This is a genomic window from Auraticoccus cholistanensis, assembly GCF_009742705.1.
GTDB classification, from domain to species: Bacteria; Actinomycetota; Actinomycetes; order Propionibacteriales; family Propionibacteriaceae; genus Auraticoccus; species Auraticoccus cholistanensis.
Genome location: NZ_WPCU01000010.1, coordinates 56,746 through 112,709, shown reverse-complemented (window position 1 = coordinate 112,709; position 55,964 = coordinate 56,746). Strand labels below are relative to the sequence as shown.

Sequence of the window (55,964 nt, the reverse complement as noted above, 5' to 3'; positions counted from 1 at the left end):
GGATCGGCAGCCCGGGCGGCAGCCAGGGGACCGCCACCACGGTCACCAGCACGCAGACCACGGCGACCGCCACCGGGTCCCGTCCCCGCAGCCGCGGCCACAGCAGACCCAGGAAGGCCGCCACGGCCGCCCCGTCGAGCCCCCACGCGCGGGGGTCGCCCAGGGCGTTGCCCAGCAGCGACCCCAGCAGCGTGGACAGGTTCCACAGCACGAAGATGCCCGCGCCCGCGGCCCAGAACCCCCGACGCCGCTCGTCGGGGTCGGTCTGGGCGGAGGCGAGCGCGACGGACTCGTCGATCGTGACCTGGGCGTGGGCGACCTTGTGCAGCAGCCCGCGCGGGGCCAGCAGCGCGTTCATCTGCACCGCGTAGACCGCGTTGCGCAGCCCCAGCAGGGCGGCGGCGGCGGTGGCGGCGGCACCGCTGCCACCGCCCGCCACCACCCCGATGAAGGCGAACTGCGAGCCACCGGTGAACATCAGCGCGCTGAGGGCCTGGGCCTGCAGCACGCCCAGCCCCGCCGTGGTGGCCAGCGCCCCGAAGGAGACGCCGTAGACACCGGTGGCGGCGGCCAGGGTCAGCCCGGCCCGCACGGCGGGGGACTGCAGCATGCTCAGCCCTCGAACCACCCCAGGGGGTGGGGGTCGGCTGTCAGCGTCCGGCGCTCGTGGCGGGGGCGGGCCCAGCGCACCCCGTTGGCCAGCACCCGGCGGACGTCGGGGTGGTGGTAGACGGGGTACTCCTGGTCGCCGGGGGAGAAGTAGAACACCCGGCCGCGGCCACGACGGTAGGTCACCCCGGAGCGGAAGACCTCCCCGCCGGCGAAGGAGGAGACGAAGACCAGCTCGTGCGGGGCCGGGATGTCGAACGGCTCGCCGTACATCTCCTGCTGCGGGATCTGGATCGGGTTCGGCACGCCCTCGGCGATCGGGTGCGTCTCGTCGATGGTCCACACCAGCTCGCGCTCGCCCTCGTTGCGCCACCGCAGCGAGCAGGTCGAGCCCATCAGCCGGGTGAACACCTTGGAGTAGTGGCCCGAGTGCAGCACCACGATGCCCATCCCGGCGTGGACGTGGCGCAGCACCCGCTCGACGACCTCGTCCTCGACCTCGGCGTGACGGATGTGGCCCCACCACATCAGCACGTCGGTCCCGGCCAGCACCTCCTCGGTGAGGCCGTGCTCGGGCTCGGGCTGGGTGGCGGTGCGCACCTGCACCGCGTCCCCCAGCACCTCGCGCAGGCCGTCGGCCACGACGGTGTGGATGCCGTCGGGGTAGTGGGCCAGCACCCGCTCGTCACCACGGGTCTCGTGCTGGAACTCGTTCCAGACGGTGACCCGCAGCGGGGCGGACGCGGTGGGCTGGTTCTCGGTGCTCATCGGACGACCTCGACCTCTCGACGCTCCGCAGCGGAGGAGTAGACGGCGTCGAGCACGCGGCTGCGGTGGAGCGCGAACTCGCCGTAGTGGCCGGTGTGGCGGGGCTGGCCGGCCGGGACCTGCTCGCCCAGGGCGATGGCGGCCAGGAACTCCGCGATCACCGCCTGGTGGTGCCGGCCCGGGTCCGTCAGCCGCGGCCGCGACACCGTGGGTGCGCCCGCCACGTCGGAGTAGAGGGTCAGGGTGTCGGTGGTGGAGTAGTTGTCCACGTGCAGCCGGGCCCCGCCGGTCGCCCCCAGCAGGTCGACCTCGATGTCCTCGTCGGCCTTGGAGTAGGAGGCCCAGGAGGCCTCCAGGTGCAGGCTGGCGCCGTTGTCCAGCCGCAGCAGGGCGCTGGCGAAGTCCTCCACCTCGTAGGGGAAGTCCCGGCGCTCGCTGACGCCGCGGGTGCTGCCGCCGCGCCCGGCCGTCCCCAGCCGGTCGTAGGCCACGGCCGAGACGCTGGTGACCCGGGGCTCGTCGAGCAGGAACAGCGCGATGTCCAGCACGTGGGAGCCCAGGTCGATCAGCGGGCCGCCGCCGGCGGCCGTCCTGCTGGTGAACCACGAGCCCAGGCCCGGGATGCCGGTGCGCCGCATCCAGCTGGCCCGGGAGTGGTAGATGTCGCCGAAGGGCCGCGAGTCGAGGTGGCGGCGCAGCCACTGCACGTCGGTGCGGCGACGGTGGTTGTAGGCCACCTCCAGCACGCGGTCCGCTGCCCGGGCGGCGTCGACCATCTCCTGGGCCAGGTCGCCGTTCACGGCCAGCGGCTTCTCGCAGAACACGTGCTTGCCGCTGCTCAGCGCGGCCACCGCGATCGGGTGATGCAGGTCGTTCGGCACGCCGATGGAGACGATGTCGAGGTCGTCGCGGGCGACCAGGTCCTGCCAGTCGGCGTAGCGGCTCTCGACGCCGCGGGTGTCGGCCAGCTCCGCCAGCCGGGCCGGCTCCTGACCGGCCAGGGCCACCACCCGGGCGCCGGGCAGCGCGGTGAAGGCGTCCAGGTGCGTGGTGCCGGCGAAGCCGAGGCCGATGACCCCGACCCTCAGCTCGTCGGGCGGGGCGGGGTCGCCGGGGAGGGTCGTGGTGGACTCAGACGTGGCCATGGGACGGTGCAGCTCCTCGGTGGTGTTCGACAGGGTGGGCCTTGCGGGCACGACGTTACTCAATCGATGCAGCACCGTGCGACAGGTGGGATTCGCCTGGCTCGGACGCCACTGGTAGAGTCCAGACGATGCCGTTCGATCGGCCGCGGATGCCCAAGGGCTCCTACCCACACCGAGTGGATCCACCAGCAGGCCCCAGCGGTCCGGTGGCGGGAGCGCCGCGCAACGAGACACGAGGGGAGCTCAGCACACATGGACGCTGACACCAAGAACAAGATCATCGAGGAGTACGCGACCCACCCGGGTGACACCGGCTCCCCGGACGTGCAGATCGCGCTGCTCAGCAAGCGCATCGCCCACCTCACCGAGCACCTGAAGCAGCACAAGGGTGACCACCACAGCCGGCGCGGCCTGATGCTGATGGTCGGCCAGCGCCGCCGGCTGCTCAACTACGTGGCGCGCAACGACATCGAGCACTACCGCTCGCTGATCGCGCGCCTCGGCCTGCGTCGCTGAACCCGGGCGGGGGCACGGCGCGAGGCGTCGTGCTCCCGACCCGGTCCCAGCCCGGGCACCACAACTGAACACGGACCCAACCACAGCCGACACCTGCTGGGCCCAGGACCTCGGTCCTCGGTAGTGGCCTTCGGAGCACGGCTCCGCGGGCCTCGATCGAAGACCGGGTCGGGCGCAGGCACGCGTGGTCGGCGCACCACGAGAGGACATCCCCATGGAGGGACCCGACCTGCAGTTCACCGAGGCCGTCATCGACAACGGCAGCTTCGGCACCCGCACCGTCCGCTTCGAGTCGGGCCTGCTGGCCCGCCAGGCGGCCGGCTCGGCCACCGTCTACATCGACGAGGACACGATGCTGCTCTCGGCCACCACGGCCGGCAAGAGCCCCCGCGACTCCGTCGACTTCTTCCCGCTGACGGTGGACGTCGAGGAGCGCATGTACGCCGCCGGGCGCATCCCCGGCTCCTTCTTCCGCCGCGAGGGCCGCCCCAGCGAGGGCGCCATCCTCACCTGCCGGCTGATCGACCGCCCGCTGCGTCCCTGCTTCGTCAAGGGGCTGCGCAACGAGGTCCAGGTCGTCGTCACCGTGATGGCCCTCAACCCCGAGGTGCTCTACGACGTGGTGGCCATCAACGCCGCCTCGATGTCCACCCAGCTGGCCGGGCTGCCCTTCAGCGGTCCGATCGGCGGCGTCCGCATCGCCCTCATCGGCGACCAGTGGGTCGCCTTCCCGACCGTCAGCCAGCTCGAGCAGGCCGCCTTCGACATGGTGGTGGCCGGGCGCGTGACCGCCGACGGCGACGTGGCGATCATGATGGTCGAGGCCGAGTCGACCGAGCACACCTGGGACATGGTCCGCTCGGGCCGCACCGCCCCGACCGAGGAGGTCGTCGGTGCCGGTCTGGAGGCCGCCAAGCCGTTCATCAAGGCCCTGTGCGACGCCCAGGCCGAGCTCGCGGCCAAGCTGCCCGCCAAGGCGGCCGGCAACTTCCCGGTCTTCCTGGACTACACCGACGACGTCTACGACGCCGTGGCCGCGGCCGCGGGCGACGACCTGGCCGGTGTGCTGGCGATCGCCGGCAAGCAGGAGCGCGAGGAGGCGACCGAGGTCCTCAAGGACCGCGTCGTCGGCGAGCTCGCCGGCTCCTTCGAGGGCCGCGAGAAGGAGCTCACCGCCGCCTTCCGGGCGCTGACCAAGAAGCTGGTCCGCCGCCGGGTGCTGACCGAGAAGGTCCGCATCGACGGCCGTGGTCTCACCGACATCCGCACCCTGTCGGCCGAGGTCGACGTGATCCCGCGGGTGCACGGCTCGGCGCTGTTCCAGCGCGGGGAGACCCAGATCCTCGGCGTCACCACGCTGAACATGCTCGACATGGAGCAGAAGCTGGACACGCTGGCGCCGGAGAAGTCCAAGCGCTACATGCACAACTACAACTTCCCGCCCTACTCCACCGGTGAGACCGGCCGGGTCGGCTCGCCGAAGCGCCGCGAGATCGGCCACGGCGCGCTGGCCGAGCGGGCCCTGGTGCCGGTGCTGCCGGCGCGTGAGGAGTTCCCCTACGCCATCCGGCAGGTCTCGGAGGCGCTCGGCTCCAACGGCTCCACCTCGATGGGCTCGGTCTGCGCGTCCACCCTGGCCCTGCTGAACGCCGGTGTGCCGCTGCGCGCCCCGGTCGCCGGCATCGCCATGGGCCTGATGAGCGAGGAGATCGACGGCGAGACCCACTACGTCGCGCTGACCGACATCCTCGGCGCCGAGGACGCCTTCGGCGACATGGACTTCAAGGTCGCCGGCACCCGGGACTTCATCACCGCCCTCCAGCTCGACACCAAGCTGGTCGGCATCCCGGCCAGCGTGCTGGCCGGTGCGCTGATGCAGGCCCGCGACGCCCGCCACACCATCCTGGACGTCATGAACGAGGCGATCGACGCCCCGGACGAGATGAGCCCCTTCGCCCCGCGGATCATCACCGTCACCATCCCGGTCGACAAGATCGGCGAGGTGATCGGCCCCAAGGGCAAGGTCATCAACCAGATCCAGGACGACACCGGCGCCAACATCAGCATCGAGGACGACGGCACCATCTACATCGGTGCCGACAACGGCGAGGCCGCCGAGGCCGCCCGGGCCATGGTCAACGCCATCGCCAACCCGACGATGCCCGAGGTCGGCGAGCGCTACCTCGGCACCGTGGTCAAGACGGTCGACTTCGGCGCGTTCGTCTCGCTGCTGCCCGGCAAGGACGGCCTGCTGCACATCAGCAAGCTGCGCGAGCTCAACGGCGGCCAGCGGGTCAACAACGTCGACGACGTGGTGAGCGTCGGGCAGAAGATCCAGGTCGAGATCGCCGAGGTCGGCGACCGCGGCAAGCTGTCGCTGGTCCCCGTGGTCGAGGAGGCCGCCGCCGAGGCCGCCTCGGCCGAGGCGCCTGCCGAGGCCTGAGCCCAGCAGGAGTGACCGACACCACCCACACGAGGGCCGCAGCCGCGCACCTCGGCGGAGCAGTCCGCCGCACGGAGCTCGGCTGCGGCCTTCGTGTCGTCACCGAGGACGTCCCGGGCAGCCACACCTTCTCGGTCGGCTTCTTCGTCCGGGTCGGCTCCCGGCACGAGACCGAGCACCTGCACGGCGCCTCGCACTTCCTCGAGCACGTGCTGTTCAAGGGCACGCGACGCCGGGCCGCGGAGGAGATCTCGGCCGCGATCGAGCAGGTCGGCGGCGACATCAACGCCTACACCGCGCGGGAGCACACCTGCTTCTACGCGCGGGTGCTGGCCGAGGACGCCGAGCTCGCCTGCGAGGTCCTGGTCGACATGCTGACCGGCTCGCTGGTCCGCAGCGAGGACGTCGAGGCCGAGCGCGAGGTGATCCTGGAGGAGATTGCCATGCACGCCGACGAGCCGGCGGAGGTGGCCTCCGACCTCGTCGCCGCCCGGCTCTTCGACGGCCACCCGCTCGGCCGCCCGGTGATCGGCAGCCCCGGCTCGATCCGGGCCCTCACCCGCGACCAGGTGGTCTCCTTCTGGCGGCGCCACTACCGGCCGAGCTCGCTGGTGGTGGCCGCCTCCGGCCGGGTCGACCACGACGCCCTGGTGGAGTGGCTGCGCCCGCTGGACGAGGTCAGCCAGCCGCACCGCGCCCGCCGGACGGCAGCCCCGCCACGGGCGCACCGGCCGGGGGTGTCGGTGCTGCGCCGACCCACCGAGCAGTGCACCGTCTCGGTGGCCTTCCCCGGCTTCGGCGTGTTCGACGACCGCCGCTACCCGCTGGGGGTGCTGGGCACGGTGCTCGGCGGCGGCATGTCCTCGCGGCTCTTCGTCGAGGTGCGCGAGCGCCGCGGGCTCACCTACGCGATCGACGCCGGCGAGCTCACCTACTCCGACGCCGGCGTGTTCACCATCGAGTTCCAGTCCACGCCCGACCGGGTCGACCAGATCCTGTCCCTGGTCCGCGACCAGCTCGCCGAGGTGGTCGCCCACGGCGTCACCGACGACGAGCTGGCCCGCGCCAAGGGCCAGCTCCGCGGCCAGACCGTGCTCGCCTACGAGAGCCCGGCCGCGCGGATGTCGCGGCTCGGCGGCAGCGAGCTCAGCGGCGACACCCGGACCCTCGCCGACCTGCTGGCCGGCTACGACGCGGTGGACGGCGAGGACGTCCGTGCCGTCGCCCGCGAGGTGCTGGCCGAGCCGCCGTTCGTGGCCGTCGTCGGTCCGGCCGTGCAACGGCGCCGGCTGGAGCGGCTGGTGCAGGGTTGGGTCCAGCACGTCCACCCCGGGAAGGAGCAGTCATGAGCCCTGCAGCACCGACGTCGAGGCTGCCGGTGGCCGTCCTCGGCGCCCCCGGCCGGATGGGGGCCGAGACCGTGCGGGCGGTGGAGTCCGCCGGCGACCTGGAGCTGGTGGCCGCACTCGGGCGCGGGGACGACCTCGAGCGCGCCGCGCAGGCCGCCGTCGTCGTCGACTTCACCCGTCCCGACGTGGTGATGGACCACGTCCGCTGGTGCGTGCAGCGCGGGATCTCGGCCGTGGTGGGCACCACCGGGTTCACCGAGGAACGGCTGGCGCAGGTCCGCGGCTGGCTGCGGGAGCAGCCCGGCACCGGGGTGGTGGTCGCCCCCAACTTCTCGGTGGGGGCGGTGCTGATGATGCACTTCGCCGAGCAGGCCGCCCGCTTCTACGAGTCGGTCGAGGTGGTGGAGCTCCACCACCCCGACAAGGTCGACGCGCCCTCCGGCACGGCGGTGCGCACCGCGGAACGGATCAGCGCGGCCCGTGCCGAGGCCGGCGTCGCCGCACCGCCGGACGCCACCAGCCAGGAGCTGCCTGGCGCCCGCGGGGCCGACGTGGCCGGCATCCGGGTGCACGGGGTCCGGCTGCGGGGGCTGGTGGCCCACCAGGAGGTGCTGTTCGGCGACCAGGGCGAGACCCTCACCGTCCGCCACGACTCCTTCGACCGCTCCTCCTTCATGCCCGGCGTGCTGGCCGCCGTGCGGCAGGTCCGCGACCGCCCGGGGCTGACGGTGGGGATCGAGCCCTTCCTCGGGCTGGGGTCCTGACGTGGCCGCAGGCTCCGCGCGCGGGGTGGCACGGCTGGTCGTCGGGATGCTGGTGCTGGCCCTGCTCGCGGTGGGGCTGGTGGTCGCGGACCGGGTCGCCGAGGGGGTGGCCGAGGACCGGGCCGCGGCCCAGGTGCAGCACGCCCTCGGCACCGCCGTCCCGCCGCAGGTCGACGTCACCGGCACCCCCTTCCTGACCCAGCTGCTCGCCGGGGAGCTCGAGCGGGTGAAGGTCAGCAGCGGGGCCACCACCGTGGGCTCGGGGGCGCAGCAGCTGAGCGTGGAGCGGCTGCAGCTCGACCTGCAGCAGGTGCGCTCCTCCGACGGCTTCACGACCTCGGTGGCGGGCCGGCTCGACGGCAGCGCCGACGTCGGCTACGCCGAGATCAGCCGGCTCGCGGGTGAGCCGGTGTCGCCGGGCGAGGTCACCGACGCCGGCACCCGCTGGGTGGTGGCGCACGACGCCGAGCTCTTCGGGGTCGACGTGCCCATCGAGGTGAGCGGGCTGCCGGTGCTCGACGGCGCCTACGGCCGCCAGCTCGTGCTCACCGACGTACGGCTCAACGTGGCCAGCTACGACATCCCCGACGCGCTGGCCGAGAGCATCACCGCCGCCGTCGTGCGGCCCGTCCCCCTCGAGCTGCCGCTGGGGCTCGGCGCGGACGCGCTCCGCTCCACCCCGGAGGGGATGAGCCTGGACTTCAGCGGCACCGACGTCGACCTGTCCACCGCCGGCTGACGCCCGCGGCCCGGGCCGCGGTTTGGTCGCCGGCGCGACGGGATACCGGGGGAGCAACGGCTCGCTCCAGGGCCCCGGCACCGAGGAGGCCCATGGCGCAGACGCAGGCCCACGCCTGGTTCACCCCCCGCGGACGGCGGTCCGAGCCGCCGGTCGCGCTGCCCGGGACGTACCGGGTCCAGCACGACTCCCGGCTGCTCGCCACCCACGTGCGGGGGGCGGCCGCCGGACGACGCGTGCTGGACGTGTGCACCGGGACCGGCTTCCTGGCCCTGGTCGCCGCCCACGCCGGCGCCCGCTCGGTGGTGGCGGTCGACCTCGCCCTCCGGTCGGTGCTCAGCGCCCGCCTCAACGCGGCGCTGTGCGGGGCCCCCGTCCGCGTCCGCCGCGGCAACCTGTTCGCCCCGGTCGCCGGCTCGCAGTTCGACCTGGTCGTCTGCAACCCGCCCTACGTCCCCTCCCCGAACGACGTGCTGCCCCGGCACCGCACGGCCCGGTGCTGGGACGGCGGACCGACGGGCCGGATGGTGCTGGACCGGTTCTGCGCCGGCGTGGGGGAGGTGCTCTCGCCCGAGGGGCGGGTGGTGCTGGTGCAGTCGACCGTGACCGGGGTGCGCGAGACCCTGCAGCAGCTGGCGGAGCAGGGCCTGGACGCCGAGGTGGTGCAGGAGCAGGTCGTCCCCTTCGGACCCGTGATGACCCAGCGCCGGCAGTGGCTGCGGGAGCAGGGGCTGCTGACGCCTGAGGAGCAGCAGGAGACACTGGTGGTCGTGGAGGGTCGACGGCGGTGAGCGGAGGAGGAACGGTGCCAGCGGAGGACCCCGGACGACGCCGGGTGGTGGTGGCCGACGACGGGCCCGTGCTGGTCGAGGGCCCGGTCGAGATCGACCTGCCCGACGGCAGCAGCGTGCTCGCCGACCGTCCGGTGGTCGCCGTGTGCACCTGCCGGCGCAGCAGCATCTACCCGCTCTGCGACACCAGCCACCGCGGCCGCCGCCGCCGACGGAAGGAGAACCCGTGACCACGACCCTGCCGCCCGCCGCCGAGCGCCTCGACCGCCCGAGGTTGCCGGCCCCGCGCGGCGAGCTGTCGGCGGCCGTCTGCGACCTGCTCCGCGGCGGCACCGGCTCCTTCCCCGAGGTGACGCCCTCCGACCCCTTCGGGCACGACCTGCAGCTCGCCCTGGCGCTGACCTCGGAGCTGCACTACCGCGGCTTCGAGGGCGTCGACGACGACCTGGAGTGGGCCCCGGCCGTGGTCGCCGCCCGGCACGCGATGGCCGACCACTACCTCGCCGCGCTGCGCGCCGAGCTCCCCGGCGGGGACGACCTCGACGACGTGGTCGCCGACCTGCTGGTCGAGCCGGCCGACGGCACCGGCATCAGCTACCACCTCGCCGGCGAGGGCACCGCCGCGCAGTTCGCCGAGTACGTCGCCCACCGCGCCCACTACCACCGCAAGGAGGCCGACCCGCAGTCGTGGGTCGTGCCCCGGCTGCAGGGGGCGGCCAAGGCCGGGCTGGTCACGGTGCAGCACGACGAGTACGGCGCCGGACGCGCCGCCGCCATGCACTCCACGCTCTTCGCCGACATGATGACCGAGCTCGGCCTCGACCCCACCTACGGCGCCTACCTGGACCGCACCAGCCGCTGGGTGCTCGCCGAGGTCAACCTGCAGACGCTGTGCGGGCTGCGCCGGAGCCTGCGCGGGGCCTCGGTGGGGCTGTTCGCCCTGGTGGAGCTGACCTCCTCGCCGGGGTCCGCCCGGCTGGTGCGCGCCGCCCGCCGGCTGGAGCTGGGCCCGGCCACCGAGCGGTTCTACGCCGAGCACGTCGAGGCCGACGCGGTCCACGAGCAGGTGCTGCGACGCGACGTCCTCCGCCCGCTGCTCGCGCTGGAGCCCGAGCTCGCCGCCGGCGTCGTGCTCGGCCTGCAGGCGGGCAGCTACGTCGGCGACCGGTTCTCCGAGGAGCTGCTGGCGCACTGGGCCGAGGGACGTCCCAGCCTCACCCTCGACGCGGCCTGAGACCGGCCGGCGGCCCGACCCGGCGGTCAGCGCCGCGGCAGCTCGACCGTGCCGGTGACGACCGGGGTGACGGCGCCACCGATCCAGGTGCCGTCGTCCTCCTGGCGCACGTGCACCCGGCCCGCCCGGCCGAGCCGGGTCCCCTGGGCCGCGGTGTAGCGCGCGGGCAGCCGGCCGCTGCCGATCAGCCACTGCGCGATGCCGGCGTTGAGGCTTCCGGTCACCGGGTCCTCCACCAGCCCGCCCTCGCCCACCAGCCCGCGCACCTCGACGTCGGCCGGTCCGCCGGCCGGGTGCGGCCCCACCAGCCCGACGTCCAGCCCGGTCAGCGGCACGGGGTCGGGCTCGACGGCGAGGACCTGCTCGGCGTCGGCCAGCCGCACCCCGATCCAGCTGGGCCCGTTGACGATCCACACCACCTCGAGCAGGGCCTCCGGCGGCAGCCGCAGCCCCCGGGCGACCCGCTCGCGCAGCTCGGCGTCCACCGGCTCGTGGCGCAGCAGCTCCGGGGCCCGGAAGGCCAGCAGCTCGCCGTCGCGGCGCACCGGGACCAGCCCGGCCCCGCACTCCTGCACGACGACCTCACCGGCCGGCACCCCGCCGGCGGCCAGCCAGGCGGCGGCCGAGCCGAGGGTGGGGTGGCCGGCGAAGGGGAGCGCGCGGGCGGGGGTGAAGATCCGCACCCGGTAGTCCGCCCCGGGCACGGTCGGCGGCAGCAGGAAGGTCGTCTCGGACAGGTTCGTCCAGCTCGCGAAGGAGCGCATGGTCTCCTCGTCGACCCCCTCGGCGGCCAGCACGACGGCCAGCGGGTTGCCCGAGACGGCCCGGCCTGGGGAGCCGAAGACGTCGACCTGGCGGAACGGGTGCGTGCTCAACGGGATTCCTCCTGCGGGTCGGGGGACGGCGTGATGTCGGTGTGCAGGCGCACCTGGCGCAGCCGCACCGTGCCGTCCTCGGCGCCGAGCTCGCGGTGGGCCCCGTCGGGTGCCCAGCCGGCCTCCACCAGGAAGCGGCGCAGGGCGTCGTCGTCGCTGGCCAGCCAGCAGCGGGCCCGGCTGAAGCCGTCGGCCCGCAGCGTGTCCACGCAGGCGTGCAGCAGCCGCGACCCGTGCCCGCGCCCCACTGAGACGGGGTCGACCACGAACTCGCCGACCTCGCCGTCGGAGCCCTGCTCGGCGTCGGAGTCGGTGCTGGGCAGGGTGGTGGCGAAGCCCACCACACCGCCGGAGCCGTCGACGGCCACCAGCACCCGGCACCGGGCCAGCGGCGGGCGGGCGATGGCGTCCTCCCAGCCGGCCACCATGGCCGCCAGGTCGATGCCGGCGAGCGCCGCCGCGCCCACCTCGCCGCGGGCGGCCCAGGCGCGGCGCTGCAGGGCGGCCAGCTGGGCCGCTTCGGCGGGCAGGGCCAGACGGACCGAGTCGGCGGTGCGGGAGGTCACGACCGCCGATCCTAGTGACCGGCGCCCGCGGGGAGGCACGGGCGGGGGGCCCCGGCTCGGTAGGGTGGCCCGGTGATGAGTGCTGCACTGCGAACACCCCCTCGGCTGGCCCGTGACACCCTCCGGGTCATCCCGCTCGGCGGGCTGGGCGACGTCGGCCGCAACATGGCCGCCCTCGAGATCAACGGCCAGCTGCTGCTGATCGACTGCGGGGTGCTCTTCCCCGAGGAGCACCACCCCGGTGTGGACCTGATCCTGCCCGGCTTCGACGCCATCGCCGACCGCCTCGACGACGTGGTCGGGCTGGTGCTGACCCACGGTCACGAGGACCACATCGGCGCGGTGCCCTACCTGCTGCGTCAGCGTCGCGACATCCCGCTGATCGGCAGCCGGCTGACCCTGGCGCTGCTGCGCGAGAAGCTGAAGGAGCACCGCCTCCGCGACACCGACTACCGGGTCGTCGAGGACGGCCAGCGCCTGGTCCTCGGCGAGTTCGACTGCGAGTTCGTCGCCGTCAACCACTCCATCCCCGACGCGCTGGCGGTCTTCCTGCGGACGGCCGCCGGCACCGTGCTGCACACCGGCGACTTCAAGCTCGACCAGCTGCCGCTGGACGGCCGGCTGACCGACCTGCGCGCCTTCGCCCGGCTGGGGGAGGAGGGCGTCGACCTGTTCATGGTGGACTCCACCAACGCCGAGGTGCCCGGTTTCACCACCGCCGAGCGCGACATCGCCCCGGCGCTGGAGCGCGTCTTCGCCACCAGCAGCCAGCGGCTGATCGTCACCTCCTTCGCCTCCCACGTGCACCGCATCCAGCAGGTGCTGGACGCCGCCGTGCGCCACGGCCGCAAGGTCGTCTACGTCGGCCGGTCGATGGTGCGCAACATGAAGGTGGCCGCCGACCTCGGCTACCTCAAGGTGCCCGCCGACACGCTGGTGGAGCTGCGCGACATCGAGAACTACCGCCCCGACCAGGTGGTCATCGTCTCCACCGGCTCCCAGGGCGAGCCGCTGTCGGCGCTGTCGCGGATGGCGAACCGGGAGCACCCGGTGATCGACCTGGTGCCGGGGGACACCGTGCTGCTGGCCAGCTCGCTGATCCCGGGCAACGAGAACGCCGTCTACCGCGTCATCAACGGGCTGGTCCGCCTCGGCGCCAACGTGGTGCACAAGGGCAACGCGATGGTGCACGTCTCCGGCCACGCCAGCGCCGGGGAGCTGCTGTACTGCTACAACATCGTGCGGCCCCGCAACGTGATGCCGGTCCACGGCGAGTACCGCCACCTGATCGCCAACGCCGACCTGGCGGTGGCCACCGGTGTGCCCCGGGAGCGGACCCTGGTGGCCGAGGACGGCGCCGTGGTCGACCTGGCCCAGGGCCGGGCGCGCGTCGTCGGCCAGGTGGACACCGGCTACATCTTCGTCGACGGCTCCACCGTGGGCGACATCTCCGAGACCTCGCTGACCGACCGGCGGATCCTCGGCGAGGAGGGGTTCATCTCGGTGCTGGCCGTGGTCAACACCCGCAGCCAGCGGCTGATCACCGGCCCCGACATCCACGCCCGCGGCTTCAACGAGGACGAGACGATCTTCGCCCCCGTCGCCACGCAGATCACCAAGGCGCTGGAGGAGGCCCTGGCCGACGGCGTCACCGACCCGCACCGGCTGCAGCAGGTGATCCGCCGCACCATCGGGCGCTGGGTCAGCAGCTCCTACCGGCGCCGGCCGATGATCGTCCCCCTGGTCGTCACCGTCTGAGACCCGTCGCGTCCCCGGCCGGTCGAGGCGGGCCCGGGACGCGGAAGGGCCCGCCCCCACCGAGGTGGGAGCGGGCCCTTCCGGAACCTGGTCAGCGGGTCAGCGCGAGACCTTGCCCGCCTTCAGGCAGGAGGTGCAGACGTTGACGCGCTTCGGGGTGCCGGCGACGACGGCCCGCACCCGCTGGATGTTCGGGTTCCAGCGACGGTTGGTCTTCTTCTTCGACCAAGGGACGTTGTGCCCGAAGCCCGGGCCCTTGGCGCAGACGTCACAAACGGCAGCCACTGGATCTTCTCCTCGTGAGGACCGCTCGGGGTGAGCGGCACAGGTCGAACTCGCGGTGCGAGTGGGTGTACACGTGTGGTGGTCCCGAACCGGGAACCGGTCAAGCGTAGCCGACGGCCACCACGGAAGCCTAATCTGCGCGTCCGCCACCCCCGCGGCCGCCGCCGGTGGGGGTGCTGCTCGCTAGGGTGCGCCGTGTGAGTGCACCGAGCCGCGGGTGGCACACCGACGCCTACGCCCGGCTGAACACCCGGGTGGAGAAGGTCGTCGGCGGAGCCACCGCGAAGCGGCTGGCCGCCTGGCGGATCGAGACCGTCGGCGACCTGCTGCGCCACCTGCCCCGACGCTACTTCGCCGGCCACGAGACCAGCGACCTGGCCTCCCTGGTCCCCGGGGAGGAGGTCGCGGTGATGGCCGTGGTGCGCCGCAGCGGGGTGAAGGAGTTCGGCGGGCGGCAGGGGACCCGCTCCCGGCTGGAGGTGACCATCACCGACGGCACCAGCGAGCTCGACCTCACCTTCTTCGGCAAGCCGTTCCACACCAGCTTCTGGCACAAGCAGCTGCCGCCCGGCGCCCGCGGCATCTTCGCCGGCAAGGTCGGCAGCTTCCACGACCGGCCCCAGCTCACCAACCCCGACTACGTGGTGGTGGACGAGGACGGCCGCTTCGTCGCCGGGCAGAAGCGCAACGAGGCGCTGACCCAGGTCGGCCACGGCGGGCTGATCGGGCTGTACCCGGCCTCGAAGCAGCTGCCGACCTGGAAGGTCGCCGAGTGCGTCCAGCTGGCCCTCGACGCCGTCGGGGAGCTGCCGGACCCGCTGCCGGAGTGGGTCCGCCGCCGCCTCGACGTGCCCGACCTGACGACCGCGCTGCGGGCGGTCCACCAGCCGCGCGACCGCGACGAGGTCGCGCCCGCCCGCCGCCGGCTGGTGCTGGACGAGGCGCTGGCCATGCAGGTCACGATGGCGCTGCGCCGGGCCGAGGCGGCGGCCGAGCCCAGCGTGCCGCGCCCTCGCCGCCCGGACGGCCTGCTCGCCGACTTCGACGCCGCCCTGCCGTTCACCCTGACCGCCGGTCAGCAGCGCGTCGGCGAGGAGATCTTCGCCGACCTGGCCCGCGACGTACCGATGCAGCGGCTGCTGCAGGGGGAGGTCGGCTCGGGCAAGACGCTGGTGGCGCTGCGGGCCATGCTGGCGGTGGTGGACGCCGGTGGGCAGAGCGCCCTGCTGGCCCCCACCGAGGTGCTGGCGGCCCAGCACCACGCCACCCTGACCCGGATGCTGGGCGACCGCGCCGCCGCCGGCACGCTCACCGCCGCCGAGCACGCCACCCGCGTGGTGCTGCTGACCGGGTCGATGTCGGCGGCGCAGAAGCGGGCCGCCATGCTCGAGGCCGCCAGCGGGCAGGCCGGGATCGTGGTCGGCACCCACGCCCTGCTCTCGGAGAAGGTCCAGTTCGCCGACCTCGGGCTGGTGGTCGTCGACGAGCAGCACCGCTTCGGCGTCGAGCAGCGGGCCGCGCTGACGGCCAAGGCGAGCAGCCGCCCGCACCTGCTGGTGATGACCGCCACCCCCATCCCGCGCTCGGTGGCGATGACGGTGTTCGGCGACCTGGAGGTGAGCACGCTGTCCGAGCTGCCCGGCGGGCGGGCGGAGGTCAGCACCGTGGTGGTCGACGAGCGCGCCCACCCCGGCTGGGTGGCGCGGGCCTGGCAGCGGGTGGTGGAGGAGGTCGCCGCCGGCCGGCAGGCGTTCGTGGTCTGCTCGCGCATCTCCGAGTCCGACCGCTCGGCCGAGGCCGTGGCGGTCGACGTCGAGGAGGACACCGCCCCGCCGCGGACGGTGCAGGACCTGCACGCCGAGCTGGTGGCCGGGCCGCTGTCGGGGCTGCGCGTGGAGGTGGTCCACGGCCAGCTGCCGGCGGAGGAGAAGGACGCGGCGATGGCCCGCTTCGCCGCGGGGGAGAGCGACGTGGTGGTGGCCACCACGGTCATCGAGGTCGGGGTGGACGTGCCCAACGCCTCGGTGATGGTGGTCAGCGACGCCGACCGCTTCGGCATCTCCCAGCTGCACCAGCTGCGCGGGCGGATCGGCCGCGGCGCTCACCCGGGCGTCTGCCTGCTGCTCACCACGGCCGCCCCGGACTCCGAGGCGCGGGCCCGGCTGGACGCCGTCGCCGCCACCCGGGACGGGTTCGTGCTGGCCGACGTCGACCTCGAGCAGCGCCGCGAGGGCAACGTGCTCGGCGCCCGGCAGTCCGGCGCCCGCTCCAGCCTGCGGCTGCTGCAGGTGATCCGCCACGCCGACGAGATCGGCCTGGCCCGCGAGGTCGCCGAGGAGTGGGTGGCGCGGGCCGGGGCGGACGACCCCGCGCTGGCGGACATGCGGGCCCAGATCGAGCTGCTGGCCGAGCCCGAGTGGTTGGAGCGCACGTGAGCCGCATCATCGCCGGACGCCACGGCGGGCGCCGGATCGAGACCCCCGACGGCCCGCACACCCGGCCCACCACCGACCGGGTCCGGGAGTCCTTCTTCTCCGCGCTGGCCTCCTGGGCCGGGACCGCCGACGAGCCGGTGGACCACTGGTTCGACGGGCTGGCCTTCCTCGACCTGTTCGCCGGGTCCGGCGCCGTCGGGCTGGAGGCCGCCAGCCGGGGCGCGTCGACCGTGCTGCTGGTCGAGCGGGACCGGGCGACGGCCGAGCTGTGCCGACGCAACGCCGCCGCCCTCGGCGTGCCCGCCCGCGTCCGCACGGCCGCCGTCCGCACCCTGCTCGCCGAGCGGGCGCCGCAGCCCTTCGACGTGTGCTGGTTCGACCCGCCCTACGCGCTGCCCAGCACCGAGCTGGACGAGCTGGTGGCGGCCGTGCTGGCCGGCGGCTGGCTGGCCCGCAACGGCGTGGTGGTGCTCGAGCGCGCCCGCCGCGCCGACCCGCCCCGCTGGCCGGCGGGGCTGGAGAGCTGGTCGCGCCGCTACGGTGAGACCGTCCTGCACTGGGCCCAGCCCGGCGAGGACGGGCCGGTGCCGGCCGGTCCCCACGGAGCCGGCGAACCCCGAGAACCCGAGGAGTCCTGACATGCGTGCCATCTGCCCCGGGTCCTTCGACCCCGTCACGCACGGGCACGTCGACGTCGTCCGCCGCGCCACCGGGCTGTTCGAGGAGGTGGTCGTCGCGGTCGGGGCGAACACCAGCAAGTCGGCCCTGTTCAGCCCGGCCGAGCGGGTGGAGATGCTGCAGGAGGTGCTGGCCGACGTCGAGCGGGTCCGGGTCACCACCTTCTCGGGGCTGCTGGTCGACTACTGCCGCGAGCACGGCATCGGCACCGTGGTGAAGGGGCTGCGCTTCGCCGCCGACTTCGACTACGAGCTGCAGATGGCCCAGATGAACTCCCGGCTGTCCGGGCTCGAGACGGTGCTGCTGCCCACCTCGCCGCAGTGGGGCTACGTCTCCTCCAGCCTGGTCCGCGAGATCGCCCGGCTGGGCGGGGACGTCTCGGCGTTCGTGCCGCCGGCCACCGCGCGGCGGGTGGCAGGATTGGCGTCCTCGCCGGAGGGCGGGTAACATCGGGCGACGGTTACGACGCTGTCGTGCCGCCGTGTGTGAAAGGCTCCCGCGATGACTTCGCTGCACAACCCGTTGGACCCCCGGTCGGGGCTGGTGATCAGCACCCACGACCTCGGTCGCCAGCAGGGCCGCATGCTCGAGGTCAGGCGGACGGTCGACGCACCCGACGACCTCGGCAGCGGCGTGATCGGAGTACCACCCGGATCACCGGTCAGTCTCGACCTCAGGCTCGAGAGTGCCGGCGACGGGGTCCTGGTCACCGGAACCGTCGAGGTCACGGTCGCGGGGGAGTGCGCACGGTGCCTGACGGCCATTTCGGAGCGGTCCGAGCTGGAGCTGATGGAGCTGTTCCTCTACCCCGAGCGTGAGCCCGACGACGAGGAGGCCAGCCGGCTGGAGGGCGACCTGCTCGACCTCGAGCCGCTGCTGCGGGACACGGTGGTGCTCGACCTGCCGTTCACGCCACTGTGCCGGGAGGACTGCGCCGGTCTGTGCCCGCTCTGCGGGCAGGACCTCAACGCGGACCCCGAGCACGACCACGGGGAGCAGACCGACTCCCGCTGGGGCGCGTTGGCGGGCTGGCAGGACACGACCGGTACGAATTCTTCGACCACGGAAAACAGGGAGTAAGAGATGGCAGTCCCGAAGCGGAAGATGTCGCGCAGCAACACCCGGCACCGCCGTTCGCAGTGGAAGGCCTCCGCGCCCGCGCTGGTGACCTGCCAGAACGCCGCCTGCCGCGCCAAGCACCTGCCCCACACCGCGTGCCCCACCTGCGGGCAGTACGGCGCCGGGGCGGCCCGCCGTCAGGTGCTCGAGGCCTGAACCGCGGTCGCGACGCGTTGAGCGGAGCCACGGCTCTCGACCGGCTGCTGGAGGAGCTGGGGATCTCGATCGATCCCCAGCTCCTCCAGCTTGCGCTCACGCACCGGTCCTACGCCTACGAGAACGGCGGCCTGCCGACCAACGAGCGGCTGGAGTTCCTGGGTGACTCGGTCCTCGGCGTCGTGGTCACCGAGCACCTCTACGTGCAGCACCCCGACCTCAGCGAGGGGCAGCTGGCGAAGCTGCGGGCGGCCGTGGTCAACGCCCGCGCGCTCGCCGACGTGGCCCGCAGCCTCGAGGTGGGCCCGCTGATCCGGCTGGGCCGCGGCGAGCTCAACAGCGGCGGCGCCGACAAGTCCTCGATCCTGGCCGACACGATGGAGGCCCTGATCGGGGCGGTCTTCCTCAGCTGCGGCCAGCAGGGTGCGGCGGTGTTCATCCACCACCTGTTCGACCCGCTCACCGCGGCCGCCGCCCAGCTGGGGGCGGGCCTGGACTGGAAGACCAGCGTGCAGGAGATGGTGGCCAGCCAGGGCCTGGGGCTGCCGGTGTACGAGGTCAGCGAGTCCGGCCCCGACCACGCCAAGCAGTTCGAGGCGTGGCTGGTGGTCGACGGCGAGTCCTTCGGCCCGGGCACCGGCCGCAACAAGAAGCAGGCCGAGCAGGAGGCCGCCGCCGCCGCGTTCCGGGCGATGGAGTCCCGGGTGGCCGGGGTCGCCGCCGCGGCCGCCGCGCTGCAGGAGGACGCCGCCGCCGAGGACGCCCCCGGCGAGCGGCCCGGCGAGGACGAGCGGCCCGGCGACCCGGTCGGCCCCGCCTCCGTCTGACCGGCGGTGCCGGAGCTCCCCGAGGTCGAGGTCGTCCGCGCCGGCCTCGAGCCCGCCGTCCGCGACCGCACGGTGGCCGCGGTGCAGGTGCTGCACCCCCGCCCCGTCCGCCGCCACCTCGGCGGGCCCGCCGACTTCGCCACCACCCTGGTGGGACGGACCTTCGACGTGCCTCGCCGGCGGGGGAAGTACCTGTGGCTGCCCTTCACCGACGGGGACGCCCTGCTGGCCCACCTGGGCATGAGCGGGCAGTTCCGCCTCGACGCCGCCGACCGCCCGCTGCTGCGCAACACCCGGGTCGTGGTCTCCTTCACCGACGGCGGCCCCGACCTGCGCTTCGTCGACCAGCGCATGTTCGGCGGGCTGTCGCTCTCCCCGGGCGGGGCCGTGCTGCCGCCCGAGATCTCCCACATCGCCCCCGACCCGTTCGAGCCTCAGTTCGACGCCGACGCGGTGGGCCGGCGGATGCGACGCCGCCGGACCGGTCTCAAACGGGCGCTGCTCGACCAGACCCTGGTGGCCGGGATCGGCAACATCTACGCCGACGAGGCGCTGTGGGCGGCGCGGATGCACTGGGCGCGGGCCACCGACACCCTCACCGCCGCCCAGGCCCGCACGGTGCTCACCGCCGCCCGGGACGTGATGGCCGAGGCGCTGGCGCAGGGCGGCACCTCCTTCGACGCCCTCTACGTCGACGTCAACGGCTCCAGCGGCTACTTCGCCCGGTCGCTGAACGCCTACGGCCGCGCCGACCGCCCCTGCCCGCGGTGCGGCACCCCCATCGTCCGCGAGGTGTTCACCAACCGCTCCTCCTTCCGGTGCCCCCGCTGCCAGCGCCGGCCGCGCGCGCCGCGCTGGTGAGCCGACCGAGGGCGGGCACGGGCTAGCATCACAAGCCACCGGAACCGTCGACCGTCTCTGGAGTGCCATGCCGCAGCCCGCCCTTCCCGGCGCCCCGATCGTGGTGATGGGGGTGCAGGGGTGCGGCAAGACCACGATCGGCACGCTGCTCGCCGCCCGGCTGGGCCGTCGCTTCTTCGACGGCGACACCCTGCACAGCGCCGCGAACCGGGCCAAGATGGCCAGCGCCATCCCCCTCACCGACGAGGACAGGGGGCCCTGGCTAGACCTGGTCGGACGCGAGCTGGCGGGCGTCCCGGCGCCGGTCGGCACCTGCTCGGCGCTGCGCCGCCGCTACCGCGACCAGCTCCGCCGGCACGCGCCCACGGCGGTGATGGTGCACGCCCACGGCGACCCCGCGCTGCTGGCCGAACGGGTCGCCCGGCGCAAGCACGAGTACATGCCCCCGGTGCTGCTGCAGTCCCAGCTGCTCACCCTGGAGCCGCTGGCCGAGGACGAGGCCGGCCTGGTGGTCGACTTCGCCGAGACGCCGGAGCAGATCGTGGAGCGGGTGGTCGCCTGGCTGCCGCCCGAGCCCGCGCCCGACCTGCCTCCGGCGACGGGCCCCCTGCGCGGTCGCTGACACGCAGGGCGCTGGCGCGCCCTGACACGCGAGGCGCTGGCGCGCGCTGACACGCGGGGCGCTGGCGCGCGCTGACACGCGGGGCGCTGGCGCGCGGGGGGCTGCGGGGCGCCGGACGGGTATGTTGGTCCGACCGTGAAGCGCCTGACCGACTACCTGTTCATCCGGCACCGCCACAACTGGGTCCAGCTGATCCGGTTCGGGCTCGTCGGCGGCTCGGGCGTCCTCGTCAACCTGCTCGTCGTCATCATCTGCAACAAGGTGGGTGCCGACGAGCACGGGATCCTCGTCGACCTGCCGTGGAGCCGGTTCAACGTCCGCTGGTACCACGCCTACTCCACGCTGGCGTTCCTGGTGGCGAACGTGTGGAACTTCCAGCTCAACCGGCAGTGGACGTTCAAGAGCGCCCCGCACTCCGGCTGGTGGCGCGAGTACTGGCCCTTCCTGGCCGTCGGCCTGGTCGGCCAGGCGGTCAACCTGGTCATCGTCACGCTGATGCTCAACCCCGAGTCCCCGCTGGCCCTGCCGACCAGCTACTTCGACTCCTCGACCGGGTTCCGCACCCCGCTCTACTGGGCGCAGCTGACCGGCATCGTGCTGGTCACCCCGATGTCGTTCGTGGTCAACAAGCTGTGGACCTTCGCCGCGGTCCGCCGGGCCGCCTGGTCGCCCCGCCGCCGGGGCGGCGGGGGTGACGGTCCCGCCGGGCCGCTGGGGCCGTCCGCCCCCACCGGGCCCAGCAGCAGCGTGGAGGTGCCCTGATGCACCTCAAGAGCCTCACCCTGCGCGGCTTCAAGTCCTTCGCCTCGGCCACCTCGCTGCAGTTCGAGCCGGGCATCACGTGCGTGGTGGGGCCGAACGGCTCGGGCAAGTCCAACGTCGTCGACGCGCTGGCCTGGGTGATGGGGGAGCAGGGCGCCAAGTCGCTGCGCGGCGGCAAGATGGAGGACGTCATCTTCGCCGGGACGTCGGCCAGGGCCCCGCTGGGTCGTGCCGAGGTCGTGCTCACCATCGACAACTCCGACGGCGCGCTGCCGATCGAGTACACCGAGGTCACCGTGGCCCGGACGATGTTCCGCAACGGCGGCTCGGAGTACGCCATCAACGGCCAGCCCGCCCGGCTGCTGGACGTCCAGGAGCTGCTGAGCGACTCCGGCATCGGCCGGGAGATGCACGTGATCGTCGGCCAGGGCCAGCTCGACTCCATCCTGACCGCCACCCCCGAGGGCCGCCGCGGCTTCATCGAGGAGGCCGCCGGGGTGCTGAAGCACCGCAAGCGCAAGGAGAAGGCGCTGCGCAAGCTGGAGGGCTGCGAGGGCAACCTGGACCGGCTGGGCGACCTGCTGGGTGAGGTGCGCCGCCAGCTCAAGCCGCTGGGACGCCAGGCGGAGGTGGCCCGCAAGGCCGCGGTGGTGCAGGCCGAGGTCCGCGACGCCCGCGCCCGGCTGCTGGCCGACGACCTGCTGCAGGCCACCTTGGAGATGCAGGGCGACGACGCCGACGAGGCCCGCACCCGCGCCCGCCGGGCCGAGGTGGAGGCGGCGCTGGCGTCGGCCCGGCAGGAGGAGACCGAGCAGGAGGAGGCGCTGCGCGCCGCCGGACGGGCGCTGGGCGCCAGCCAGGAGACCTGGTACGCCCTCGCCGGGCTGCGCGAGCGGGTGGCCAGCACCATCAGCATCGCCCGGGAGCGGGTCCGCCACGCCGCCGCCGCGCGCCCCGACGAACGCACCGGGCGCGACCCGGAGCAGCTGGACGCCGAGGCCGAGCAGGTGGGCCGGCAGGAGGCGGAGCTGCGGGAGGAGTCCGCGGCGGCCGCCGCCGCGCTGCAGCGCGCCAGCGATCACCGCGCCGAGCAGGAGCAGGCGCACACCGAGGCCGACCGCCGGCTGGCCGCGCTGGTGCGCGCCGCCGCGGACCGTCGCGAGGGGCTGGCCCGGCTGCGGGGTCAGGTGGCCTCGCTCCGCTCCCGGGCCGAGGCCGCGGGGGAGGAGATCGGCCGGCTCACCGCCGCGCGCGAGCAGGCCCGGCAGAAGTCGGCCGAGGCCGCCCGGGCGTTCACCGCGCTGGAGGCCACGGTGGCCGGCCTGGACGCCGGCGAGGTGGGCCTCGACCAGGAGCACGAGGAGGCCGCCGAGGCGCTGCAGCAGCTGCGGGAGGAGCAGGCCGGGCTGGTGGCCGCCGAGCAGGCCGCCCAGCAGCAGCGGGCCGCCGCGGCCGCCCGGGCGGAGGCGCTGCGCAGCGGGCTGGAGCGCAAGGACGCCGGAGCGGCCCTGCTGGCCGCGGGCGAGCGGCTCGACGGCGTGCTCGGCTCGGTCGCCACCCTGGTCGGCGTGGAGCCCGGCTGGGAGCAGGCGGTGTCCGCCGCCCTCGGTGCCGCCGCCGACGCGGTGGTGGTCGACGGGGTGGACGCGGCCGTGCAGGCCGTGGAGCACCTGCGCGGCGACGACCTCGGACGAGCGGACCTGCTGCTGGGCGGCGGACCGGACGGCGCCGACGTCCCCGGTCCCGCCCCGGCGGGCGGCCGCTGGGCCGTCGAGCTGGTCAGCGGCGACACCCTGCGCCCGGCCCTGACCCGGCTGCTGGCCGGGGTGGTCGTGGTGGCCGACCTGCCGGCCGCCCGGGCCCTGGTCGCCGAGCACCCCGAGCTCACCGCCGTCACCCGCGACGGCGACGTGCTGAGCCGGTGGCGGGCCGCCGGCGGCACCGGCTCGGGGCAGAGCCTGATCGAGGTGCAGGCGGCCGTCGACGAGGCCGAGGAGCAGGTCGTGCAGCGCCAGCACGAGTGCGACCGGCTCCGCTTCGCCATGGCCGAGCTGGCCGAGCGGCTGGCCGAGGCGACCCACCGCGCCGACGCGGCGCTGGCGCGGCTGCACGAGTCCGACGCCTCGATGGCCGCCGTCGCCGAGGAGCTGGGCCAGCTCAGCCAGAACGCCCGGGCCGCGGAGGGCGAGGCCGAGCGGCTCGGCCGGGCGATCACCGCCGCCGAGCAGGCCCGCGACCGCGACCTCGCCGGGCTGGCCGAGCTGGAGCAGCGGCTGGCGCTGGCCGAGCAGGAGACCGACGAGGAGGAGCCGGACCCCACCGAGCGCGACCGGCTGGCCGAGTCGGCGAGGCTGGCCCGCGCGGCCGAGATGGAGGCCCGGCTGGCCCTGCGGACGGTCGAGGAACGGGTGCGGGCGCTGGCCGGACGGGCGGAGTCGCTGCGCCGGGCGGCGGCCGCGGAGCGGGCGGCCCGCGAGAAGGCGCGGCAGCGGCGCGAGCAGCTGCTGCGGGAGGGCCGTGAGGCCGAGGCCGTGGCGCAGGCGGCCGGCTGGCTGCTGGAGCGCGTCGAGGAGTCCCACCGCGCCGCCACCGCCCAGCGGGCGGCGGCCGAGCAGGCCCGCTCCGACGCCGAGCGGGAGCTGGCCGGCGTCCGCAGCAGGGCGCGCGAGCTGGCCGCGGAGCTGCAGCGGCTCGTCGACACCGCCCACCGCGACGAGCTGGCGCGGGCCCAGCAGCGGATGCGGATCGAGCAGCTGGCCGAGCGGGCCATGACCGAGCTGGGGCTGGGCAGCGAGGTGCTGCTGGCCGAGTTCGGGCCCGAGAACCCCGTCCCGGTGCTGACCCGCCCCGACGGCACCGCCCTCACCGAGGACGACGAGGTGCCCGAGCCGGTGCCCTTCGTCCGCGCCGAGCAGGAGAAGCGGCTGCGCGCCGCGGAGCGCAACCTCGCCGTGCTCGGCAAGGTCAACCCGCTGGCGCTGGAGGAGTTCGAGGCGCTGCAGGAGCGCCACGCCTTCCTGGCCGAGCAGCTGGAGGACCTGCGCCGCACCCGCCAGGACCTGCTCGACATCATCGCCGAGGTCGACACCCGCGTGCAGCAGGTGTTCGCCGAGGCCTACGCCGACGTCGAACGCGCCTTCGAGCGGGTCTTCGCCCGGCTGTTCCCGGGCGGTGAGGGACGTCTGGTGCTCACCGAGCCGGGGCAGTGGCTGACCACCGGGGTGGACGTCGAGGCCCGGCCGGCGGGCAAGAAGGTGAAGCGGCTGTCGCTGCTGTCCGGCGGCGAGCGCTCGCTGGTCGCCGTGGCCTTCCTGGTGTCGCTGTTCATGGCCCGGCCCAGCCCCTTCTACATCCTCGACGAGGTCGAGGCCGCCCTGGACGACACCAACCTGGGCCGGCTGCTGGAGATCTACGAGGAGCTGCGCAGCACCAGCCAGCTGCTGGTGATCACCCACCAGAAGCGGACCATGGAGATCGCCGACGCGCTCTACGGCGTGACCATGCGCGGGGACGGGGTGTCGGCCGTCATCAGCCAGCGGCTGCGCGAGACCGAACCCGTCGCCTGACCCGTCACCGAGAATTCACCTTCGCACCAGCGACACCGAGGTGTTTCTCCGTGTCGTCTGGGTTTTCTCTCAGGCGTCCACCCCAGAATCGGACCTGGCCGCGCCGCGGCCTGTCGCTCGTCAGGAAGGGGAACAGCTCATGGCTGGCGCCATCGTAGTCATGGTCGTGATCATCGCTGCCGCCCTCGGGGTGGCGGCGCTCGTGGTGATGGGCATCGAGGGCCGGTTCTCCTCGCGTGCCCCCGAGGTGCAGGGCCGGCTGGCCCGCGCCGCGCAGCACCTCAACGGCGAGGGCCAGGTGCCCGCGCGTTTCGAGAAGCTCTTCCAGTGAGCTGAGGCCGGGGAGCGGTCCCTAGGATGACCGGGTGGATCTGAACCTGCTGTACGTCCTGATCGGGATCGTCGCCCTGCTGGTGGTGGCCGGTGTGGTCACCACGGTGGTGGTCCGCCGTCGCCGGGAGCTGCCGCCCGGCCCGCCTCCCGGCGAGCTGGAGGAGCGGCGCGACGGCGGCACGGCCGTCCAGGACGAGCACGACCGGTCCACCACCGACGTGCCGCCCGGCACCGGTGCCGTCGACCTGCTGGAGCCGCCCGCGGCGCCCGCGCCGACCGTCGAGGTCCCCGAGGCGCCGCAGACCCGGCTGGCACGGCTCCGCCGGCGGCTCGCCGGCCAGGACAACGCCCTCTCCCGCGGGCTCCTCGCGCTGCTGGCCAAGGACCGGATCGACGCCGACACCTGGGACGAGTTCGAGGAGACGCTGATCACCTCCGACCTGGGGGTCGGTCCCACCACGGAGCTCGTCGAGGCGCTGCGCACCCGGCTCAAGGTGGACGGCGTCTCCGACCCCGCGGCCGCCCGCGCCGTGCTGCGCGAGGAGCTGCTGAAGCTCGTCGACCCCACCATGGACCGCACCCTGGGCACCGAGCCCGGCACCACCGCAGACGGCGAGCGGGTGCCCGCCGTCGTGATGGTGGTGGGGGTGAACGGCACCGGCAAGACCACCACCGTCGGCAAGCTGGCCCGCGTGCTGGTGGCCGAGGACAAGGACGTGCTGCTGGGAGCCGCCGACACCTTCCGGGCCGCGGCGGCCGACCAGCTCGAGACCTGGGGCAGCCGGGTCGGCGTGCCCGTGGTCCGCGGTGCCGAGCAGGCCGACCCGGCCTCGGTGGCCTTCGACGCGGTCAGGGCGGGCAAGGAGGGCGAGGTCGACGTCGTGCTGGTCGACACCGCCGGCCGGCTGCACTCCAAGACCGGGCTGATGGACGAGCTGGGCAAGGTCAAGCGGGTGATCGAGCGCACCGCCCCGGTGAGCGAGGTGCTGCTGGTGCTGGACGCCACCACCGGGCAGAACGGCCTGGTGCAGGCCCGGATCTTCCGTGAGGTCGTCGACGTCAGCGGCATCGTGCTGACCAAGCTGGACGGCTCGGCGAAGGGCGGCATCGTGGTGCAGGTGCAGCGCGAGCTCGGCGTCCCGGTGAAGCTGATCGGGCTCGGCGAGGGCGTGGACGACCTGGCCCCCTTCGACGCCGAGGAGTTCGTCGACGCCGTCCTCTCCGAGGCCTGACGGCCGCGGCGCCCCGCGCGTTCAGCTCGACCCCCTTCGTTCCTTGACCTGAGTAGTCCGGTGGCGTCAAGCTCCGGAGCATGGATCTCGCCGAGGAGCAGGCCGTTCGCGCGGCGGCGATGCAGTTCCTGGACCAGTTCCGCGGCAACCAGCTCGTCACGGAGTCCGATGTCGCCGGCTTCGTGTGGCAGGGCACGCCGATGCGGCTGATGGATCGGCAACGCGGTATCCGCAAGCCCAGGCAGCTGTCGGCGGCATTGACCTTCCGAACGGTGTTCACGCCGCCGGACGGGGTGCCTCCCTATGCGGATCAAGAGGGCCCGGATGGATTTCAGCGTTACAAGATGCGGGGGGACGACCCCGAGCACGCTGAGAATCGAGCGCTGCGCCAGGCCATGCTGCACGGTCTCCCGCTGATCTGGTTCGTCGGGGTGGAGCGTGGCACCTATCTGCCCATCTACCCGGTGTACCTCGTTGCCGAGGAGCGGGAGCTTCGGCAGTTCGTCGTCGCGTTGGCGCCCGAGCAGCGATATCTGCTCGGGGTATCCGACGCCGGCAACGCGGACGACGTCCGGCGGTACGCCGACCGGATCACTCGACAGCGCCTGCACCAACCCATGTTCCGTGCCCGCGTTCTGGCGGCATATCAGCAACGCTGTGCGATGTGCCGGCTCCGGCACGTCAGCTTGCTCGATGCCAGCCACATCCTTCCTGACGGACACGAGCTCGGGCAGCCGGTTGTTCCTAACGGGCTGGCGTTGTGCAAGATCCATCACGCAGCCTTCGACCAGAACATCATCGGGATCCGGCCCGACCTGCAGATCGTCGTCCGGGAGCAGGTGCTGCTCGAAGTGGACGGGCCGATGCTGCGGCACGGCATCCAGGAGCTCGACGGTCGACGTCTGGAGGTGCCAGGAAGCCCGGCCGCTGATCCGTCCGCCGACCGCCTGGAGGTCCGCTACAACGACTTCCTGGCGGCGATCTGACGACCTCACCGATGCAAGTGGTCCTGAAACGGGGGTTTCCCGGGCTTGCGTCTGCCGTCTGCGACCACTTACCCATAGGAGCCGGCCGCACCGGCTCCCGGAGATGCCGTGGCGTAGGGGCCGGTAGACTCCGCTGCTGGACCACCCACCGAACGAGGATCACCACGTGTTCGACACCCTGCAGGACCGGCTGAGCGCCACCTTCAAGTCGCTGCGCGGCAAGGGTCGGCTCACCGAGGCCGACATCGACGCCACCTGCCGCGAGATCCGCATCGCGCTGCTCGAGGCCGACGTCAACCTCGCCGTGGTCAAGGAGTTCGTGGCCGCGGTCAAGCAGCGCGCCCTCGGCAGCGAGCTCAGCGGAGCCCTCAACCCGACCCAGCAGGTCGTCAAGATCGTCGACGAGGAGCTCGTCGCCATCCTCGGTGGCCAGACCCGCACCATCCGGTGGGCCAAGAAGCCGCCGACGGTCATCATGCTCGCCGGCCTGCAGGGCGCCGGCAAGACCACCCTGGCGGGCAAGCTGGGCCGCTGGCTCCGTGAGCAGGGGCACTCCCCGCTGCTGGTGGCCGCGGACCTGCAGCGTCCCAACGCGGTCACCCAGCTCCAGGTCGTCGGCGAGCAGGCCGGCGTGCACGTCTACGCGCCCGAGCCCGGCAACACCTCCGCCGCCGACGGCGAGGGCGAGCGGCCCACCGGTGACCCGGTGCTGGTGGCGCGCCGGGCGATGTACCACGCCCAGCAGAAGCTCTACGACGTCGTGGTGGTCGACACCGCCGGCCGGCTGGGTGTCGACGCCGAGCTGATGCAGCAGGCCGCCGCCATCAAGGCCGAGGTCCGCCCCGACGAGACGCTGTTCGTCGTCGACGCCATGATCGGCCAGGACGCCGTCAACACCGCCCGGGCCTTCGCCGAGGGCGTCGGCTTCGACGGCGTCGTGCTCACCAAGCTCGACGGCGACGCCCGCGGTGGAGCCGCGCTGTCCATCGCCAAGGTGACCGGCCGGCCCATCATGTTCGCCTCCAACGGCGAGAAGCTGTCCGACTTCGACGTCTTCCACCCCGACCGGATGGCCAGCCGCATCCTGGGCATGGGGGACATGCTCACCCTGATCGAGCAGGCCGAGAAGACCTTCGACGCCGAGCAGAGCGCGAAGGCCGCGGCCAAGCTGACCAGCAAGGGCGGCACCCAGTTCGGCCTGGCCGACTTCCTGCAGCAGATGCAGGCGGTGCGCAGGATGGGCCCGCTGTCGAAGATCTTCGGGATGCTGCCGGGGATGGGCGAGATGAAGGACCAGATCGCCAACATCGACGAGAAGGAGATCGACCGCATCGAGGCGATCATCCAGTCGATGACCCCCGCCGAGCGCGACGACCCGAGGATCCTCAACGGCTCGCGCCGCGCCCGGATCGCCCGCGGTGCCGGTGTGCAGGTCTCCGACGTCAACAACCTGGTCACCCGCTTCATGGAGGCCCGGAAGATGATGAGCCAGCTCGCCGGCGGCAAGATGCCGGGGATGCCGGGCGTGCCGGGTCTCCCCGGCGCGGGCGGCGGCGCCCGCAAGGGCAAGCAGCAGGCCAAGAAGAAGGGCGGCCGCAAGGGCGTGTCGGGCAACCCCGCCAAGCGTGCCCAGCCGGCGCAGGGCCGGGTGGCCGACGGGGCCGCCGCCTTCGGGCAGGTGCCCCAGACGCCGGAGGAGATGCAGCAGGCGATGGCCGACTTCGACCTGCCGCCCGAGCTGCGGCGGATGCTCGACCGCGGTCGCTGATCCGCCCGCGGCGGCGCAGGCCGCACGGTTACACTCAGGCTCTCGTCGAGCAGGAGCTGATCCGGTGGGCCAGCAGCCGTCTCCCGCCACCCGACAGGGCCCGGCGGAGCCCGTGGTGTCGGTGGTCGTCCCCGTCCACGACGCCATGCCCTACCTGCGGACCCTGCTCGAGTCCCTGCTGGCCCAGGACCTCGCCGACTACGAGGTCGTGGCGGTCGACGACGGCAGCACCGACGGCGGCGGGGAGCTGCTGGAGGAGTACGCCGCCGCCCACCCGCGGCTCCGGGTGGTCCACCAGGAGAACAGCGGCTGGCCCGGTGCACCCCGCAACCGCGGTCTCGACCTCGCCCGCGGCCGCTACGTCTTCTTCGCCGATGCCGACGACGAGGTCGCACCGCAGACGCTGCGCCGGCTGAGCGAGTTCGCCGACCGGCACGGCTCCGACGTGGTGCTGCCGCGCGTGCTGGGCCACGGCGGACGGCCGCTGTCGCGCCGGCTCTACCTGCGCAACCGGGTGGACGCCGACCTGGAGCAGGTCTTCACCGTGCTGGGGCCGCACAAGCTGTTCCGCCGCTCCTTCCTGCTCGAGCAGGGCATCCGGTTCCCCGAGGGTCGGGTGAGGCTCGAGGACGCCATGATGCTGGCCCGGGCCTACCTGACCGCCCGGCGGGTGTCGCTGGTGGCCGACCCGGCGTGCAGCTACCGGCTCGTGCGCCGCGACGACGGCAGGAACATCAGCTCCCAGCCCTTCGACCCCGTCGGCTACACCGCGTCGGTGGCGGAGGTGAGCCGCATCATCCGCGAGCTGGACCCCGACCCCGCCCGGGCGGACCGGATCGTGCTCGACCTCTACCGGCGCAAGTGCCTGAAGTTCTACCAGCCGGAGCGGTGGTGGCGGATGCCGCCGGAGCGCCGCGAGGCCTTCCTCGCCGAGCACCGCCGCTACGTGCGCAGCTGGATCACCCCCGCCATGGAGGCCGGGCTGCCCCGCGAGGACCGGCGCCGCTCGGCCCTGGTCCGCGCGGGGGACGGCGGAGGGCTGCTCGAGCTCGCCGCCCGCGGTGTCGACGACCGGCCCTGGTCGGCCGAGATGGTCGCGGGCCGCTGGGACCCGGCGGGGCTGCAGCTCGACCTGCGCTGCGGAGGCGGCCCGCCGACCCTGCTGCGCCGCGTCGAGCTCCACCTGCAGGACCGCGGCAGCAGCCGAGGGGTCGAGCTGCGGCTGCGGGCCACCGACTTCGGGACCCGCGCCCCGGGCACCCTGACCCCGTGGTCGACCTCGGTCACCGTGCCGTGGGCGCTGCTCGAGCGCAGCGCGCCGGTGGTGCTCGACGTCTCGGTGCAGGTGCGCGGGGCGCCGGCGCAGGACCGGGTCCGCGTCGGCGTGCCGCCCGACCTGGAGCTGCCCGCCCGGCGGGGCCGGGTCCGCCCCTACCGCACCGTCCGGGGCAACCTCAGCCTGCGGCTGACCGGTCCGGGATGAGCGTCGCGGTCCGGGCGCGGGCCCTGGTCAGACGTGGGGGAAGGCGTCCAGCAGCCGGTCGGCGTCGAACCGGGAGCCCGGCAGCCGCGCTCCGGCAGCCACCCGGACCCAGTCCACGTCGGCGACGTCCTCGACGCCCAGGTCGAGCTCGCTGACCTCCTCGCGCTCCACCACGGTGAAGTAGTCCTCGAACTTGAAGCGGTCGCCGTGCAGCCGGACGTCGCCCACCCGGAGCCAGGTGGACGGCACCCCGTAGGCCTGGGCCACCACGAGCCCGTGCAGCGAGGAGGAGATGACGGCACGGGCCGCGGCGATCTGGTCGACCACCACCTCCGGACCCTGCTGGACGTCGAGCACGAACACGTCGTCCGCCTCGAACCGGTCGAAGAGGTGCTTGTGCATGTAGTGCGGCACCACCACGACCTTCCCTGCGCTCTCGGGCGCCGGCCGGGGCGTGTACCAGCGGGGCAGCAGCAGAGCCGGGTCGCCGTAGACCTCGGGCACCTGCCACCCGAGGCCCTCGACGAGCTGCTGGCGGGTGAGCGCGCCGCGGACGGCGGTGATCGCAGCCGGCGGCACCTCGGCCAGCTCGGCCAGCTTCTTGGCCGGCAGCGTCCCGATCACCCCCGAACCCCAGATCCGCGCTCCCGGGCGGGTCAGGTGGGCAGCCACCGACCCGACCGTGAAGAGACCGGGGTCGTGCGAGGGGAAGGACCTGACGTTGATCGCCGGACGTCCCGTGATGTAGTCGATCAGCATCGGGCCGAGCACGTCGCCGAAGTTCGCCTTGGCGTCCCACCAGTAGGCAGGCACCAGCCCTGCTGCCGCCGGGTCCTCGCCGGCCTCCAGGAAGCGGCGGATGCGGTCCCGGAGCAGGCCGACGGTGGCGACGACCCGCTCGGCGACCGCCGAGGCGGGGAGGTCGCGGGGGAGCCTGCCGAGCACGTGGCGCTCCTGACCGGCGTCGGCGACCATCCGGGCCTGGTTCACCAGGACGTTGCGCAGCAGCGTGGCGGTGGGCCGTCCGCAGCCGACGGCCGAGACCTCCCAGCCGTCGTCGTCCAGCGTGACGCCGATGAGCACGTCCCGGCCCGTGAGCAGGCGGTCGAAGCCGACACGCCGCGGGCCGCCGAACCAGTGGGCCGGCTGGCAGGGGCCGAGGACGTCGGTGAGCAGGACCTGCCGCACCACCCGGGCGGCCACGTCGACCACCGCGGGATCCACCACCGCCGAGTCGAGACCGACGGGCACGGCCGACGGCACCACACGGTAGGTGAACGGCTTCTCCGTGGACCGGTGCCAGCTGAGGTTGCCGTGCCTGGTGGCGTAGACCTCCAGGCCGTTCCAGCTCGGCGGCAGCTCCGTGCCCTCCTCGACGGCCACCCGCAGGTGGCGGCGTCGCCCGCCCACCTGCACCACGAGCGAGAGGTCGTGCCTGCCGGGGCCGAGCGCGTCCAGGACCGGCCCGGTGGCGGTACCCACGAGGTCCACCGCCGTCGGGCCCGACCGGCCCGCCGGGTCGCGGGTGAGCGTGAAGGCGGACAGTCCCAGCCCGTCACGTGCCCGCAGCTCGCACACGGCCGAGGCGCCGACGGTCTCGGCGGTCCGCACGGTGACCGTCGTCTGGAGCTCGCCGAGGGCGGTCCAGGAGGAGCGGCGCAGCACGGCGGTGACCTCGGGTTCCGGGGCGGGGATCCCGGGGGACCGTCGTGCCCCCGCGCGCGCGACGCGACGGGCCCTCCCGATCAGACCTCCCAGCGGCGAGACGATGCGGTCGACGGCGTCGATGGTGGTCCTCCAGCGGTGCGGGCAGCGGGTGCGTGGGCCGCACCTTAGCGCAGCGACCCGCGTCGCGGCGTCAGGGCGCGGACACGGCGATACACTCGCTCGCGATCCCGACGAGCGGCAGGAGCCCAGCCCACGTGTCCGAGCAGTCCTCCCCCCATGCTCCCGAGAGCCTCGACGAGCCGGCGGTGTCGGTGGTCGTCCCGGTGTACAACGCCATGCCCTACCTGCGTGACCTGATGGACTCCCTGGTCGCCCAGGACCTGCCTGCCACCGACTTCGAGGTGGTGGCGGTCGACGACGGCTCCACCGACGACAGCCCCGCGGTGCTGGACGAGTACGCCGCCGCCCACCCCAACGTCCAGGTGGTGCACCAGCCGAACAGCGGGTGGCCGGGCATCCCGCGCAACCGCGGCCTCGACCTGGCCCGCGGCCGCTACGTCTTCTTCGCCGACGCCGACGACCGGATGGGCACGGAGGCGCTGCGGCGGATGACCGCCTTCGCCGACCAGCACGCCAGCGACGTGGTGGTGCCCAAGATGGTGGGCGTCGGGGGCCGCTGGGTGCGTGCGGCGATGTACGCCGAGACCCAGGTCGACGCCGACCTGGAGAACGTCTTCACCACACTCACCCCCCAGAAGCTGTTCCGCCGCTCCTTCCTGCTGGAGCACCAGATCCGCTTCCCCGAGGAGAAGGTGCGCCTGGAGGACGGGATGATGCTGGCCCGGGCCTACCTCACCGCCCGCCGGGTGTCGCTGCTCGGCGACTACGACTACTACTACCTCGTCGCCCGCGACGACGGGAAGAACATCAGCTCCCAGGGCTTCGACCCGGCCGGCTACACCTGGTCCATCGGCGAGGTCAGCAGGATCATCAAGGAGCTCGACCCCGACCAGGCCCGGGCCGACCGGATCGTCCTGGACCTCTACCGGCGCAAGTGCCTGAAGTTCTACGAGCCCGAGCGCTACTGGAAGATGCCCGACGCCCGCCGCGACGCCTTCCTCGTCGAGCACCGCAAGCACATCGAGACCTTCATCACCCCCGAGATGGAGGCCCGGCTGAACCGCAAGGCGCGCCGTCGCTCCCAGCTGATCCGCGCCGGCGACAAGGCCGGGCTGGTCGCGCTGGCCGCCGACGGGGTCGACCACCGCCCGCACCTCGCGGAGCTGGAGTCGGCGGAGTGGAGCTGGCGGGGGCTGCGGCTGCGGCTGCGGGTCAGCGGCGGGGTCCCCTCGGCGACCCAGGCCGTGGAGCTGTACCTGCAGGACCGCGAGGGCACGCGCACGGCCACCCTGGTGCTGGACAAGGACGAGGTGATGGCCCGGGCGCTGGGGCGGCTCACCGTCTGGCAGGCCTCGGTCCTCGTCCCCAGCAGGCTGCTGCGTCGCGACGGCGAGGTGGTGCTGGACGCCAGCGTGGGCCTGCGTGACGGACAGCCGGGGCAGCGGGTCCGGGTCCAGGTGGCCGAGCACGCCCGGCTGCCCGCGCCTCGGCGGGGGGCGCGCCCCTACGCCACCATCAAGGACAACTTCAGCATCGAGCTCAACGGCGCGCGGTGACCGGTCCGTCCCGGCTGCACCTGCGTGGCGTGCTGCTGCCGGAGGGGGAGCGCCGCGACCTGTGGGTGGCCGACGGCCGGGTGTCGGAGGAGCCCGTGGCGGGGGCGGTCACCGTCGCCGGCGACGGCTGGATCCTGCCCGGGCTGGTGGACGCGCACTGCCACGTCGGGCTGGAGTCGCGGGGGGCCGTCGACCGGGCGACCACCGAGCAGCACGCGCTCGCCGAGCGCCGGGCCGGCGTGCTGCTGCTGCGGGACGCCGGGTCGCCGGCGGACACCCGCTGGGTCGACCAGCGCCCCGACCTGCCGCGGATCGTCCGCGCCGGACGCCACATCGCCCGGCCCCGGCGCTACCTGCGCGACTACGCCGAGGAGGTCGAGCCCGAGGACCTGGTGGCCGCCGTGGAGCGGCAGGCCGCGCGCGGCGACGGCTGGATCAAGCTGGTGGGGGACTGGATCGACCGGGAGCTGGGCGACCTGGCCCCGCTGTGGCCGGTGGAGGTCGCCCGGGCTGCCGTCGCGCGCGCCCACGAGCTGGGGTGCCGCGTCACCGCCCACGTCTTCAGCCAGCAGGCCACCGCCGAGCTGGTGGCCGCGGGCGTGGACGGCGTCGAGCACGGCACCGGCCTGGACGAGGCGACCACCGCGCTGATGGCCGAGCGCGGGGTGGCCCTGGTGCCGACGCTGGTCCAGCTGGAGAACTTCCCGCGGTTCGCCGAGCAGGGACGGGAGAAGTTCCCCCGCTACGCGGCCCACATGACCGACCTGCACGCCCGCCGCTGGCAGACCCTCGGTCGCGCGGTCGAGGCGGGGGTGCCCGTCTACGCCGGCACCGACGCCGGCGGCTACCTCCCGCACGGCCAGATCGCCCGGGAGGTGCAGGCGCTGACCCGGCTGGGCGGTGCCGAGCTGGCCGTGGGGGCCGCCTGCTGGCGGGCCCGCCGCTGGCTGGGCCACCCGGGGCTGGAGGCGGGGGCGCCGGCGGACCTGGTGGTCTACGACGCCGACCCGCTGCGCGACCCGGCGGTGCTGGCCCGGCCCCGGCTGGTGGTGCTGCGGGGTCGCGTCGTCGAGGGATGAGACGGCACGGCCACGACGCAGCCGCCCGCCCGCAGGTTTGGTGGAGGCGGGGCGGTCTGGCAGAATGTCGGGCGCTGCCGTGCTGCCCGGGTGCCCTCTCACGCCCGGACGTCGCGGTCCACCCGGGTTGAGGTGCGCTGACCCACCAGTGCGCCGACTGCTCACCCACCTTGTCCGGGGTCGTCCCGGGCATCGCCAACAGGAGTTCCCACACACGTGGCTGTCAAGATTCGTCTGAAGCGACTCGGCAAGATCCGCTCGCCCCACTACCGCATCGTCGTCATGGACTCGCGCAGCAAGCGCGACGGCCGGGCGATCGAGGAGATCGGCAAGTACCACCCGAAGAACGACCCGTCGGTCATCGAGGTGAACTCCGAGCGCGCCCAGTACTGGCTGTCGGTCGGCGCCCAGCCCACCGAGGCCGTCGTGGCGATCCTCAAGCGCACCGGTGACTGGCAGCAGTTCTCCGGCGACAGCTCCCCCTCCGGCGTGCAGCCGCAGAAGGAGAAGAAGGACAAGCTCGCCGCCTTCAACGCCGCTCTGGCCGACACCGCCGACGAGCCGAGCGTGGCCGCGTTCAGCAGCCGCCGCAAGGACGAGGCCGCGGCCGAGGCGCCGGCCTCCGAGGGCTCCGGCGACGACGCGGGCGAGACCAGCAGCGAGGCCTGAGCGTGCTGGCCGAGGCGCTGGAGCACCTGGTCCGGGGCCTGGTGACCCACCCCGACGACGTCGTCGTGCGTGACATCGACGGCCGTCGGGGCCGCATGCTGGAGGTGCGGGTGCACCCCGAGGACGTGGGCAAGGTGATCGGCCGTCAGGGACGCACCGCCGCCGCCCTGCGGACCGTCGTGGCGGCGCTGGCCGGTCGTGACCGGGTGCGGGTCGACTTCGTCGACGTCGACCGCCAGCCCGGCCGCGGCCGCCGCTGAGCCTGCACCCGGTGGACGACGTCGACGTGGTGGTCGGCCGGATCGGCCGACCCCACGGCGTCCGCGGGACCGTCACCGTGGAGCCCCGCACCGACGAGCCCGACCGCCGCTTCGCCCCCGGTGCGCGGCTGCAGCTCGTCCGTCCGGCCGCGGCGCGCTCGACGCGCGACCGCTGGCCCAGCGAGCGGACCCTGGAGGTGGCTGACAGCCGCTGGCACCAGGGACGTCTGCTCGTCACCTTCGTCGGCGTGGGCGACCGCTCCGCGGCCGAGGCGCTGCGTGAGGCGCTGCTGGTCAGCCGGGTCGCCGCCGACGAGACCCCGGAGGAGCCGGGGGAGTACTACGACCGCCAGCTGGTGGGGCTGGCCGTGCTGGACGCCGCCGGCGTCGAGGTCGGACGCGTCACCGAGGTGGTGCACCTGCCGGCCCAGGACCTGCTCGCCGTCGACGTGTCCGGCGGCTCCCGGCTGGTGCCCTTCGTCGAGGCCCTGGTGCCCGTCGTCGACCTGGCCGCCGGCCACGTCCGGCTGGCCGACGTGGAGGGCCTGCTCAGCGACCTCGACGACGAGGCGGAGTGACCCGCGGCGGACGACCGGCCCGGAGTGACGTCCAGCACAGCAGGCTCGCCTTATTTCTCGCCGGTCGAGCGGGAGAACTAAGGTGTCAGACGTGTCAACAACGATCTCCGCGCAACGCAGGGCGCTCCGCTCGACGGTCGCGAACAAGGCGGTCATGGCCGTCAGCGGTCTCATCATGGTGGGCTACCTGCTCGCCCACATGTACGGCAACCTGAAGGCCTTCGCCGGCCAGCAGGCCTTCGACGAGTACTCCCACCACCTGCGCGAGCTGGGCGAGCCGATCCTGCCCTACGGCGGCGCGCTGTGGATCATCCGGGTGGTGCTGCTCGTCGCGGTCGCCGCGCACGTCGTCTCCGCGGTGAAGCTGTCCCGCCGCTCCTGGCGCGCCGCGGGCGTCAACCGCTACGAGACCCGGCGCAACCGCCGCGGGATCCAGCGCAGCTACGCCTCGTTCACCCTGCGCAGCGGCGGTCTGGTGATCGCGCTGTTCGTGCTCTACCACCTGGCGCACCTGACCTGGCAGTGGATCACCCCGGGCGGTGCGTCGCCCTCGCCCTACGAGCGGCTGGTCAACGGCTTCAACATCTGGTGGGTCGTGGTGACCTACACCATCGCGATGGTGGCGGTCGGGCTGCACCTGCGCCACGGCACCGCCAGCGCCCTCTACACCCTCGGCGCGGGGACCACGTCCGGGTCGCGCAGGGTCATCCTCGCCGTCTCGGTCGCCCTCGCCTGGGTGATCACCCTCGGCTTCCTGGCCGTCCCCTTCAGCGTCCTCCTGGGAGTGGTGTCATGACGCAGTCCGACAGCAGCACGAGCCCCGTCGCCACGGTGGAGACCCCCGTCGCGCCGCGGGAGGCACGGGTCGACGCCGACGAGCTGTTCACCGTGGGTGAGCCCATCGCCGACGCCAAGGCCCCCGCCGGCCCCATCGAGAGCCGCTGGTCCGAGCGCAAGTTCAGCGCCAAGCTGGTCAACCCGGCCAACCGCCGCAAGCTCAGCGTGATCATCGTGGGCACCGGCCTGGCCGGTGCCTCCGCCGCCGCCACCCTCGGCGAGGCCGGCTACCGGGTCACCAGCTTCTGCTACCAGGACACCCCCCGCCGGGCCCACTCGATCGCCGCCCAGGGCGGCATCAACGCGGCGAAGAACTACCGCAACGACGGCGACTCCACCTACCGGCTGTTCTACGACACCGTCAAGGGCGGTGACTTCCGCAGCCGCGAGTCCAACGTCTACCGGCTGGCCGAGGTCAGCGCGAACATCATCGACCAGTGCGTCGCCCAGGGCGTCCCGTTCGCCCGCGAGTACGGCGGCCTGCTCGACACCCGCTCCTTCGGCGGCGTGCAGGTGCAGCGGACGTTCTACGCCCGCGGGCAGACCGGTCAGCAGCTGCTGATCGGCGCCTACCAGGCGCTCGAGCGCCAGGTCGCCGCCGGGACGGTGACGGTGCACTCCCGCCACGAGATGCTGGAGCTGGTGGTGGCCGACGGCCGCGCGCGGGGCATCGTCGTGCGGGACATGCGCACCGGCGAGATCGAGACCCACTACGCCGACGCGGTGGTGCTGGCCAGCGGTGGCTACGGCAACGTGTTCTTCCTCTCCACCAACGCCATGGGCTCCAACGTCACCGCGGCGTGGCGGGCCCACCGCAAGGGCGCCTACTTCGCCAACCCCTGCTACACCCAGATCCACCCGACCTGCATCCCGGTGTCGGGGGAGTACCAGTCCAAGCTGACGCTGATGAGCGAGTCGCTGCGCAACGACGGCCGCATCTGGGTGCCCAAGGACGGCGAGGACAAGCGGGCCCCGGGTGACATCCCCGAGGAGGACCGCGACTACTACCTGGAGCGGCGCTACCCGGCGTTCGGCAACCTGGTGCCCCGCGACATCGCCTCCCGGGCGGCCAAGGCCGTCTGCGACGAGGGCCGTGGGGTCGGGCCGGGCGGGCTGGGGGTCTACCTGGACTTCGCCGACGCCATCGAGCGGCTGGGCCGCAAGGCGGTCGAGGCCAAGTACGGCAACCTCTTCGACATGTACCTGCAGATCACGGGGGAGAACCCCTACGAGCAGCCCATGCGGATCTACCCGGCGGTGCACTACACCATGGGTGGCCTGTGGGTGGACTACGACCTGCAGTCGACGATCCCGGGCCTGTTCGTCACCGGGGAGGCCAACTTCTCCGACCACGGCGCCAACCGGCTCGGCGCCTCGGCGCTGATGCAGGGCCTGGCCGACGGCTACTTCGTGCTCCCCAACACGATCGCCGACTACCTCGCGGCCGGGCCGTTCGAGAAGGTCGACGACAGCCACCCCGCCTCGGCGGAGGCCATCGCCTCGGTCAACGACCGGGTGCAGCGGCTGCTGTCGATCAAGGGCTCCCGCACCGTCGACTCCTTCCACAAGGAGCTGGGCCGGATCATGTGGGAGTACTGCGGCATGGAGCGCAACGAGGAGGGCCTGCGCAAGGCCATCGGCGCGATCCGCGAGCTCCGCGAGGAGTTCTGGCGCGACGTGCTGGTGCCGGGCACCGGTGCCGAGCTCAACCAGTCGCTGGAGCGGGCCGGCCGGGTGGCCGACTTCCTCGAGCTCGGTGAGCTCATGTGCGTGGACGCCCTGCACCGCCGCGAGTCCTGCGGCGGGCACTTCCGCTCGGAGTCCCAGACCGAGGACGGCGAGGCGCTGCGCCACGACGACGAGTTCGCCTACGTCGCGGCGTGGGAGTTCACCGGCGTCGGCCAGCAGCCGGTCCTGCACAAGGAGGACCTGGTGTACGAGTTCGTCGAGATGAAGCAGCGCAGCTACAAGTGATCGCCACGCGGAGATCGCTCCCCAGCACCAAGAAGACGCAAGCAGTGAGGAAGCAGCAGTGAACATCACCCTGCGCGTGTGGCGCCAGTCCGGTCCCGACGCCGAGGGACACATGCAGACCATCGAGGTGCCCGACGTCAGCGAGCACATGTCCTTCCTGGAGATGATGGACGTCGTCAACGAGCGGCTGACGCTCGCCGGCGAGGACCCGGTCGCGATCGACTCCGACTGCCGCGAGGGCATCTGCGGCACCTGCGGCGTCATGATCAACCGCGAGGCCCACGGGCCGGTCCGGGCGACCGTCTGCCAGCTGCACATGCGCTCGTTCTCCGACGGCGACGTCATCGACGTCGAGCCGTGGCGCTCCGACGCCTTCCCGGTCGTCAAGGACCTGGTCGTCGACCGCGGTGCCTTCGACCGCATCATCCAGGCCGGCGGCTACATCAGCGCGCCCACCGGCTCCGCCCCCGAGGCGCACGCGGCCCCGGTCAAGAAGCAGGACGCCGACCACGCCTTCGACGCCGCCACCTGCATCCAGTGCGGTGCCTGCGTGGCCGCCTGCCCCAACGGCTCGGCGATGCTGTTCACCGCCGCCAAGGTGACCCACCTGGGGCTGCTGCCGCAGGGCCAGCCCGAGCGTCACAGCCGCGTGCTGGGCATGGTCAACCAGCACGACGCCGAGGGCTTCGGCGGCTGCAGCAACATCGGCGAGTGCACCGCGGTCTGCCCCAAGGGCATCCCGTTCGACACCATCACCCGCCTCAACCGGGACCTGCTGACCGCGCTCATGAAGGGCGGCGAGTGAGCCTGCGGCTCGCCGCCGGCCGGGCCGGCTCCAGGCTCAGCCGCTCCTGAGGCAGGAGCCCCGCTCCACCAGGCGGGGCTCGAAGACGGCCGTGCCCCGCGTCGCCGGCTCCGCCGGGGAGCCCAGCGCCGCCAGCAGCAGCTCGGCGGCACGGCCTCCCATCTCGTAGGCGGGCTGGGCGACCACGGTGATCGGCGGGTCCATCAGCGGCGCCCAGGGGGCGTCGTCGAAGGTCACCAGGCCGAGGTCGGCGCCCAGCCGCAGGCCCCGCCGTCGCAGCTCCTCCAGCACCCCGATGGCGAGCGCGGAGTTCGCCACGAACAGGCAGTCCGGCGGCTGGGGCAGGTCCAGCAGCCGCGCCGCCGCCGCAGCCCCGCCGGCGGCGTGGTACGGCACGTGCTCGACCAGCTCCGCCAGCCCGCAGCGGCGCACCACCGCGCGGAAGGCGGCGGCGCGCTGGTCGGCGGTCTCCGCGCCGGCCGGGCCGGTGACGCAGGCCGGCCGTCGCCAGCCGTGGGCCAGCAGGTGCTCGGTGGCCGTCGCGGCGCCGGCGGCCGAGTCCGCCACCACCGTCGCCACCGGCTGCGGCAGGTGGCGGTCGAGGGCGACCACGGGGATGCCGGCCCCGAGCAGCCGGCCCACGTCGGAGGCCGGTGAGGCGGGGGTGATGATCAGCCCCGCCACCCGCTCCGCCTCGGCCACCGCCAGGTAGCGCTGCTCCTTGCCGGGGTCCTCGTCGGAGTTGCACAGGAACACCGAGTAGCCGGCCGCGTTGGCCACGTCCTCGACGCCGCGGGCGACCGCGGTGCAGAAGGGGTTGGTGACGTCGGTGACGACCAGCGCCCAGGCCTGCGTGGCCCGCCGGCGCAGGTTCCTGGCCACCAGGTTGGGCCGGTAGTCGAGCTCCGCCACCGCCGCGTGCACCCGGGCGGCCAGCTCGGGGTCGACCCGGGCGTTGCCGTTGAGGGTGCGCGACACCGTGGCCACCGACACCCCGGCCGCCCGGGCCACGTCCACCAGCCGGACCATGCTGGGCGAGCTGCTCAGACCGCCAGCCCGTCCAGGTCGGGCAGCTGCGGGCGGGTGGTGCTGGAGGCGTCCAGGTAGAACACCGCCAGCGAGGAGATGTCGTCGCGCAGCGGCAGGTAGCGGTGGCCGGACTTCCAGCCCAGCGCCTGGATGTCGACGCGGAGGGCGGTCCGGAAGGTGATCGGGTCGGGCAGGTGCCAGCGGTAGAGCCCGAAGCGCTGCTGGCTGGCGTAGAGGCCGTCGGGGCGCAGCACCTGCGGCATGCCCAGGAACGGGGTGCTGAACTCGGTGTAGCCCTGGCCGGGGACGTCGAAGTTCCAGGCCCCGCCGAAGTAGTCCTCGGTGCCGGTGCTGGCGATGGTCGGGAACTCGCCGTCGTCGTCGAGGTAGAACTTGACCTCGCCCTCGCCCCACCAGCCCGGGGAGTTGACGCCCCACGCCATGTAGGTGCCGGCGTAGTGCCCGCGCCCGGTGACGTCGAGGATCGGGTGGGTGGTCAGCTCCGGCAGCGGGTTGCTGCGGCGGAACTGGGCGTGCAGGTAGGCCGCGCCCTCGCCGGGGACGTCGTCGCCCACCTCGTAGTCGATCTGGTAGTAGACGACCGCCTTGTCCTCCGACAGGTTCTCCAGGGTGAGCCGGGCCGAGCGGTGGAACGGCATCGGCCAGTAGGAGTTGAAGCCGCCGTGCGGGTTGCTGGCCACCACCTGGGAGGAGACCTGGGCGAAGCGGCACCAGCCGCTGGCGAAGAAGTCGCCGACGGGCGTCTCGACCGCGGGCTCGTCGTCGCCGTCCCAGTGCGCCCGCAGCACCAGCGAACGCCAGTTCTCGCGGGCTGTGGTCAGCCAGATGTGGGTGATCCGGCCGGGGGAGTCGACGTGGCCGAGGACGAAGGTCTCCCCGGGCGCGATCTCCACCGACGGCGAGATCTTCCAGCCGACCCCGAGGTCGCGCCCGGCGTGGGCCCCGGTGCCCTCGCTGGCCCGTGCGGCGCCGCCGGGCTGGCCGTCGAAGTTCTCCGGGCAGATCGAGCGCGAGACGCTGGTGCGGAGCTGGGAGATGTCACGGAACACGGGGTCCTCCTCGGTGGTGGTGGGGTGCGGTTCAGAGGGCGACGTCGCCGCAGAGGTGGACCCGCAGCCCCAGGGCGTCGAACATCGCCACCTTGGCCGTCAGCGCCCGGTCGGCGGTCTCGGCGTCGGGGGCGTAGACGACCTGGATGTGGTTGGCCTTGTGCCGGGCCATCAGCTGGTCGCGGCTCACGCCGTGCAGCACCGCGTGCATGATCGGCCACTGCGGGTCGGTGGCCTGCAGCCGACGCCGGGTCTCCTCCTCCGGGAGCTCCACCACGTGACCGCGGCCCAGGTCGACCTGCAGCACGCCCTCGGCCACGAACACCCGCGACCAGACGATCTCACCGGGGCGCGAGACCCCGCTCAGCGTGCTGCCGCCGAGGGGGAAGAACATCGGGGGCTGGCGCATGCCGTAGGAGCGGTCGTAGCCGCCGTTGTGGGAGGCGGGCACCGACCCGGAGATCTCGAACACCCACACGAAGGTGCCCTCGAAGTCCTCGCCCCAGCGGATGTCGTGCAGGGTGGTGGCCGGGTCGAGACCCATGGCCGTCCAGATCCGGTTGGTGACCAGGGCGTCGACGGCGACCGCCTCGTCCACCTCGTTGAAGTGCGGCAGGGCCGAGCCCGGGTAGAGCTCGCGGGAGCCGTCCCGGGAGCGCACCGGCGGCCGCTCCACGTTGTTGAGCAGCCCCTCGGCCAGGTCGCTGGCCGGGCACTGGTCCTTGAGCCCCTGCTGGTACTGGATGCCGACCGCGTCGAGGCCGAAGTCGTCGCTCATCCTCACCGCGGCGATGTACATCGCGAGCTGGCGCAGCACCTGGGCGCGGGTCAGCTCGGTGGCCTCGTCGGTGCCGTAGTGGAAGGTGAAGCCGGCCCGCTCGAGCCAGTCGTGCACCTCCTCGACCTCGGCCGGGTCGACCCGGTCCATCTCGGCCAGCAGCGCGCTCTGGCTGAGCCGCTCCTTGTAGATGCCGAGCGGGTTGAGCAGCTCGTCGTCGATGATGGCGTTGTACATCCCCATGCAGCCCTCGTCGAAGACGCCGACGACCGCCTTCTCCTCGACCAGCTGACGCGCCAGCGCGCGGCCCAGCTGGACCTCCGCGGAGTCCTCGGCCAGCGCGCCGCGGTCCAGCTCGCGGACGTGGGAGAGGTCGTGGTCGATCGTCCCGGTCTCCAGCCACTCGGCCAGCCGGTCGCGGGCCCAGGTGTCGGTGAAGTCCTTGCTCCACAGCACGCTGTGCTCGATCCCGGCCTTGGTCATCGAGCCGGTCAGGTTGAGCAGGCCCACCAGGCCCGGGAAGTCGCCGGCCCAGTTGGCCACCAGCAGGATCGGACCCCGGTGGTCGCGCAGCCCGGCCAGCAGGTGGTGGCTGTACTGCCAGACCGCCTCCACCACCACCAGCGGGGCGTCCAGCGGCACCGAGCGGAAGACCTCGATCCCCATCCGCTGGCTGCTGATGAAGCCGTGCCCGGCCTCCGGGTCGTACTCGTGGGCGCGGGTCACCGACCAGCCGAGGTCGGCCAGGGCGGCTCCGACCCGCTGCTCCAGCTCGGCCTGGGTGGGCCAGCACTTCGTGTTCGCGCTGGGCCGCAGGTCGCCGCTGGCCACCGTCCAGACGGTCTTCTCGACGACCTGGGGCCGGGTCAGCGGTGCGGGCAGGGTGTAGGTGGACATGGCGGGGCCTCCTGCGGTCAGGTGCGGGCGGTTCGGTGGACGACGCCCGACGGAGGGCGGGCGGGGGTGGGGGCGACGGCAGCGCAGGAGGGCGGGAGCAGGCAGGGGCGGCTCGCGTGGTCGTCGGTGACCGGCTGCGCCATCGCCCTGCCTCCTCGCACCGGTGTGGCTCGTCCCTGCTAGTAGTAATCGATTTCACAGCCGGTGTCCAGCGTGACGTGCCGGTCGGCGCCCTCGCCGCCGGTGCCGGCTGCCGTCGCCGGTTCGCGGTCCGGGGCCCCGCTGTGGCAGACTTCTTCGCTGGTGCTCGTACCCGGCTCCTGCCACAGGGGGAACGTCCGGATCGGCACCACCCGAACCTGCACCGACCAGGTGACCTGTGGCACCGGCGAAGGAAAGAACATGAGCAAGCTGATCGAGGCGCTCGACCAGACCTCGCTGCGCGACGACATCCCGAGCTTCCGCCCGGGTGACTCCGTCAAGGTGCACGTGAAGGTCGTCGAGGGCAACCGTTCCCGCATCCAGGTCTTCGCCGGCGTGGTGATCGCCCGGACCGGCGGCGGCCTGCAGGAGTCCTTCGTGGTCCGCAAGGTGTCCTTCGGTGTCGGCGTCGAGCGCACCTTCCCGCTGCACAGCCCGATCATCGACAAGATCGAGGTCGAGCGCCGCGGTGACGTCCGCCGCGCCAAGCTGTACTACCTGCGCGGTCTGCGCGGCAAGGCGGCCAAGATCAAGGAGAAGCGCTACTGAGCGCGACACCCACCGGCATCGCACGCACCCTCCGGGTGCGTGCGATGTTTCGTCTGGGAGCAGGACCGTCACCGGGCTGGGCTACGTTGGGGGCCGGGTCCGGCAGCGAGCCGGAGGGAACAGGAGCTGGGCGAAGTGAGTGAATCGCGGATCGGGGAGCCACGGTCCGGAGCAGCGCGGCAGCTCGGCTCCCTCCTCAAGGAGGTCGCGATCGTGGTCGTCGGGGCCATCATCGTCTCCTCGATCCTGCGGGCCTTCGTCGCCCAGCCCTTCGTGATCCCCTCCGGCTCGATGGAGGACACCCTGCAGATCGACGACAAGGTCGTCGTGCAGAAGGTCACCGACTTCAGCCGCGGCGACGTCGTCGTCTTCGTCGATCCCGGCAACTGGCTGGGCCCGGACTACCAGGCCCAGGAGCGCGGCCCGACCGGGAAGCTGCTGGAGTTCGTCGGGCTGCTGCCCGACACCAGCTCCAACCACCTCATCAAGCGGGTCATCGGCATGCCCGGCGACACCGTCACCTGCTGCGACGCCCAGCAGCGGATCACCGTCAACGGCGAGCCGCTGGAGGAGGAGGACTACCTCTACCGGGGTTCCGACGGCGAGCCGGTCGCCCCGGCCGAGGTGCCGTTCAGCGTGGTGGTACCGGCCGACCGCATCTTCGTCATGGGCGACCACCGCGACGACTCGCGCGACTCGCGCTGCCACCTCGGCGACGTCCCCGCCGGCGGCGGTCCGATCGGCACCGACGCCTTCGTGCCGATCGCGAACGTCGTCGGGCCGGCCTTCCTGATCGCCGCCCCCTTCGACCGGTTCCAGCGGCTGACCGTCCCCGAGACCTTCGCCGACGTCCCCGACGCGACCGAGCCGGCACCGCAGCGGGCGGTGATCGAACCCGAGGGGGTGGGCTGCTGATGGGGTTCGTGGTGCGCCGCAGCAGCGGCATCTACGCCTACGAGCGGGCGCTGCGCCGCGCCGGCTTCCCCCTGGTGGCCGGCGCCGACGAGGCCGGCCGGGGCGCCTGCGCGGGCCCGCTGGTGGCCGCCGCGGCCATCCTGTCCGACCGCCGCTCGGGCGAGATCGAGGGGCTGCGGGACTCCAAGCTGCTCAGCGCCGCCCAGCGCGAGCGCTGCTACGACGAGGTGGTGGCCAAGGCCGTGGCGTGGTCGGTGGTGGTCGTCGAGGCCGCCGAGTGCGACCGGCTCGGCATGCACGTGGCCAACGTGCAGGCGCTGCGCCGGGCGCTGCACCGGCTCGACCCCGCACCGGACTACGCGCTGACCGATGGCTTCGGGGTGGACGGCCTCGGCGTGCCGGGGCTGGCGGTGTGGAAGGGCGACCGGGTCGCCGCCTGCGTGGCCGCGGCCTCGGTGCTGGCCAAGGTGACCCGGGACCGCATCATGGCCGACCTGCACGAGCGCTGGCCCGAGTACGACTTCGCCACCCACAAGGGCTACTGCACCAGCCTGCACCAGGAGCGGCTGGACCGGCTGGGTCCGTGCCCGGAGCACCGGATGCGCTTCGACAACGTCGTCCGGACCGTCCGGGTCCGGGCGGTCGGATAGAGTCGATCCGTCATGAGCGCAGAAGACCTGGAGCAGTTCGAGAGCGAAGCGGAGCTCAAGCTCTACCGCGAGTACAAGGACGTCGTCCGGCTGTTCACCTACGCGGTCGAGACCGAGCGCCGCTTCTACCTCTGCAACACCGTCGACCTCAAGGTGCGCACCGAGGGCGGCGACGTCTACTACGAGGTCTCCATGGCTGACGCCTGGGTGTGGGACATGTACCGCCCGGCCCGCTTCGTGAAGAACGCCAAGGTGCTCACCTTCCGCGACGTCTCCATCGAGGAGATCGTCCACTCCGACCTCGAGGTCCCCGACTCCAACCGCTGAGGCCGGACCACCGCCCGCCATCGCGTCCCCGGAACCGCCCGGGACGTGGTCCTGCGAAGGCGCCGACCCGGCACCTCCGGCGCAGCGGGTCGAGCCCGTCGGAGTCGTCCACAGCCCTCCGTCCCGGTCCACAGGGCCACCCGTCGGGTGCGGCTGCCGGGCGTCGCCGGCCACGGTGGGGGCGGAGGTGGTGGCGATGGGGGACCGACAGACGCTGGGCCGGCTCGGTGAGGAGCTGGCGGCCCGGTTGCTGCAGGAGCAGGGCTGCGAGGTGCTGGCCCGCAACTGGCGCTGTGCCGAGGGCGAGATCGACATCGTGGCCCGCGAGCTGTCCACGGCGACGGTGGTGTTCTGCGAGGTGAAGTGCCGGCGCGGGCTGGGCTGGGGTGACCCGCTGGAGGCGATCACCTGGGCGAAGCTGCGCAAGCTGCGCCAGCTGGCCGCGATCTGGTGCCAGCAGTGCGGGCAGCGGCCGCCGGCGATCCGCATCGACGCGGTCGGGGTCGTGGTCCTCGACGGCGAGGCGCCGGTGCTCAGCCACGTGCGGGGTGTGGGGTGAGCCTGGCGCAGACCTGGTCGGTGGCCCTGCTGGGCATGGAGGGCCAGATGATCGAGGTCGAGGCGGCGATCGGCGGCGGGTTGCCGCGGACGGTGCTGGTGGGGCTGCCCGACGCGTCGTTGTACGAGTCGCGCGACCGGTGCCGTGCCGCGGTGGCCAACAGCGGCTACAGCTGGCCCTCGCAGCTGGTCACCATCAACCTGACGCCGGCCTCGCTGCCCAAGGCGGGTTCGCACTACGACCTCAGCATCGTCGCCGCGGTGCTCGCCGCCGCCGAGGTGGTGCCCCGGGAGTCGGTCCGGCGCCGGGTGCTGCTCGGCGAGGTGGGTCTGGACGGCCGGGTCCGCCGGGTCCGCGGGGTCCTCCCCGCCCTGATGGCCGCCCGCAGCGCAGGCTTCGAGCAGGTGGTGGTGCCGCAGGGCCAGCAGGCCGAGGCGGCGCTGGTCGAGGGCCTGGGGGTGACGGCGGTGGGGTCGCTGGCCGACCTGGTCGACTGCCTGCACGGGCGCCCGGTGCTGCCCGTCGAGGACGACCCGGCGACCGGCGAGGAGGGCGGCTCCCCTCCGGCGCGCGACCTGTCGGAGGTCGTCGGCCAGCCCGAGGCCCGCTGGGCGCTCGAGGTCGCCGCGGCCGGCCGCCACCACCTGTACCTGCAGGGCCCGCCGGGCGTGGGCAAGACGATGCTGGCCGAGCGGCTGCCGGGCCTGCTGCCCGACCTCGAGCTCCCCGAGGCGCTGGAGGTGTCGGCGGTGCACTCGCTCGCCGGGGTCGGCGTGGACGGGCTGATCACCCGCCCGCCCTACGCCGACCCCCACCACTCCGCCTCCCAGCCGAGCATCATCGGCGGCGGCGCCCGCATCGCCCGGCCGGGCGCCATCTCGCTGGCCCACCGCGGCGTGCTGTTCCTCGACGAGGCCCCGGAGTTCAGCCCGCGGGTGCTGGAGGGGCTGCGGACGCCCTTGGAGTCGGGGGTGGTCACGCTGGGACGCACCCAGCTGCAGACCCGATACCCGGCCCGGTTCCAGCTCGTGCTGGCGGCCAACCCGTGCCCGTGCGGGCTGGCCGCCACCCCGGGGGCCGAGTGCCGGTGCGCCCCGATGGCGATCCGCCGCTACGCCGAGCGGCTGTCGGGCCCGGTCCTGGACCGCATCGACATCGCCGTCACCCTCGCCCCGCTGCGTCGGGCCTACCTGCGCACCGCCACGGTGGGGGAGACGAGCGCGGTCGTGGCCGCCCGGGTCCGGGAGGCCCGGGAGCGGCAGGCCCGCCGACTGACCGGCAGCGGGTGGCTGACCAACTCCGAGGTGCCCGGCCACCACCTGCGCCGCGGGCTGCCGCTCCCGGACGGGGTCGAGGCGCTGGACCAGGCGTTGCAGCGCGGACGCATCAGCGCCCGCGGGGTCGACAAGGTGCTCCGGGTCAGCTGGACGCTGGCCGACCTGGCGGGGGCCGACGCGCCCACCCGCAGCCACCTGCTCACGGCCCTGGCGATGCGTCGGGGCGAACCCGCCGAGGGGGTGGCCTGATGGCGCAGGAGGACGAACGGCGGGCTCGGATGGCGCTGGCCTGCGTCGCCGAGCCGGGGGATCCGGAGATGTCGGCGCTGGTGCACGAGCGGGGTGGCGAGGAGGTGTGGGAGGCGGTCCGGCGGCGCGGCGACGGGTCGGTGTGGGCCCGGCGGGTGGCCGCGCTCGAGCTCGACCGGATGGTGGAGCTGACCGAGCGGTGCGGCAGCCGGTTCGTCGTGCCGGGCGACGAGGAGTGGCCCGATGAGCTGACCACGCTGGCCACCGCCGAGCCGCTGGCGGACCGGGGCGGGGTGCCCATCGGGCTGTGGCTGCGTGGCCCGGCACGGCTGGGCGCGGTGGCCTCCCGCGCGGTGGCGCTCGTCGGCTCGCGCGCGGCGACCAGCTACGGCCAGGGTGTCGCGACCGACCTGGCCGCCGATCTGGCCTCGGAGCGGGTGGCGGTAATCTCCGGCGGCGCCTACGGCGTCGACGCGGCGGCCCACCGCGGCGCGCTGGTCACCGGTCCCGGGAGCACCCTGGCGGTGCTGGCCAGCGGGGTGGACGTGGTGTACCCGCGGGGCAATGCCGCACTGCTGGAGGAGGTCGCGCGGCGCGGCCTGCTGGTCTCGGAGCACCCGCCCGGCGAGCACCCCACCCGGGTCCGGTTCCTGGGTCGCAACCGGCTGATCGCCGCGCTGTCCCAGGCCACCGTGGTGGTGGAGGCCACCGCCCGCAGCGGTGCCCGCAACACGGCCAGCTGGGCGCTGCGGTGCGGGCGGGTGCTGGCCGCGGTGCCCGGCTCGGTGCACTCGGCCCAGTCGGTGACGCCGCACCGGCTGATCGCGGCGGCCGAGGCCACGCTCGTCACCTCCGCCGCCGACGTCCTCGCCCTGCTGGCCCCGCTCGACGCGGCCCAGGCCCCGCTGCCGGCCCGGGGGCACCCTCGGCTGATGGACGACTGGGACCCGGTGGCGGTGGCCGTCCGGGAGGCGCTGCCGGCCAGGGGCGGGCTGGGGGTCGCCGAGATCTCGCTGCGCAGCGGGCAGGAGCCGGCGGAGTGCCTGGCGGCGCTGGCCTGGCTGGAGCAGGAGGAGCAGGTCGTCTGCGGTCCGCGGGGGGAGTGGCGGCTGGTGCGTCCCTAGACTCCGTGCATGAGCTGGTACGCCCGACCGTCCTGGCAGCTGGCGCGCCAGCTGGGTGCCGACCTCTTCGTGCTGGTCTGGGCGGTGGCGTGGTGGTCGGCCGGCCGGTTCCTCGACTCGGCGGTGAGCGCGCTGGCCGGGCCGGCCCGCCAGACCGAGCAGGCCACCGCCGAGCTGGTCGGCTCCTTCCGAGACGCCGCGCGCTCCGCGGGCCAGGTGCCGGGGGTGGGCGGGGAGCTGCGCACGCCGCTGGACGCCGCCGCCGAGCGGCTCACGCAGCTCTCCGCTGCGGCGCGCGGACAGGCGGTGCAGATCGAGCGGCTCGCGGACCTGGTCGGGGTGCTGGTCTTCCTGATCCCGGTCGCCGTCGTGGTCGCGGTGTGGCTGCCGCGCCGGCTGCGGTTCGCGGCCCGTAGCCGGGCCGCCCGGCGGCTGGTCGACTCACCGGCCGACCTGGACCTGTTCGCGCTGCGGGCCATGGCCACCCTGCCGCTGGACCAGCTGGCGCGGATCAGCGACGACCCCGTCGCCGCCTGGCGGGCCGGGGACCGCGAGGTCATCGCCGCGCTGGCCGACACCGCGCTGCGCCGGGAGGGGCTGCCGCCGCTGCCGCGCGGGCAGCGCTGACGGCCCCGTGGCGGCCGCTCAGGCCCGCTGGACCAGCCCGGCGTACTCGGGGTGGTCCTGGATGAACCGGGCCGTGTAGGGGCACTGCGGCACCACCGACCAGCCGCGGCTGCCCATCTCCTCCAGCACCGCCGTGGTCAGTCGGCCGGCGATCCCCTCACCGCGGCGCTGCGGCGCGGTGCCGGTGTGGGTGATCGTGGCCACGGTGCCGTCGAGGTGGTAGTCGACCACCCCGACCTCGGTGCCCTCGTCGAGGGCCCGGAACCGCTGGCCGGGCGTGTCGTGCTCGAAGGTCAGGCTCATGGGCCCATGCTGCCACCCGTCCCGCACCGCCCCCGATCCGGCGACGGGGCGGTGGCGGTGCGGGACGGTGGTGGTCAGCTGTAGCGGACCTCGACCGTGCCGTCGGGGAGCTGGGTCAGCGTGCCGTGCTCGAAGCTGCTGTACCAGTTGCCGTCGGCGTCCTTGCGGACGCTGGCGGTGGGGAACCCGAGCCGGCCGGTCTCGGCCCCCAGGCTGCGGTACTCCTCGTTCAGCGCACCGGTCACCTCGATCACGTCGCCGTCGATCAGGTAGAAGGTCGAGCGGGACAGCTGCTGGGTCAGCACGTCGCCGGAGAGCCGCTCGTCCGCCACCGGGTAGCCCCGCTTGAGACGCGCGCTGCCCGACATGGCCGCGTAGTGGTCGAAGAACTCGCCGTCGATGATGCGGGCGCCGCCGACCCAGAACATCCGCCCCGCGACGAAGGTCTGCGAGGCCACGCCCCACCCCGAGGTCTGCTCGTCGGTGCTCGGCGCGCCCAGGGCCCGGCGGATCGCCGAGCTGCTCTCGTAGCGGTTCTGGAAGCCGTCCATCAGGCTGTGGGCACCGGTGGCGGACGACCACAGGATGAGCCCGTCCTCGAACCGCTGCGCCTGGATGCCGGTCAGCGGCCAGTTCGAGGACTCGTCGCCGGTGGGGAACCCGAGGTCGGAGCGCGCGGCGCCCATCGAGCGGTACTTGGTGCGGATGCCGCCCTTGGTCCAGCGGGAGCCGGTGGCGTCGGAGGAGAACAGGTCGTAGCCGCGGAACTTGGTCACCCGGCCGTCGACGTGGACCGCCTCCCCGATGTAGGGCGAGCCGAGCTGGCCCTTGTCACCGCCCAGCGCCTGCCAGCGCTGGTAGTTGGGGGTGCTGCGGGAGCCGACGAGGGTGTCGACCCGCTCGCGGAGCCAGGTCATCTTGGAGCGGATGTTGCGGCCCGGGCAGGCGGTCGCCATCACGTCGCCGTGGCCGCTGATCCGGTTGATGTACTTGCCGGCCAGCGTGACCTTGCTCAGCGGGTCGCGGTAGTAGGCGTCGAACTTCCAGGCCAGCACCTTGGCACCGGCCTCCAGCATGGCGGTGGGCGCGGTGGCGGTCTCGTAGTTGCCCATGAACGAGATGCCGACGGTGTCGGTGTTCCAGCTGGTGGCGTGGGCGCCGTGGACCGGGTGGTCGACGCCGCCGGAGCGGCCCTCGAAGACCTGGCCGTACTTGTCGACCAGGAAGTTGTAGCCGATGTCGCACCAGCCCAGGGTCTGCGTGTGGTAGGCGTAGATGCCGCGGACGATGCTGGCCGACTGGGCCTTCGTGTAGCTGTTCACCCCGGCGGTGTGGTGCACGATCGCGCCCTGGATGGTGTCGTCGGTGTCGGTGCCGCAGGGCTTCATGGACTCGTCGGCGCCCCACCCCTTCCGGCTGATGTAGGCCGGACGCGGCGCCAGCCCGGGGGCGGCGGCCTGGGCCGCCGTGGTCTGGATGCTGGCGTCCGCCGGCGTCTCCTCGGCGGCGATCAGGGCCACCTTCGGCTCCTCCACCCGGGTGTCGGCGCTGCCGGTCAGCCGCACCTGCACGCCGTCGGAGGCGCCGACGTAGATGGGGTCGGTGCCGGTGCGCGGCGCGTCCTCGCCGGCGCCCGGGTCTTCCCCGTCGCCGCCGGAGACGGTGTCCTCCGCCGTGGCCCAGTCGGTCCAGCGGCCGTCGGTGCGGGTGCGGTACTGCACCGTGGGCCCGGGGCCCTCGGCGCCGGCGTCCCAGGTGACGCCCAGGGTGGAGAACTGCTCCACCCGCTGCTCGGGGAGCTCGGCGAGCACCGTCTCGGCGCCCACCTCCTCCTGCCCGCTGCTGGTCTGGTCCTGGCTGCGGGTGGTGGTGCGCTGCTCGCCGCCGCTCCTGGCCGGGGCGGCGAGGCTGAGCTCGGTGATCTCGGTCTCGGGGGTGTCCGCGCGGGCGGGCTGGGCGGCCACGACGCCGAGACCGCCGACCAGGGCGGTGGTGGCGCCGAGCAGCAGAGCCGTGCGCAGCAGCGGTGGGGTGGTGTGTCGGGGCATGGCGGGTCAGGCCTTCCGTGCGTCCGGCGCCGTCGGGGGTCGGCACCGAGGTCCTCGTAGTCAACGCCTCGACCCCCGCCGCTGTCACCTTCAAGGTGAGGTGGACCCTCGGTCTCGGCCACCGGAGCAGCGGGGTGGCCGTGGAGCGCCGGAGTACCGTGCCTGCGTGAGCGCACCTCGTCCCGACGCCGGTTTCAGCACCCGCGCGGTCCACCTGGGGATCGACCCGGACCCCACCACGGGGGCCATCTCCCCGCCGGTGTTCCAGACCTCCACCTACCTCCAGGACGCGGTCGCCCAGCCCCGCAACGGCTACGAGTACTCCCGCTGCGCCAACCCCACCCGAGACCTGCTGCACCGCCAGCTGGCCGGGCTGGAGGGCGGCCGGCACGCCTTCTCGACCCCGGCCGGGCTGGCGGCGGAGGACCTGGTGCTGCGGGCGACGCTGCGGCCCGGCGGCCACGTGGTGACCGGCACCGACGCCTACGGCGGGACGTTCCGGCTGCTGGAGCAGGTGTGGGGCCCGTGGGGGATCGGCACCTCGGCGGTGGACCTCACCGACCCGGCCGCCCTCGAGGCCCGCCTGGCCGAGCTGGACGCCGGTGCGCTGGTGTGGGTCGAGACGCCGTCCAACCCGTTCCTGCAGATCGTCGACCTGGCCGCCTGCGCGGAGGTCTGCCGACGGCACGGTGCCCGGCTGGTGGTGGACAACACCTTCGCCTCGCCGTACCTGCAGCGCCCGCTGGCCCTCGGCGCCGACGTCGTCGTGCACTCGGCGACCAAGTACCTGGCCGGGCACTCCGACTCCGTCACCGGGGTGGTGGTGGTGGACGACGACGAGCTCGCCGAGCAGATCGCCTTCCTGCAGAACGCCGCCGGGCAGGTCTCGGGGCCGATGGACGCCTGGCTCACCATCCGCGGGCTCAAGACCCTGGCGGTGCGGATGGACCGGCACTGCGCCAACGCCCAGCACCTCGCGGAGTGGCTCAGCAGCCACCCGGCGGTGTCGGCCGTGCACTACCCGGGGCTGCCGAGCCACCCGGGTCACGAGCTGGCCGCCCGGCAGATGGACGGCTTCGGCGGCATGGTCTCGATCCAGCTGGCCGGTGGCCGGGAGGCGGCGCTGGCCCTGGCGCAGAGCACCCAGGTCTTCCTGCTGGCCGAGTCGCTGGGCGGCGTGGAGTCGCTGGTCGTGCACCCCGGCGACATGACCCACGCCTCGGTCAAGGGCACCTCCCGCGCCGTGCCCGAGGACATGGTGCGGCTCTCGGTGGGCATCGAGGACGTCGAGGACCTGCAGGCCGACCTCGAGCAGGCGCTGGCCGCCCGCTGACCGGCGCCGGCCGCCGATCTGCATTCCGGGGCCGGAGTTGCTATAGTTCATCGCTGTCCGGCTCGCCGGGTGACCACTCGTCCGGGTGGCGGAATAGGTAGACGCGCTAGCTTGAGGTGCTAGTCCCCGTCAAGGGGGTGGAGGTTCAAGTCCTCTCTCGGACACACGGCGGGAAACCGCCGCTGAGCACGCCTGATGGCCCCGACCGCACCGGTCGGGGCCATCAGCCGTTCTCGGGCCCGTCGCCGGTCCGGGCAGCCAGCCGGGGCGCGAGCCGCGGAGGGTCCTCGTGGTCGAGGGCGCGGGCGGTCACGGCGGGGGCCACCCGCTACGAGGCCGGTCCCTCCCCGGCTCCGAGGTCGCGGACGGGCGCGTCCTCCGCCGCCGCGGCCGCCGACCTGCCCGCGCGGCCCGGGAATCGGGTGCGGAGGCGCTGCAGCCCCACCCGGAGGGAGTAGGCGAGGGCCTGCCGACCGACCGCCCGGCGCCACGCGCCCAGGCCGGGTGCGCTCGGGGGCAGCCCGAACTCGGCCGCCAGACGCGCCGAGACCGGTCGCCCGATGCCCTTCATCTCGTACCCGGAGTGGTTCTCACCGGTGCCGAGCGCGTAGACCGCCCCCGGGAAGGGCAGCGGCTTTAGCGGGGTGCCCTGGCGGGCGAGGTGCTCCACCGAGTGCAGGTGCGAGCCGAACAGCCGCCACACCTTGTCCCCCAGGGTCTCGATCAGCTCCTCCTGCGTCGCGTCGACGTCGAGGGTGTCGGGCAGCCCGTACAGGTCGGTGCGGACGATGTGCGAGGTGCCGCACCGGCGGTGGAACTCGCGGCGCCGTGCCACCACCTGGCGCTCGGGGGAGTAGACGTAGCCGCGCTCGACGTACCACCCGTGGGCGGTGGGGTGGCGGGACACGTGCGCGGCCAGCCGGTTGCTGACGAAGTCGTCGGCGTCGAAGAACATGATGTGGGTGGGGTCGTGCTTGCGGGCCGCCAGGGTCCCGATGACGAGCTTGGTGCCCTTGTCGCGCAGCACGGCCCGCCGGCTGGTGCGCGCGCCGCGGCGCCACACCGGCGGCGGGAACTCGACCTTGACGAACTCGACCCGGTCCGGGAGGGGTCGTGACGGCTTCCGGTTCCCCACCACGACCACGACGTAGTCGTCGCTGGTCTGGGCGGTGACGGACTCCAGGGTCGTGTGGAACAGCCGCTCGACCCGGGCGTAGTCGTTGGAGTTGCGGGGGTGGCGCAGGGACGTCACGAAGGCGAGCACCGGTGAAGTGTGGCACGCCTGCGGCCGCGGGCGTGCCAGCCGTCGTCTCCGACGGGCGCTCACCGCTCCGGGTCGTCGAAGCCCTCCTCACTCCGCTCCCGGCGCAGGTACGTGGCGGCGCGGTCGGCCAGGGCGGTCGCCTCGGCCGCCAGGCCGGTGTACATCGGCTCGACCTTCTCGAACGGCTGACCGGGTGGCAGCAGGGGAACGGCGGGGTCGACCACCGCGTCGATCACGACCGGGCGGTCGGCGTCGAGCGCCGCCGTCCACGCCGCCTCCACCTCCTCGGGGGAGGTCACCCGCACACCACGCAGCCCGAGCAGCTCCGCCCACCGGTCGTAGCGCACGTCCGGCAGCTGCTGGGAGGCCTCGAAGCGGGGTTCGCCCTCCATCTCGCGCTGCTCCCAGCTCACCTCGGCCAGGTCCCGGTTGTTCAGCACGCACACCACGAACCGCGGGTCCGGCCAGTCCTGCCAGCGGGCTGCCACGGTGATGAGCTCGGCCAGGCCGTTCATCTGCATGGCCCCGTCCCCGGCCAGGGCCACCAC

General features: G+C 73.7%; 56 protein-coding genes and 1 tRNA gene (2 of these 57 only partly in view). 42 read left to right on the top strand and 15 right to left on the bottom strand.

Translation table 11 applies throughout. The annotated features are described in order from the left end of the window. The 3 genes in view from GC722_RS14070 to GC722_RS14060 are tightly spaced (at most 2 nt apart) and all read right to left on the bottom strand, a layout consistent with a single transcriptional unit that may run on beyond the window. A protein-coding gene (locus GC722_RS14070) for an AzlC family ABC transporter permease (RefSeq protein ID WP_156611233.1) crosses the window boundary here: on the bottom strand, positions 1-610 show its 5' portion. It extends 62 nt beyond the left edge of the window; 610 of the gene's 672 nt are visible here — the first part of the coding sequence; the start codon lies at positions 608-610; its stop codon lies beyond the left edge, outside the window. 2 nt (positions 611-612) lie between these two features. Beyond that, on the bottom strand, positions 613-1,377 hold the full coding sequence (locus GC722_RS14065; RefSeq protein WP_197430171.1) for a ThuA domain-containing protein: 765 nt from the start codon (positions 1,375-1,377) through the stop codon (positions 613-615). Then, positions 1,374-2,522: a Gfo/Idh/MocA family protein gene (locus GC722_RS14060; protein ID WP_156611231.1), complete on the bottom strand. Its 1,149-nt coding sequence runs from the start codon at positions 2,520-2,522 to the stop codon at positions 1,374-1,376. The genes GC722_RS14065 and GC722_RS14060 overlap by 4 nt, the downstream gene beginning before the upstream one ends. A gap of 252 nt (positions 2,523-2,774) precedes the next feature. Here GC722_RS14060 and rpsO point away from each other — a divergent pair, with 252 nt between their 5' ends. The 8 genes from rpsO to GC722_RS14020 all read left to right on the top strand — a co-directional run bounded on the left by rpsO (position 2,775) and on the right by GC722_RS14020 (position 10,358). Further along, on the top strand, positions 2,775-3,038 hold the full coding sequence (gene rpsO / locus GC722_RS14055) for a 30S ribosomal protein S15 (RefSeq protein ID WP_156611229.1): 264 nt from the start codon (positions 2,775-2,777) through the stop codon (positions 3,036-3,038). 214 nt (positions 3,039-3,252) lie between these two features. Beyond that, on the top strand, positions 3,253-5,481 hold the full coding sequence (locus tag GC722_RS14050; RefSeq protein WP_156611228.1) for a polyribonucleotide nucleotidyltransferase: 2,229 nt from the start codon (positions 3,253-3,255) through the stop codon (positions 5,479-5,481). An 11-nt stretch (positions 5,482-5,492) separates the two neighbouring features. Then, positions 5,493-6,830: a M16 family metallopeptidase gene (locus GC722_RS14045; protein ID WP_156611225.1), complete on the top strand. Its 1,338-nt coding sequence runs from the start codon at positions 5,493-5,495 to the stop codon at positions 6,828-6,830. Next, positions 6,827-7,594 carry a 4-hydroxy-tetrahydrodipicolinate reductase gene (gene dapB / locus GC722_RS14040; protein ID WP_156611223.1) on the top strand — a complete coding sequence of 256 codons (768 nt, stop codon included), beginning with the start codon at positions 6,827-6,829 and terminating at the stop codon, positions 7,592-7,594. The genes GC722_RS14045 and dapB overlap by 4 nt, the downstream gene beginning before the upstream one ends. 1 nt (position 7,595) lies before the next feature. After that, positions 7,596-8,333 carry an LmeA family phospholipid-binding protein gene (locus tag GC722_RS14035; RefSeq protein WP_156611222.1) on the top strand — a complete coding sequence of 246 codons (738 nt, stop codon included), beginning with the start codon at positions 7,596-7,598 and terminating at the stop codon, positions 8,331-8,333. Positions 8,334-8,425: 92 nt separating this feature from the next. Then, positions 8,426-9,124: a HemK2/MTQ2 family protein methyltransferase gene (locus GC722_RS14030; RefSeq protein ID WP_156611221.1), complete on the top strand. Its 699-nt coding sequence runs from the start codon at positions 8,426-8,428 to the stop codon at positions 9,122-9,124. A gap of 14 nt (positions 9,125-9,138) precedes the next feature. Beyond that, positions 9,139-9,354 (top strand): CDGSH iron-sulfur domain-containing protein, encoded by a 216-nt coding sequence (locus tag GC722_RS14025; RefSeq protein ID WP_331714854.1) that lies wholly within the window; start codon positions 9,139-9,141, stop codon positions 9,352-9,354. Continuing rightward, a complete protein-coding gene (locus GC722_RS14020) occupies positions 9,351-10,358 on the top strand; it encodes an iron-containing redox enzyme family protein (protein WP_331714853.1) in 1,008 nt (335 codons plus the stop codon). The genes GC722_RS14025 and GC722_RS14020 overlap by 4 nt, the downstream gene beginning before the upstream one ends. A 26-nt stretch (positions 10,359-10,384) precedes the next feature. Here GC722_RS14020 and GC722_RS14015 read toward each other — a convergent pair whose 3' ends face one another. Then, positions 10,385-11,233: a PhzF family phenazine biosynthesis protein gene (locus GC722_RS14015; protein ID WP_156611219.1), complete on the bottom strand. Its 849-nt coding sequence runs from the start codon at positions 11,231-11,233 to the stop codon at positions 10,385-10,387. After that, positions 11,230-11,799 (bottom strand): GNAT family N-acetyltransferase, encoded by a 570-nt coding sequence (locus GC722_RS14010; protein ID WP_331714852.1) that lies wholly within the window; start codon positions 11,797-11,799, stop codon positions 11,230-11,232. Before GC722_RS14010 ends, GC722_RS14015 begins: the two co-directional genes overlap by 4 nt. 75 nt (positions 11,800-11,874) lie before the next feature. Between GC722_RS14010 and GC722_RS14005 the strand changes: the two genes are divergently transcribed. Beyond that, positions 11,875-13,557 (top strand): ribonuclease J, encoded by a 1,683-nt coding sequence (locus GC722_RS14005; protein ID WP_156612005.1) that lies wholly within the window; start codon positions 11,875-11,877, stop codon positions 13,555-13,557. A 99-nt stretch (positions 13,558-13,656) separates the two neighbouring features. Here the strand turns inward: GC722_RS14005 and rpmB are convergent, their stop codons facing one another. Beyond that, complete coding sequence (rpmB, locus tag GC722_RS14000; protein ID WP_331714851.1) at positions 13,657-13,842, bottom strand: 50S ribosomal protein L28; 186 nt, start codon at positions 13,840-13,842, stop codon at positions 13,657-13,659. Between the two features lie 197 nt (positions 13,843-14,039). On the opposite strand from rpmB, the gene GC722_RS13995 reads away from it, so the two are divergent. The 15 genes from GC722_RS13995 (at position 14,040) to GC722_RS13925 (ending at position 30,670) form a co-directional block, all read left to right on the top strand. After that, entirely contained in the window at positions 14,040-16,277 is a 2,238-nt protein-coding gene (locus tag GC722_RS13995; RefSeq protein ID WP_331714850.1) for an ATP-dependent DNA helicase RecG, read from the top strand. Then, the gene (gene rsmD / locus GC722_RS17850) at positions 16,274-16,915 is read left to right on the top strand and encodes a 16S rRNA (guanine(966)-N(2))-methyltransferase RsmD (RefSeq protein ID WP_331714849.1); all 642 of its coding nucleotides are present in this window, start codon (positions 16,274-16,276) and stop codon (positions 16,913-16,915) included. Before GC722_RS13995 ends, rsmD begins: the two co-directional genes overlap by 4 nt. 1 nt (position 16,916) lies before the next feature. Then, on the top strand, positions 16,917-17,402 hold the full coding sequence (gene coaD / locus GC722_RS13985) for a pantetheine-phosphate adenylyltransferase (protein ID WP_156611214.1): 486 nt from the start codon (positions 16,917-16,919) through the stop codon (positions 17,400-17,402). A gap of 54 nt (positions 17,403-17,456) precedes the next feature. Then, entirely contained in the window at positions 17,457-18,035 is a 579-nt protein-coding gene (locus GC722_RS13980; protein ID WP_156611212.1) for a YceD family protein, read from the top strand. Positions 18,036-18,038: 3 nt separating this feature from the next. Beyond that, positions 18,039-18,230 (top strand): 50S ribosomal protein L32, encoded by a 192-nt coding sequence (rpmF, locus tag GC722_RS13975; RefSeq protein ID WP_156611210.1) that lies wholly within the window; start codon positions 18,039-18,041, stop codon positions 18,228-18,230. A 17-nt stretch (positions 18,231-18,247) separates the two neighbouring features. Continuing rightward, entirely contained in the window at positions 18,248-19,057 is an 810-nt protein-coding gene (gene rnc / locus GC722_RS13970; RefSeq protein ID WP_231747881.1) for a ribonuclease III, read from the top strand. Positions 19,058-19,063: 6 nt separating this feature from the next. After that, the gene (gene mutM / locus GC722_RS13965) at positions 19,064-19,918 is read left to right on the top strand and encodes a bifunctional DNA-formamidopyrimidine glycosylase/DNA-(apurinic or apyrimidinic site) lyase (RefSeq protein ID WP_331714848.1); all 855 of its coding nucleotides are present in this window, start codon (positions 19,064-19,066) and stop codon (positions 19,916-19,918) included. 67 nt (positions 19,919-19,985) lie between these two features. Then, positions 19,986-20,540, top strand: coding sequence for a gluconokinase (locus tag GC722_RS13960; RefSeq protein WP_156611208.1), 555 nt, complete (start codon positions 19,986-19,988; stop codon positions 20,538-20,540). A gap of 135 nt (positions 20,541-20,675) precedes the next feature. Continuing rightward, entirely contained in the window at positions 20,676-21,302 is a 627-nt protein-coding gene (locus GC722_RS13955; protein ID WP_331714847.1) for a GtrA family protein, read from the top strand. Continuing rightward, positions 21,302-24,868 (top strand): chromosome segregation protein SMC, encoded by a 3,567-nt coding sequence (gene smc, locus GC722_RS13950; RefSeq protein ID WP_156611206.1) that lies wholly within the window; start codon positions 21,302-21,304, stop codon positions 24,866-24,868. Before GC722_RS13955 ends, smc begins: the two co-directional genes overlap by 1 nt. A gap of 160 nt (positions 24,869-25,028) precedes the next feature. Then, the gene (locus tag GC722_RS13945) at positions 25,029-25,199 is read left to right on the top strand and encodes a hypothetical protein (protein ID WP_197430170.1); all 171 of its coding nucleotides are present in this window, start codon (positions 25,029-25,031) and stop codon (positions 25,197-25,199) included. A gap of 34 nt (positions 25,200-25,233) precedes the next feature. Then, positions 25,234-26,433 carry a signal recognition particle-docking protein FtsY gene (ftsY, locus tag GC722_RS13940; RefSeq protein ID WP_331714846.1) on the top strand — a complete coding sequence of 400 codons (1,200 nt, stop codon included), beginning with the start codon at positions 25,234-25,236 and terminating at the stop codon, positions 26,431-26,433. Between the two features lie 80 nt (positions 26,434-26,513). Beyond that, positions 26,514-27,419: an HNH endonuclease gene (locus tag GC722_RS13935; protein ID WP_197430169.1), complete on the top strand. Its 906-nt coding sequence runs from the start codon at positions 26,514-26,516 to the stop codon at positions 27,417-27,419. A gap of 166 nt (positions 27,420-27,585) precedes the next feature. Further along, positions 27,586-29,187, top strand: a complete 1,602-nt coding sequence (gene ffh / locus GC722_RS13930) for a signal recognition particle protein (RefSeq protein WP_331714845.1) — start codon at positions 27,586-27,588, stop codon at positions 29,185-29,187. A gap of 64 nt (positions 29,188-29,251) precedes the next feature. Continuing rightward, the gene (locus GC722_RS13925) at positions 29,252-30,670 is read left to right on the top strand and encodes a glycosyltransferase family 2 protein (protein ID WP_156611199.1); all 1,419 of its coding nucleotides are present in this window, start codon (positions 29,252-29,254) and stop codon (positions 30,668-30,670) included. Between the two features lie 27 nt (positions 30,671-30,697). On the opposite strand, the gene GC722_RS13920 is transcribed toward GC722_RS13925, so the two are convergent. Then, entirely contained in the window at positions 30,698-32,335 is a 1,638-nt protein-coding gene (locus tag GC722_RS13920) for a polysaccharide pyruvyl transferase family protein (protein WP_156611197.1), read from the bottom strand. 257 nt (positions 32,336-32,592) lie between these two features. Between GC722_RS13920 and GC722_RS13915 the strand changes: the two genes are divergently transcribed. The 8 genes from GC722_RS13915 to GC722_RS13880 all read left to right on the top strand — a co-directional run bounded on the left by GC722_RS13915 (position 32,593) and on the right by GC722_RS13880 (position 40,216). Beyond that, complete coding sequence (locus GC722_RS13915) at positions 32,593-34,014, top strand: glycosyltransferase family 2 protein (RefSeq protein ID WP_156611195.1); 1,422 nt, start codon at positions 32,593-32,595, stop codon at positions 34,012-34,014. Then, complete coding sequence (locus GC722_RS13910; RefSeq protein WP_331714844.1) at positions 34,011-35,093, top strand: amidohydrolase family protein; 1,083 nt, start codon at positions 34,011-34,013, stop codon at positions 35,091-35,093. The genes GC722_RS13915 and GC722_RS13910 overlap by 4 nt, the downstream gene beginning before the upstream one ends. 216 nt (positions 35,094-35,309) lie before the next feature. Then, positions 35,310-35,762 (top strand): 30S ribosomal protein S16, encoded by a 453-nt coding sequence (rpsP, locus tag GC722_RS13905; RefSeq protein ID WP_331714843.1) that lies wholly within the window; start codon positions 35,310-35,312, stop codon positions 35,760-35,762. Positions 35,763-35,764: 2 nt separating this feature from the next. After that, positions 35,765-36,022: an RNA-binding protein gene (locus GC722_RS13900; protein WP_331714842.1), complete on the top strand. Its 258-nt coding sequence runs from the start codon at positions 35,765-35,767 to the stop codon at positions 36,020-36,022. 11 nt (positions 36,023-36,033) lie between these two features. After that, complete coding sequence (gene rimM, locus GC722_RS13895) at positions 36,034-36,600, top strand: ribosome maturation factor RimM (RefSeq protein ID WP_331714841.1); 567 nt, start codon at positions 36,034-36,036, stop codon at positions 36,598-36,600. Positions 36,601-36,754: 154 nt separating this feature from the next. Next, the gene (locus GC722_RS13890) at positions 36,755-37,396 is read left to right on the top strand and encodes a succinate dehydrogenase cytochrome b subunit (protein ID WP_156611190.1); all 642 of its coding nucleotides are present in this window, start codon (positions 36,755-36,757) and stop codon (positions 37,394-37,396) included. Beyond that, positions 37,393-39,411 carry a fumarate reductase/succinate dehydrogenase flavoprotein subunit gene (locus GC722_RS13885; protein ID WP_156611188.1) on the top strand — a complete coding sequence of 673 codons (2,019 nt, stop codon included), beginning with the start codon at positions 37,393-37,395 and terminating at the stop codon, positions 39,409-39,411. The genes GC722_RS13890 and GC722_RS13885 overlap by 4 nt, the downstream gene beginning before the upstream one ends. A gap of 58 nt (positions 39,412-39,469) precedes the next feature. After that, the gene (locus tag GC722_RS13880; protein WP_331714839.1) at positions 39,470-40,216 is read left to right on the top strand and encodes a succinate dehydrogenase/fumarate reductase iron-sulfur subunit; all 747 of its coding nucleotides are present in this window, start codon (positions 39,470-39,472) and stop codon (positions 40,214-40,216) included. A gap of 36 nt (positions 40,217-40,252) precedes the next feature. Here GC722_RS13880 and GC722_RS13875 read toward each other — a convergent pair whose 3' ends face one another. The 4 genes from GC722_RS13875 to GC722_RS13860 all read right to left on the bottom strand — a co-directional run bounded on the left by GC722_RS13875 (position 40,253) and on the right by GC722_RS13860 (position 44,376). Continuing rightward, on the bottom strand, positions 40,253-41,245 hold the full coding sequence (locus tag GC722_RS13875; RefSeq protein ID WP_156611186.1) for a LacI family DNA-binding transcriptional regulator: 993 nt from the start codon (positions 41,243-41,245) through the stop codon (positions 40,253-40,255). A 14-nt stretch (positions 41,246-41,259) separates the two neighbouring features. Continuing rightward, complete coding sequence (locus GC722_RS13870) at positions 41,260-42,315, bottom strand: glycoside hydrolase family 172 protein (protein WP_331714838.1); 1,056 nt, start codon at positions 42,313-42,315, stop codon at positions 41,260-41,262. A gap of 31 nt (positions 42,316-42,346) precedes the next feature. Next, entirely contained in the window at positions 42,347-43,990 is a 1,644-nt protein-coding gene (locus GC722_RS13865; RefSeq protein WP_156611184.1) for a fucose isomerase, read from the bottom strand. Between the two features lie 179 nt (positions 43,991-44,169). Continuing rightward, positions 44,170-44,376: a hypothetical protein gene (locus GC722_RS13860; RefSeq protein WP_156611182.1), complete on the bottom strand. Its 207-nt coding sequence runs from the start codon at positions 44,374-44,376 to the stop codon at positions 44,170-44,172. Positions 44,377-44,392: 16 nt separating this feature from the next. Here GC722_RS13860 and rplS point away from each other — a divergent pair, with 16 nt between their 5' ends. The 8 genes from rplS (at position 44,393) to GC722_RS13820 (ending at position 50,468) form a co-directional block, all read left to right on the top strand. Further along, on the top strand, positions 44,393-44,740 hold the full coding sequence (gene rplS / locus GC722_RS13855) for a 50S ribosomal protein L19 (protein ID WP_156611180.1): 348 nt from the start codon (positions 44,393-44,395) through the stop codon (positions 44,738-44,740). Positions 44,741-44,875: 135 nt separating this feature from the next. Then, positions 44,876-45,655: a signal peptidase I gene (gene lepB, locus GC722_RS13850; protein ID WP_331714837.1), complete on the top strand. Its 780-nt coding sequence runs from the start codon at positions 44,876-44,878 to the stop codon at positions 45,653-45,655. Further along, positions 45,655-46,305 (top strand): ribonuclease HII, encoded by a 651-nt coding sequence (locus GC722_RS13845; RefSeq protein ID WP_156611179.1) that lies wholly within the window; start codon positions 45,655-45,657, stop codon positions 46,303-46,305. The genes lepB and GC722_RS13845 overlap by 1 nt, the downstream gene beginning before the upstream one ends. A 12-nt stretch (positions 46,306-46,317) precedes the next feature. Continuing rightward, a complete protein-coding gene (locus tag GC722_RS13840) occupies positions 46,318-46,632 on the top strand; it encodes a DUF2469 domain-containing protein (protein ID WP_156611176.1) in 315 nt (104 codons plus the stop codon). Positions 46,633-46,828: 196 nt separating this feature from the next. Further along, the gene (locus GC722_RS13835) at positions 46,829-47,191 is read left to right on the top strand and encodes a YraN family protein (protein WP_156611174.1); all 363 of its coding nucleotides are present in this window, start codon (positions 46,829-46,831) and stop codon (positions 47,189-47,191) included. A gap of 35 nt (positions 47,192-47,226) precedes the next feature. Continuing rightward, positions 47,227-48,717, top strand: coding sequence for a YifB family Mg chelatase-like AAA ATPase (locus GC722_RS13830; RefSeq protein ID WP_156611995.1), 1,491 nt, complete (start codon positions 47,227-47,229; stop codon positions 48,715-48,717). Then, on the top strand, positions 48,717-49,841 hold the full coding sequence (gene dprA / locus GC722_RS13825; RefSeq protein WP_156611172.1) for a DNA-processing protein DprA: 1,125 nt from the start codon (positions 48,717-48,719) through the stop codon (positions 49,839-49,841). Before GC722_RS13830 ends, dprA begins: the two co-directional genes overlap by 1 nt. Positions 49,842-49,850: 9 nt before the next feature. Further along, positions 49,851-50,468 carry a hypothetical protein gene (locus GC722_RS13820; RefSeq protein ID WP_156611170.1) on the top strand — a complete coding sequence of 206 codons (618 nt, stop codon included), beginning with the start codon at positions 49,851-49,853 and terminating at the stop codon, positions 50,466-50,468. An 18-nt stretch (positions 50,469-50,486) separates the two neighbouring features. Here GC722_RS13820 and GC722_RS13815 read toward each other — a convergent pair whose 3' ends face one another. Next, positions 50,487-50,771, bottom strand: coding sequence for a GNAT family N-acetyltransferase (locus tag GC722_RS13815; protein WP_156611168.1), 285 nt, complete (start codon positions 50,769-50,771; stop codon positions 50,487-50,489). A gap of 74 nt (positions 50,772-50,845) precedes the next feature. After that, positions 50,846-52,819: an N-acetylmuramoyl-L-alanine amidase gene (locus tag GC722_RS13810; protein WP_156611166.1), complete on the bottom strand. Its 1,974-nt coding sequence runs from the start codon at positions 52,817-52,819 to the stop codon at positions 50,846-50,848. A gap of 166 nt (positions 52,820-52,985) precedes the next feature. On the opposite strand from GC722_RS13810, the gene GC722_RS13805 reads away from it, so the two are divergent. Then, a complete protein-coding gene (locus tag GC722_RS13805; protein WP_331714835.1) occupies positions 52,986-54,152 on the top strand; it encodes a cystathionine gamma-synthase in 1,167 nt (388 codons plus the stop codon). A 79-nt stretch (positions 54,153-54,231) separates the two neighbouring features. Next, a tRNA-Leu gene (locus GC722_RS13800) sits at positions 54,232-54,316 on the top strand. Positions 54,317-54,480: 164 nt separating this feature from the next. On the opposite strand, the gene GC722_RS13795 is transcribed toward GC722_RS13800, so the two are convergent. Beyond that, positions 54,481-55,416: a glycosyltransferase family A protein gene (locus GC722_RS13795; RefSeq protein ID WP_156611162.1), complete on the bottom strand. Its 936-nt coding sequence runs from the start codon at positions 55,414-55,416 to the stop codon at positions 54,481-54,483. Between the two features lie 59 nt (positions 55,417-55,475). Next, positions 55,476-55,964 carry the final stretch of a thiamine pyrophosphate-requiring protein gene (locus tag GC722_RS13790; protein ID WP_331714834.1) on the bottom strand. It continues 1,308 nt past the right edge of the window, so the window shows 489 of its 1,797 coding nt (coding positions 1,309-1,797); its start codon lies beyond the right edge, outside the window — the gene reads right to left on this strand; it ends in the stop codon at positions 55,476-55,478.

Excerpts from the sequence above, each read along its gene's own strand:
- GC722_RS14065 (WP_197430171.1), bottom strand. The coding sequence starts at position 1,377 with ATGAGCACCGAGAACCAGCCCACCGCGTCCGCCCCGCTGCGGGTCACC.
- GC722_RS14060 (WP_156611231.1), bottom strand. The coding sequence starts at position 2,522 with ATGGCCACGTCTGAGTCCACCACGACCCTCCCCGGCGACCCCGCCCCG.
- rpsO (WP_156611229.1), top strand. The coding sequence starts at position 2,775 with ATGGACGCTGACACCAAGAACAAGATCATCGAGGAGTACGCGACCCAC.
- GC722_RS14050 (WP_156611228.1), top strand. The coding sequence starts at position 3,253 with ATGGAGGGACCCGACCTGCAGTTCACCGAGGCCGTCATCGACAACGGC.
- dapB (WP_156611223.1), top strand. The coding sequence starts at position 6,827 with ATGAGCCCTGCAGCACCGACGTCGAGGCTGCCGGTGGCCGTCCTCGGC.
- GC722_RS14030 (WP_156611221.1), top strand. The coding sequence starts at position 8,426 with ATGGCGCAGACGCAGGCCCACGCCTGGTTCACCCCCCGCGGACGGCGG.
- GC722_RS14005 (WP_156612005.1), top strand. The coding sequence starts at position 11,875 with ATGAGTGCTGCACTGCGAACACCCCCTCGGCTGGCCCGTGACACCCTC.
- coaD (WP_156611214.1), top strand. The coding sequence starts at position 16,917 with ATGCGTGCCATCTGCCCCGGGTCCTTCGACCCCGTCACGCACGGGCAC.
- GC722_RS13980 (WP_156611212.1), top strand. The coding sequence starts at position 17,457 with ATGACTTCGCTGCACAACCCGTTGGACCCCCGGTCGGGGCTGGTGATC.
- rpmF (WP_156611210.1), top strand. The coding sequence starts at position 18,039 with ATGGCAGTCCCGAAGCGGAAGATGTCGCGCAGCAACACCCGGCACCGC.
- GC722_RS13960 (WP_156611208.1), top strand. The coding sequence starts at position 19,986 with ATGCCGCAGCCCGCCCTTCCCGGCGCCCCGATCGTGGTGATGGGGGTG.
- smc (WP_156611206.1), top strand. The coding sequence starts at position 21,302 with ATGCACCTCAAGAGCCTCACCCTGCGCGGCTTCAAGTCCTTCGCCTCG.
- GC722_RS13945 (WP_197430170.1), top strand. The coding sequence starts at position 25,029 with ATGGTCGTGATCATCGCTGCCGCCCTCGGGGTGGCGGCGCTCGTGGTG.
- GC722_RS13935 (WP_197430169.1), top strand. The coding sequence starts at position 26,514 with ATGGATCTCGCCGAGGAGCAGGCCGTTCGCGCGGCGGCGATGCAGTTC.
- GC722_RS13890 (WP_156611190.1), top strand. The coding sequence starts at position 36,755 with ATGGCCGTCAGCGGTCTCATCATGGTGGGCTACCTGCTCGCCCACATG.
- GC722_RS13885 (WP_156611188.1), top strand. The coding sequence starts at position 37,393 with ATGACGCAGTCCGACAGCAGCACGAGCCCCGTCGCCACGGTGGAGACC.
- GC722_RS13875 (WP_156611186.1), bottom strand. The coding sequence starts at position 41,245 with ATGGTCCGGCTGGTGGACGTGGCCCGGGCGGCCGGGGTGTCGGTGGCC.
- GC722_RS13865 (WP_156611184.1), bottom strand. The coding sequence starts at position 43,990 with ATGTCCACCTACACCCTGCCCGCACCGCTGACCCGGCCCCAGGTCGTC.
- rplS (WP_156611180.1), top strand. The coding sequence starts at position 44,393 with ATGAGCAAGCTGATCGAGGCGCTCGACCAGACCTCGCTGCGCGACGAC.
- GC722_RS13845 (WP_156611179.1), top strand. The coding sequence starts at position 45,655 with ATGGGGTTCGTGGTGCGCCGCAGCAGCGGCATCTACGCCTACGAGCGG.
- GC722_RS13840 (WP_156611176.1), top strand. The coding sequence starts at position 46,318 with ATGAGCGCAGAAGACCTGGAGCAGTTCGAGAGCGAAGCGGAGCTCAAG.
- GC722_RS13835 (WP_156611174.1), top strand. The coding sequence starts at position 46,829 with ATGGGGGACCGACAGACGCTGGGCCGGCTCGGTGAGGAGCTGGCGGCC.
- GC722_RS13830 (WP_156611995.1), top strand. The coding sequence starts at position 47,227 with ATGGAGGGCCAGATGATCGAGGTCGAGGCGGCGATCGGCGGCGGGTTG.
- dprA (WP_156611172.1), top strand. The coding sequence starts at position 48,717 with ATGGCGCAGGAGGACGAACGGCGGGCTCGGATGGCGCTGGCCTGCGTC.
- GC722_RS13820 (WP_156611170.1), top strand. The coding sequence starts at position 49,851 with ATGAGCTGGTACGCCCGACCGTCCTGGCAGCTGGCGCGCCAGCTGGGT.
- GC722_RS13815 (WP_156611168.1), bottom strand. The coding sequence starts at position 50,771 with ATGAGCCTGACCTTCGAGCACGACACGCCCGGCCAGCGGTTCCGGGCC.
- GC722_RS13810 (WP_156611166.1), bottom strand. The coding sequence starts at position 52,819 with ATGCCCCGACACACCACCCCACCGCTGCTGCGCACGGCTCTGCTGCTC.